General features: G+C 45.1%; 50 protein-coding genes (1 of these 50 only partly in view). 23 read left to right on the top strand and 27 right to left on the bottom strand.

The annotated features are described in order from the left end of the window. From vmeQ to R7D93_RS01440, 3 genes are all read left to right on the top strand, one after another. Positions 1-2,851: the 3' portion of an efflux RND transporter permease subunit VmeQ gene (vmeQ, locus tag R7D93_RS01450; protein ID WP_225496337.1), read on the top strand. 290 nt of this gene lie to the left of the window's left edge; the window shows 2,851 of its 3,141 coding nt (coding positions 291-3,141); the start codon falls outside the window, past its left edge; its stop codon occupies positions 2,849-2,851. A gap of 120 nt (positions 2,852-2,971) precedes the next feature. After that, a complete protein-coding gene (locus R7D93_RS01445) occupies positions 2,972-4,057 on the top strand; it encodes an OmpP1/FadL family transporter (RefSeq protein WP_225496335.1) in 1,086 nt (361 codons plus the stop codon). A 176-nt stretch (positions 4,058-4,233) separates the two neighbouring features. After that, positions 4,234-5,031, top strand: coding sequence for a hypothetical protein (locus tag R7D93_RS01440; RefSeq protein WP_005385112.1), 798 nt, complete (start codon positions 4,234-4,236; stop codon positions 5,029-5,031). 47 nt (positions 5,032-5,078) lie between these two features. Here the strand turns inward: R7D93_RS01440 and speG are convergent, their stop codons facing one another. Further along, a complete protein-coding gene (speG, locus tag R7D93_RS01435; RefSeq protein WP_005375417.1) occupies positions 5,079-5,618 on the bottom strand; it encodes a spermidine N1-acetyltransferase in 540 nt (179 codons plus the stop codon). Positions 5,619-5,864: 246 nt separating this feature from the next. On the opposite strand from speG, the gene R7D93_RS01430 reads away from it, so the two are divergent. Next, on the top strand, positions 5,865-6,017 hold the full coding sequence (locus R7D93_RS01430; protein WP_005375418.1) for a hypothetical protein: 153 nt from the start codon (positions 5,865-5,867) through the stop codon (positions 6,015-6,017). A 112-nt stretch (positions 6,018-6,129) separates the two neighbouring features. Here the strand turns inward: R7D93_RS01430 and R7D93_RS01425 are convergent, their stop codons facing one another. The 7 genes from R7D93_RS01425 to R7D93_RS01395 form a co-directional block, all read right to left on the bottom strand. After that, on the bottom strand, positions 6,130-7,179 hold the full coding sequence (locus R7D93_RS01425; RefSeq protein ID WP_053303796.1) for a sensor domain-containing diguanylate cyclase: 1,050 nt from the start codon (positions 7,177-7,179) through the stop codon (positions 6,130-6,132). Positions 7,180-7,461: 282 nt separating this feature from the next. After that, on the bottom strand, positions 7,462-8,313 hold the full coding sequence (locus tag R7D93_RS01420) for a carbenicillin-hydrolyzing class A beta-lactamase CARB-56 (RefSeq protein ID WP_017821520.1): 852 nt from the start codon (positions 8,311-8,313) through the stop codon (positions 7,462-7,464). Positions 8,314-8,639: 326 nt separating this feature from the next. Further along, positions 8,640-9,206, bottom strand: a complete 567-nt coding sequence (gene copI, locus R7D93_RS01415; RefSeq protein WP_205391407.1) for a copper-resistant cuproprotein CopI — start codon at positions 9,204-9,206, stop codon at positions 8,640-8,642. Positions 9,207-9,283: 77 nt separating this feature from the next. After that, positions 9,284-12,451 (bottom strand): efflux RND transporter permease subunit, encoded by a 3,168-nt coding sequence (locus R7D93_RS01410; RefSeq protein WP_225496332.1) that lies wholly within the window; start codon positions 12,449-12,451, stop codon positions 9,284-9,286. Between the two features lie 2 nt (positions 12,452-12,453). After that, entirely contained in the window at positions 12,454-14,172 is a 1,719-nt protein-coding gene (locus R7D93_RS01405) for an efflux RND transporter periplasmic adaptor subunit (RefSeq protein WP_213867829.1), read from the bottom strand. Positions 14,173-14,337: 165 nt separating this feature from the next. Further along, entirely contained in the window at positions 14,338-15,729 is a 1,392-nt protein-coding gene (locus tag R7D93_RS01400) for a TolC family protein (RefSeq protein WP_213867828.1), read from the bottom strand. Positions 15,730-15,864: 135 nt separating this feature from the next. After that, the gene (locus R7D93_RS01395; RefSeq protein ID WP_138939632.1) at positions 15,865-16,287 is read right to left on the bottom strand and encodes a hypothetical protein; all 423 of its coding nucleotides are present in this window, start codon (positions 16,285-16,287) and stop codon (positions 15,865-15,867) included. A gap of 315 nt (positions 16,288-16,602) precedes the next feature. Here R7D93_RS01395 and fdhF point away from each other — a divergent pair, with 315 nt between their 5' ends. The 3 genes from fdhF (at position 16,603) to R7D93_RS01380 (ending at position 22,425) form a co-directional block, all read left to right on the top strand. After that, the gene (gene fdhF / locus R7D93_RS01390; RefSeq protein ID WP_225496330.1) at positions 16,603-20,841 is read left to right on the top strand and encodes a formate dehydrogenase subunit alpha; all 4,239 of its coding nucleotides are present in this window, start codon (positions 16,603-16,605) and stop codon (positions 20,839-20,841) included. A 93-nt stretch (positions 20,842-20,934) separates the two neighbouring features. Then, positions 20,935-21,861 (top strand): endonuclease/exonuclease/phosphatase family protein, encoded by a 927-nt coding sequence (locus R7D93_RS01385; RefSeq protein WP_225496321.1) that lies wholly within the window; start codon positions 20,935-20,937, stop codon positions 21,859-21,861. Positions 21,862-22,053: 192 nt separating this feature from the next. Continuing rightward, entirely contained in the window at positions 22,054-22,425 is a 372-nt protein-coding gene (locus R7D93_RS01380) for a hypothetical protein (protein WP_027726579.1), read from the top strand. Between the two features lie 75 nt (positions 22,426-22,500). Here the strand turns inward: R7D93_RS01380 and R7D93_RS01375 are convergent, their stop codons facing one another. The 4 genes from R7D93_RS01375 to R7D93_RS01360 all read right to left on the bottom strand — a co-directional run bounded on the left by R7D93_RS01375 (position 22,501) and on the right by R7D93_RS01360 (position 26,478). After that, positions 22,501-23,598, bottom strand: a complete 1,098-nt coding sequence (locus R7D93_RS01375) for an ABC transporter permease (protein WP_009706212.1) — start codon at positions 23,596-23,598, stop codon at positions 22,501-22,503. After that, complete coding sequence (locus tag R7D93_RS01370; RefSeq protein ID WP_033906808.1) at positions 23,598-24,524, bottom strand: ABC transporter ATP-binding protein; 927 nt, start codon at positions 24,522-24,524, stop codon at positions 23,598-23,600. The genes R7D93_RS01375 and R7D93_RS01370 overlap by 1 nt, the downstream gene beginning before the upstream one ends. A 4-nt stretch (positions 24,525-24,528) precedes the next feature. Continuing rightward, on the bottom strand, positions 24,529-25,479 hold the full coding sequence (locus R7D93_RS01365; RefSeq protein WP_005385136.1) for an HlyD family secretion protein: 951 nt from the start codon (positions 25,477-25,479) through the stop codon (positions 24,529-24,531). 207 nt (positions 25,480-25,686) lie between these two features. Continuing rightward, on the bottom strand, positions 25,687-26,478 hold the full coding sequence (locus R7D93_RS01360; RefSeq protein WP_225496319.1) for a PhzF family phenazine biosynthesis protein: 792 nt from the start codon (positions 26,476-26,478) through the stop codon (positions 25,687-25,689). A gap of 187 nt (positions 26,479-26,665) precedes the next feature. Between R7D93_RS01360 and R7D93_RS01355 the strand changes: the two genes are divergently transcribed. Together R7D93_RS01355 and R7D93_RS01350 are read left to right on the top strand one after the other, a co-directional pair. Then, a complete protein-coding gene (locus tag R7D93_RS01355; protein WP_104976490.1) occupies positions 26,666-27,199 on the top strand; it encodes a YbhB/YbcL family Raf kinase inhibitor-like protein in 534 nt (177 codons plus the stop codon). A gap of 19 nt (positions 27,200-27,218) precedes the next feature. Continuing rightward, a complete protein-coding gene (locus R7D93_RS01350; protein ID WP_137283102.1) occupies positions 27,219-27,998 on the top strand; it encodes a helix-turn-helix domain-containing protein in 780 nt (259 codons plus the stop codon). A 36-nt stretch (positions 27,999-28,034) separates the two neighbouring features. On the opposite strand, the gene arsB is transcribed toward R7D93_RS01350, so the two are convergent. Both arsB and R7D93_RS01340 read right to left on the bottom strand, forming a co-directional pair. Further along, positions 28,035-29,090 (bottom strand): ACR3 family arsenite efflux transporter, encoded by a 1,056-nt coding sequence (gene arsB, locus R7D93_RS01345; RefSeq protein ID WP_005385145.1) that lies wholly within the window; start codon positions 29,088-29,090, stop codon positions 28,035-28,037. An 85-nt stretch (positions 29,091-29,175) separates the two neighbouring features. Beyond that, positions 29,176-29,517: an ArsR/SmtB family transcription factor gene (locus R7D93_RS01340; RefSeq protein WP_005375451.1), complete on the bottom strand. Its 342-nt coding sequence runs from the start codon at positions 29,515-29,517 to the stop codon at positions 29,176-29,178. A 270-nt stretch (positions 29,518-29,787) separates the two neighbouring features. On the opposite strand from R7D93_RS01340, the gene R7D93_RS01335 reads away from it, so the two are divergent. Continuing rightward, positions 29,788-30,372 (top strand): NAD(P)H-dependent oxidoreductase, encoded by a 585-nt coding sequence (locus R7D93_RS01335; protein ID WP_017635228.1) that lies wholly within the window; start codon positions 29,788-29,790, stop codon positions 30,370-30,372. Positions 30,373-30,539: 167 nt separating this feature from the next. After that, positions 30,540-30,905 (top strand): winged helix-turn-helix transcriptional regulator, encoded by a 366-nt coding sequence (locus R7D93_RS01330; RefSeq protein ID WP_005375456.1) that lies wholly within the window; start codon positions 30,540-30,542, stop codon positions 30,903-30,905. A 195-nt stretch (positions 30,906-31,100) separates the two neighbouring features. On the opposite strand, the gene R7D93_RS01325 is transcribed toward R7D93_RS01330, so the two are convergent. Further along, positions 31,101-31,784 carry a hypothetical protein gene (locus R7D93_RS01325; protein WP_225496317.1) on the bottom strand — a complete coding sequence of 228 codons (684 nt, stop codon included), beginning with the start codon at positions 31,782-31,784 and terminating at the stop codon, positions 31,101-31,103. A gap of 511 nt (positions 31,785-32,295) precedes the next feature. Continuing rightward, positions 32,296-32,835, bottom strand: a complete 540-nt coding sequence (locus R7D93_RS01320) for a redoxin domain-containing protein (RefSeq protein ID WP_054578683.1) — start codon at positions 32,833-32,835, stop codon at positions 32,296-32,298. Positions 32,836-33,399: 564 nt separating this feature from the next. Here R7D93_RS01320 and R7D93_RS01315 point away from each other — a divergent pair. Then, positions 33,400-35,157, top strand: coding sequence for an SgrR family transcriptional regulator (locus R7D93_RS01315; RefSeq protein WP_225496315.1), 1,758 nt, complete (start codon positions 33,400-33,402; stop codon positions 35,155-35,157). A gap of 9 nt (positions 35,158-35,166) precedes the next feature. Here the strand turns inward: R7D93_RS01315 and R7D93_RS01310 are convergent, their stop codons facing one another. After that, the gene (locus tag R7D93_RS01310; RefSeq protein ID WP_225496313.1) at positions 35,167-36,042 is read right to left on the bottom strand and encodes a LysR family transcriptional regulator; all 876 of its coding nucleotides are present in this window, start codon (positions 36,040-36,042) and stop codon (positions 35,167-35,169) included. Between the two features lie 154 nt (positions 36,043-36,196). On the opposite strand from R7D93_RS01310, the gene R7D93_RS01305 reads away from it, so the two are divergent. From R7D93_RS01305 to R7D93_RS01295, 3 genes are all read left to right on the top strand, one after another. Next, positions 36,197-37,165, top strand: coding sequence for an aldo/keto reductase family oxidoreductase (locus tag R7D93_RS01305; RefSeq protein ID WP_225496311.1), 969 nt, complete (start codon positions 36,197-36,199; stop codon positions 37,163-37,165). Between the two features lie 9 nt (positions 37,166-37,174). Then, positions 37,175-37,561 (top strand): GlcG/HbpS family heme-binding protein, encoded by a 387-nt coding sequence (locus tag R7D93_RS01300; protein ID WP_225496310.1) that lies wholly within the window; start codon positions 37,175-37,177, stop codon positions 37,559-37,561. A 167-nt stretch (positions 37,562-37,728) separates the two neighbouring features. Further along, positions 37,729-38,109 (top strand): hypothetical protein, encoded by a 381-nt coding sequence (locus R7D93_RS01295; RefSeq protein WP_005375467.1) that lies wholly within the window; start codon positions 37,729-37,731, stop codon positions 38,107-38,109. A 109-nt stretch (positions 38,110-38,218) separates the two neighbouring features. Here R7D93_RS01295 and R7D93_RS01290 read toward each other — a convergent pair whose 3' ends face one another. After that, positions 38,219-38,551: a helix-turn-helix transcriptional regulator gene (locus R7D93_RS01290; protein WP_005375470.1), complete on the bottom strand. Its 333-nt coding sequence runs from the start codon at positions 38,549-38,551 to the stop codon at positions 38,219-38,221. Between the two features lie 141 nt (positions 38,552-38,692). Here R7D93_RS01290 and R7D93_RS01285 point away from each other — a divergent pair, with 141 nt between their 5' ends. The 3 genes from R7D93_RS01285 (at position 38,693) to R7D93_RS01275 (ending at position 41,465) form a co-directional block, all read left to right on the top strand. Further along, the gene (locus R7D93_RS01285) at positions 38,693-39,004 is read left to right on the top strand and encodes a hypothetical protein (protein WP_005375472.1); all 312 of its coding nucleotides are present in this window, start codon (positions 38,693-38,695) and stop codon (positions 39,002-39,004) included. Between the two features lie 723 nt (positions 39,005-39,727). Next, entirely contained in the window at positions 39,728-40,885 is a 1,158-nt protein-coding gene (locus R7D93_RS01280; protein ID WP_005385167.1) for an amino acid permease, read from the top strand. A gap of 232 nt (positions 40,886-41,117) precedes the next feature. Next, a complete protein-coding gene (locus R7D93_RS01275) occupies positions 41,118-41,465 on the top strand; it encodes a hypothetical protein (RefSeq protein WP_206952739.1) in 348 nt (115 codons plus the stop codon). A gap of 144 nt (positions 41,466-41,609) precedes the next feature. On the opposite strand, the gene R7D93_RS01270 is transcribed toward R7D93_RS01275, so the two are convergent. From R7D93_RS01270 to R7D93_RS01255, 4 genes are all read right to left on the bottom strand, one after another. After that, a complete protein-coding gene (locus R7D93_RS01270) occupies positions 41,610-43,481 on the bottom strand; it encodes a methyl-accepting chemotaxis protein (protein ID WP_017821611.1) in 1,872 nt (623 codons plus the stop codon). Between the two features lie 435 nt (positions 43,482-43,916). Continuing rightward, entirely contained in the window at positions 43,917-45,281 is a 1,365-nt protein-coding gene (locus R7D93_RS01265) for a YjiH family protein (protein ID WP_017635848.1), read from the bottom strand. 455 nt (positions 45,282-45,736) lie between these two features. Then, entirely contained in the window at positions 45,737-46,408 is a 672-nt protein-coding gene (locus R7D93_RS01260; protein ID WP_225496299.1) for a YoaK family protein, read from the bottom strand. Between the two features lie 153 nt (positions 46,409-46,561). After that, entirely contained in the window at positions 46,562-46,963 is a 402-nt protein-coding gene (locus R7D93_RS01255) for a GFA family protein (protein ID WP_025768472.1), read from the bottom strand. A gap of 200 nt (positions 46,964-47,163) precedes the next feature. Between R7D93_RS01255 and R7D93_RS01250 the strand changes: the two genes are divergently transcribed. Further along, positions 47,164-47,793: a hypothetical protein gene (locus tag R7D93_RS01250; RefSeq protein WP_225496297.1), complete on the top strand. Its 630-nt coding sequence runs from the start codon at positions 47,164-47,166 to the stop codon at positions 47,791-47,793. 123 nt (positions 47,794-47,916) lie between these two features. Further along, entirely contained in the window at positions 47,917-49,200 is a 1,284-nt protein-coding gene (locus R7D93_RS01245; RefSeq protein WP_025768471.1) for a peptidoglycan DD-metalloendopeptidase family protein, read from the top strand. 106 nt (positions 49,201-49,306) lie between these two features. Here R7D93_RS01245 and R7D93_RS01240 read toward each other — a convergent pair whose 3' ends face one another. Together R7D93_RS01240 and R7D93_RS01235 are read right to left on the bottom strand one after the other, a co-directional pair. Beyond that, entirely contained in the window at positions 49,307-51,127 is a 1,821-nt protein-coding gene (locus R7D93_RS01240; protein WP_213867823.1) for a putative bifunctional diguanylate cyclase/phosphodiesterase, read from the bottom strand. Positions 51,128-51,310: 183 nt separating this feature from the next. Further along, on the bottom strand, positions 51,311-52,198 hold the full coding sequence (locus R7D93_RS01235; protein WP_025768470.1) for a LysR family transcriptional regulator: 888 nt from the start codon (positions 52,196-52,198) through the stop codon (positions 51,311-51,313). A gap of 105 nt (positions 52,199-52,303) precedes the next feature. On the opposite strand from R7D93_RS01235, the gene R7D93_RS01230 reads away from it, so the two are divergent. The 3 genes from R7D93_RS01230 to R7D93_RS01220 all read left to right on the top strand — a co-directional run bounded on the left by R7D93_RS01230 (position 52,304) and on the right by R7D93_RS01220 (position 54,289). Further along, positions 52,304-53,497: a multidrug effflux MFS transporter gene (locus R7D93_RS01230; RefSeq protein ID WP_213867822.1), complete on the top strand. Its 1,194-nt coding sequence runs from the start codon at positions 52,304-52,306 to the stop codon at positions 53,495-53,497. A gap of 176 nt (positions 53,498-53,673) precedes the next feature. Next, positions 53,674-54,021 carry a hypothetical protein gene (locus R7D93_RS01225; protein ID WP_005375501.1) on the top strand — a complete coding sequence of 116 codons (348 nt, stop codon included), beginning with the start codon at positions 53,674-53,676 and terminating at the stop codon, positions 54,019-54,021. 133 nt (positions 54,022-54,154) lie between these two features. Further along, on the top strand, positions 54,155-54,289 hold the full coding sequence (locus tag R7D93_RS01220) for a hypothetical protein (RefSeq protein ID WP_017635854.1): 135 nt from the start codon (positions 54,155-54,157) through the stop codon (positions 54,287-54,289). A gap of 127 nt (positions 54,290-54,416) precedes the next feature. Here R7D93_RS01220 and R7D93_RS01215 read toward each other — a convergent pair whose 3' ends face one another. The 3 genes from R7D93_RS01215 to R7D93_RS01205 form a co-directional block, all read right to left on the bottom strand. Beyond that, a complete protein-coding gene (locus R7D93_RS01215; RefSeq protein ID WP_005385185.1) occupies positions 54,417-55,031 on the bottom strand; it encodes a glutaredoxin domain-containing protein in 615 nt (204 codons plus the stop codon). Between the two features lie 43 nt (positions 55,032-55,074). Further along, the gene (locus R7D93_RS01210; protein ID WP_005375542.1) at positions 55,075-55,932 is read right to left on the bottom strand and encodes a DMT family transporter; all 858 of its coding nucleotides are present in this window, start codon (positions 55,930-55,932) and stop codon (positions 55,075-55,077) included. 464 nt (positions 55,933-56,396) lie between these two features. Beyond that, positions 56,397-57,368, bottom strand: coding sequence for a porin (locus R7D93_RS01205; RefSeq protein ID WP_213867820.1), 972 nt, complete (start codon positions 57,366-57,368; stop codon positions 56,397-56,399). Positions 57,369-57,671: the final 303 nt, after the last annotated feature.

Genomic DNA, 57,671 nt, shown 5'->3' with positions numbered 1-57,671 from the left:
GGGCGCAGATGGCGATATGGCGCAGGTTCGTGTGAACAACTTGGTGGCACAGGCGACGTCGTCTCTACCACAAGAAGTAAACCAAATCGGTGTGACGGTTAAGAAGAAATCTTCCGACATGCTGGGCGTTATCACACTGCGTTCTCCGAAACAGTCTCACGACAGTATCTACCTTTCTAACTACGCGGATCTCAATATTGTCGAGCGTCTAAAACGTATCGAAGGTATGAGTGACATTACGCTGCTGGGTAAGAAAGACTACTCAATGCGTATTTGGTTAAACCCAAATAAACTGGCTACCTTGAAGCTTTCTGCTAGCGATGTTATTGGCGCAATTAAAACGCAAAACATCCAAGTGGCGGCGGGTAAGATCGGTGGTATGCCAGCTCCAGGTGATCAGCAATATCAATATGTTTTGCAAACTAAAGGTCGACTCACTTCTGCGGAAGAGTTCGAGAACATCATCATTCGTGCGAGCAAGAAAGGTTCTTTGATTCGCTTGAAAGATGTGGCTCGTGTGGAAGTTGGTGCACAAGGTTACGAAGCTGATGGTCGTATGAATAACGAACCAGCCGCCGTTCTGGCCTTGTACCAGTTACCGACCGCGAACGCGCTAGACGTGATGGAACGCGTGAAAGAGGCCATGACAGAGTACGAAAAATCGTTTCCTGATGATTTGGTCTATGACATCGCTTATGACTCTACTGAATACGTAGAGACGTCGATTGATGAAGTTTACGAGACGCTGGTGATTGCGGTACTTCTTGTCACCTTCGTTGTGTACGTTTTCTTGCAGAACTGGCGAGCGACCATCATTCCAACCTTAGCGATTCCGGTTTCCATCATTGCGACGTTCGCAATCATGGGCGTGATGGGCATGACCATTAACACGATCTCGTTGTTTGGCTTGATCCTCGCCATCGGTATCGTGGTGGACGATGCGATCATCGTGGTAGAGAACGTGGAGCGGGTTATCCATGAAGAGCATTTAGACCCGATTCCGGCCACGATCCAAGCTATGAAAGAAGTGACGGGGCCAGTATTGGCAACAACGCTTATTTTGTTGGCGGTATTCGTACCGGTTGCGCTATTGCCGGGTATTTCCGGTCGAATGTTCAACCAGTTCGCAGTCACCATCTGTGTGTCGGTGCTGATCTCTGCGATCAACGCATTAACGTTAACGCCAGCGCTTTGTGCGTTGATGTTGAAATCTACTCACTCGCAACCTATTGCGCCTTTGCGTGCGTTTAATCGAGGTTTTGAAGCAATAACGCGCAAATACCAAGGTTTAGTTGGCTTCTTGAGCCGTCGTATTGTGCTGAGTATCGGTGTGTATGGCGCGCTTATTGCGGTGCTGGCATTTGCGTTCATGACCGTACCTTCCTCTTTCGTACCAAACGAAGATAAAGGCGTGTTCATGGTCGAAATGCGTTTGCCAGACGCAGCAGCATTGCAGCGTACTGCACCATTAATGAAGAAGTACGTTGATGAGCTAAAACAGATGGAAGGTGTGGAGAACGTGGTTTCGGTTGCGGGCTTCTCGGTAATTAACATGGCGTCGATTCCAAACTCGGGCATGTTGATCATCAAACTGGATAACTGGAGCAAACGTAAAGACCCTGAGCTACACCAACGCGCGTTGATGAATAAAGTTAACCAAATGCTGAACTCAACGCCAGATGCCGCTTCGTTCGTTTTCGCGACGCCGGCAATCAAAGGTATGGGGGCGGTGGATGGTTTCAACCTTGTGTTGCAAGACAACTTAGGTCGTTCTCCACAAGAATTGGCAAAAACAACCGCTGATTTTGTTGCCCAAATCAACCAACAGCCAGAAGTGGCGCGTGCGTTCTCGATTTTCCGTGCGAACATTCCGCAACGATACATCGATATTGACCGTGATAAAGCGATTTCAATGGGCGTACCGTTGAATGGAATCTTCAGCACACTGCAAGCGCAGTTGGGCGGCGCATACATTTCTGACTTCAACTTGTTTGGCCGTTCGTATCAAGTGAAAGTGCAAGCAGAAGAACAATACCGTGACAACATCGACGACATCGACCATCTGTTTGTTCGTTCAAACTCTGGAAAAATGGTGTCACTGGCAACGCTAGTGAAAGTGAAGCCGATCTTTGGCCCTGATACCTTGTCGAACTACAACATGTTCAGTTCTGCAACCGTGAACGGTGCGCCAGCGCCAGGTTACAGCTCGGGTGATGTTGTAAAAGCCATTGAAAAACTGGCTGCGGAATCTTTGCCAAGTGGTTACTCATACGAGTGGTCAGGCATGACTTACCAAGAGATGAAAGCAGGCAACATGGCGCCGATCGCGTTCGCATTGTCTTTGCTGTTCACATACTTGTTCTTGGTGGCTCAGTACGAAAGTTGGACCATTCCTGCAGCGGTAATGATGGCGGTTCCAGTCGCGATTCTCGGCGCAATGGGCACGCTACTGCTGGTGGGACAACCGTTCGACTTGTACGTGCAGATTGGTGTGGTCATCTTGATCGGTATGTCCGCCAAAGTGGCGATTCTTATCGTGGAATTTGCCAAAGTTCTGCGAGAAGAAAAGGGCTTATCCATCATTGATGCTGCCAAAGAAGCTGCTCGAATCCGTTTCCGTGCAGTACAGATGACCGCATTTGCCTTCATCTGGGGGGTATTCCCGTTGGTGATTGCATCGGGTGCCGGTGCGGCATCTCGTCACTCACTGGGCTTTGCAGTATTCGGCGGCATGATTCTCTCTACGTTTGTAGGCACGTTACTGACGCCAGTGTTCTTCGTGATGATGCAATCTCTGCGCGAGAAGTTTAAGCGAAAGAAACCCACTGAACTTGAGGTGAGCGAGCAATAACGCTGATTTCAACTGACTGACTCCACAACACCCCCACGCTGTGTGCGATTGGCCAATGCCTTTCATTGATATACAACCACCGTCGCAGCGTGGGTTCCCCTAACAATAATAGGTTTTAGCATGAAAAATCTTTCAAAAATCGTCGTAGCGAGCTCTCTACTGACGTGTGCTGCTGCGCAAGCGGGTGGGTTATACCTTTATGAAACTACAGCATCGGATATTGGTCTGGCATCCGCTGGTATGGCGGCTCGTGCGCAAGATGCCTCAGTAATGGCAGCAAACCCGGCTGGTCTGGCGAATGTTTCTGGTAAATCTTTCTCTGGTAACCTGATTGGCCTTTACGGTGACGCGCAACTAGACACGATGACTAGCGATGCGGGCAACGTGATTGGTTTTGTTCCTATGGCGTCGGCATTTTACAGCCAACAAGTGAACGACAAATGGACGCTGGGTATTGGTCTGTATGGCAACTACGGCCTTGGCCTCGAGTACGAAGGTCTTTTGAATAATCATTTAGATATTCCTACAGCAACGACGCAAGCCTTAACCATTCAACCTTCCGCTTCTTACCGCATCAATGATCACTGGTCTGTGGGTGCGGCGCTTGGCATTCAGTACGGTATGTATGAAGTGGAAACGAAGGGAGCCCTGAACTTCAATGACGAAGACCAAGATACTCAGGTCAACGGTCGAGTAGGTGTGCTTTATGAGGCAACACCAGGCACTCGTCTTGGTCTGTCTTACTCTTCTGAAACCGAATTTGAATTCGACAATAGTAACTCCATTGCTCCGCAACAACTGATCTTCAGTGCTTACCACGAAGTGAATGATGACCTAGCGGTGATGTGGAACGTGAACTGGCAAGACTGGAGCGAATACACAACCACGCTGAACGTAGAGACACAAGACACTTACCAAATCGCATTGGGTACTCAGTACAAACTGAATGAAAAAATGATGTGGAATGCAGGTTTTGCATTCGATACCAGCATGTATGAAAGTCAATCAAACGGTGACATTACCGTTCCTACTGGCAAGGCGTACCGCATTGGTACAGGCATTGATTACAAATTGGATTCAGAAAACTCAATTGGTTTCGCGTTTGAAGCGATCTTGATGGAATCGTCAGAAACGCCACGCTTACAAGCTGGTTTTGATGGGCCTGCTCTGTACTTCATGAGCATGAGCTACAACTGGAAAAACTAATCATTCCTAATCGCTAAAACGCCTTCCTTACAGGCCATTCTACCCTAACTACCTGCACTGGATGCTGTCACACCATCTAAGGTAGTTAGGGCGCTTTTGTCACATCCAGTGAGTGATGATTCAAAAAATATCTGCGCAGCTAAGTGCGGGTATTCAACATCTCAAAGGACTAAAAAATGAAAAACAAACTAGCGTTAGTGTGTACGACTTTGTTGGTCAGTACGCTGGCTCATGGTGCCGAGCATCGAGTAAAAGACAATAAAAACAAGTTGGCGGATGACCCAACAAAAGTCATCACGAAATTTGGCGCGTCGTACGCAAACAACTACGATTTTGATGATCAAAACATCTCATTCTCGGGCTCACTTGCGCTTGACCAAGCGCGCAAAATCAACCTGCGTATCAATGATGATGCGAGCGAGTGGCGTATTGGTGGCTCGTGGTTGTTTCCGGTCGGTATCGTGAACTTCAACTTCGGTAAAAATGAATACGTAAACGGCGCGGATCAAACCAACTACAGCGTTGGTACCTTTATGCCGCTAAGTTATTTCGGGATTGAGCCAGCAGGCTTCCAAATTTTCCCAATGGCAGGCTATACGTACAACACTGGTGATGTTCCTGTTTGTGACGGTGCAGAAAGTAGTCTCTGTAGCGAGCCTAACTTTACGGGTACGCCAAGTGCAGAGAATGGCTTCAATATGATGAGCTCTTCAGGCAGTAGCGGTTACGTTGGTGCATTTGCGCTGAAATCGTTTACCAAAGAGCTGACGTTAATCAGCTTCGCAGCAGGCACTTACGGCTCAGAAAACAGTGAAGGAGAGAACTACAAAGGCTTCTTTGGTGGTATTGGTCTTGGTTACCTCGTGAGCAAACGCCACTCTTTTAACGTAATGACGTTTGTCATGGACAACAACACCTATTTGGATGAAGCAGACAAGCGCATCGTATTATCATATCAATATCAATTTGAATAAATAAAAACGCAGCCCAAATAGCTGCGTTTTTACTTTGATAGAATGAACTAGTGAATTGAGTTGTTTTCTTCGATCTTTTTCTGGTACTGGTGTTTTAATATATACATGCGCTTAACATCGCTGTAAGCGCCGTTAATAAAGTATTCTTCTACAAGGTGACCTTCTTCGATAAAGCCGCACTTTTTGTATAAGTGAATAGCGACTTCGTTATCCACTGCGACTAATAAGTAGATTTTACGTAGATTAAGAATTGAGAATGAGTAATCTAACGCACGATTAATCATCTCTGTCGCATAACCTCGGCCTTGATGCTCTGGGGCGATGATTATCTGAAATTCCGCGCTGCGGTGAATGTAGTTAATCTCGATCAGCTCAACTAAGCCAATTACGATGCCGTCTTCATCTTCGACGACAAAACGCCTTTCAGCGTCATCATGTATATGTTTTCGATAAAGTTCTTCGAGCTCGTCATAAGATTCGTAAGGCTCTTCGAACCAGTAGGCCATGATATTTCGGTTGTTATTCAGTTCATGAATAAAGCGCAAATCAGAACGCTCTAATGCACGCATTTTTAGGCCTTTCTTCATCATTTTTCTCCAATGAGGGCGGAGAATACCTCCGCACTTGATGCTAGAAAATATTACCGTATTTCACAAGAATCGCGCATCTTTTTTTGGAAAATATCCTGTGATTTTCAATGTGGAAACTTAGAGTTCACGACAAATATAAATTAATCTTTACGATAAAAAACTCGATTAGGTGCTTTGCCTAATATCGTATTAAATACCGCGCAACGACTTAGTGTCTTAATCTAAACAAACAAGGTATTCAATATGTTTTCAATCGGTGACGTAGTAGTAGCGACTAAAGGTATCGATCTTGGCGAAATGGTTGTTACAGGTTTAAGCAGTGGCGGTTTTTACACACATGTAAAAGCAGGCGAAAAAACACTAACTTACCCAGCTAAAGATCTTAAGAAAGCATAATTAAATTTGCTCATTCTTATTTTTAACTGGCTTAAAGTTCGTATTAGTTATTTTAAGCGGGTTAGAGTCGATAAAAGGTAGCGCAATGAGTCGCTACCTTTTTTTATTTTTTCTACCTTTCTTCACCAATATGAAACTCAACGCGATTTCTTCCGGTTTCTTTTGCCTTGTAAAGTGCTAAGTCGGCGCGTTTAACGAGTGGTTCAAATGAGTCGTCGAGACGACAGACTTGAGTTACCCCAATACTCGCGGTGAAGCTCATATCACAACCTGAATGTTGAACGGTCGTCGTTTCTAGTGCATTACGAATCGTTTCTAATGTGTCTAGAGCTTGCTGTGATGAGCGACTTCTTAATACGATGGCAAACTCTTCACCGCCAACTCTGGCAAGTAAGTCACAATCAAGTAGATGACTTTTAATAGTATTAACTGCATGGATCAGTGATTTATCGCCTGCGTCATGACCAAATCGGTCATTGAGGCTTTTAAAATTGTCGAGATCTAAAATAGCAACATGGAAGTCAATGCCCTGGGTTCGGTATTCATTTAGGCGGCTTTCGATTTGTCGCATGAACTCTCTGCGGTTTGGAATACCTGTTAGATCATCCGTCGTGGCGAGGTGTTCCATTTTCATAATCTGTATATGAAGGGCAATGTTTAAAGCAATCCAATTAGCGATGCACTGAAGCTGTGCCGCTTGTTCGTTTGTGTAAATGTGCGTTTGATGATGCGCAACATTAAGCGTTCCTAGGCAGACTTTACCGTGCATTAAAGGCGCGTCCATACACGTACCCATACCATTGGATGCGAGCATCACACAATCGATCTCATCAGATTGCGTAACATCGTCGCAGATCATCAGTTGTTGCTTTTTGAACACTCGGCCAACAAACGCTTGATGAATGGGCACTAAAAATTCAGCGGGAATCGCTTTACTACCAGAGAAAGAGTAGACCTTTAAATGATCATTGTTTTCATAAAGTGTGATACTCGCACGGTCAGAATTAAATATACGATTTATCCATTCTGCCACCGTATCAAGTACTTGCTGTAGTGTTTCCGATTGAGCTAAAAAGTGAACAAACCCTATCGGCATACATATCGGACTTTCCATGTTTTGCATCGATAAGTCATCAGGGTTAAAAGTTCTTTCAAGTCTCAATAGACATCTCCTTGGCAATGTTGCAAATACCAACAATAAATTACGTGAAGCTATTTTGTAGAAAATGTGCTTCTTGGTAAGAGTATGGTTCAATTATCGCCGTTTGTGTGCATTTGGTTGCTTAATGTGGGCGTTAACTCACCCTAAATAAGTAAATCTTATACCTATTTATAAGTAAGTCATTACTCAATAAGTGGTGTTTTTAAGATGGAAGTACAGAATGAGCCCTTCTGGAAGAGAAGGGCTAGAAAAGGATACAAATAGGGTTAGGTGAGTGGTGACTTAATTGTCTTTGTACTTTTGTAAAATCAACTGACTTATCTGCGCAACGAGTTGGTCCCTAGCTTGAAGTGAGAGCTCGGTTTCTGTGACATAAATACTAATGTAAACAGGTCGATGATTTTCCTTCCATATAATCGCGTTAATGCCACGCGAACCATGACCTCCCGCACCAGAACGGTCTGCAATAGACCAACCTGTTGGTAATACAGAACGCATTAACGAGTCTGAAACTTTGTTGTCCTGCATCCAGATTTTTAATTGTACACGAGACTCATAAGACAACGTTTCGCCTTCGATCAAGGTTCGCAGAGTGTTTAGTATGGCGTTAGGTGTGGTTGTATCGCGGCTGTCGCCTGGTGTGGCTTCGTTCAAGCGAGGTTCTATTCTGTCTAGGCGCGTTGCTTTATCTCCAATTGTTCGCAGAAACATTGTTACGGCTTTAGGGCCGCCAATTTCATTTAATACCAAGTTGGCTGCAGTATTATCACTCATTAACATAGCGGCTTCACACGCGTGCTCTATGCGTGTGTTTTGGCCTGCGAGCTTATCCATCACTGGAGACCATACAACGATACTGCGCTCATCGACTTTTGCGGTCGCATTCTTACTTAGCTTACCGCTGTCCATATCACTTAGCATTTTGGCACAAGCTAGGGTTTTGAATGTGCTCATGAGTGGGAAGCGTTCATCGCCACGGTAGTCCCAACGCTCGTCTGCTTGGGTATCCCAAACTGACACCCCAATTCTGCTTGAGGTTTGTTGCTCGAGGAGAGAAATGTCCTCATTCAGTTGGGACGCGTAACTTAGGGTTGAGCAAACCATTAGCCCAGCCAACAAAAATAACTTTTTCATGGATCGTGTTCTTCAATTTTAGTTTTAGTTCGCACCGTAGCGATGTCACGTAAACTATAACGAGCCAATACTCTAAACACTGTTAAATCTATGTCTATTTTATGTAGGATTCTTTGCAATACGCTTATACGGTCTCAATATGAGGAGAAGAGTGTTGCTATCAAGGCCCGTAGTTTGGCTTATATATTACGTCGGTGATTCGGTCATAAAAATATCTTAGCGTGAGACACTGGCTCAGAATTTCTTATCATGAGCTAACGAATAGTTTGATCCAGAGAAATAAAAGGAGCTGAATCATCAGCTCCTTTGTCTAGTTGGATAATTACTTACAGTTCAATCTTTTTAACCATGCCCGATTCTGCATGGCCCGGAATGTTGCACGCGAACTCAACCTTGTTGTCACCGTGGAAGTGCCACAGTAATTGCTTCGCTTTACCTGGTTCTACCGTAACTGCGTTGCCTGAGTCATGCATGTGATCGCCACTCATTGTCTTCATCATTTCGCGATGTTCTAGCTGCTCTTTAGCCGAACCAATCGTAAACTCGTGGTTGATCTTACCTGTGTTCATGACTACAAACTGCACCACATCGTTTGGCTCAATCTTAACGTCTTTCTTGAACTTGATGGTCATGTCATCACCCAAGATAACGTGTACCACTTTGTCTGGCTTTGCCCCTTTTGCTGGCATACCAACAGTCGACATGCCCGGCATATCCATCATGTTTGAATGGTCCATTTTACTGTGGTCCATCTTCATGCTGCCGTGGTCCATATTTTCATGCTTCATGTTGCTATGATCCATGTTCGCGTGATCCATGTTTGAATGATCCATTTGGGCAAACGCAGTCGTTGTTGTTAGGGCTATAGCAAGAGTGATTAGTGTCTTTTTCATTTTTATATCCTTGTTTTAATTCATTAATAACTTGGTTGCTTCCCCTCAAAACGACATGTTTGAGGGGAAGGTAGGGATTAAGCGTTGTTGTTTACATCACTAGCTTGGTGATTAGTTGCATTGCTTTGGCGCAACTCGCGTTGTTTCCACAGCTTGAAGATGGCTGGAAGTACCAACAGCGTCAGCAGCAGTGCTGATGCCATACCACCAATCATTGGTGCGGCGATACGTTGCATTACTTCTGATCCTGTACCTTCGCCGTACATGATCGGAATCAGACCAATAATGACCGTTAGTACCGTCATCATTACTGGGCGAACACGCAGGCCTGCACCTTCACGAATGGCATCGGTTAAGTCTTTTGCCTCAAGCTTCTGTTGGCTCTCTTCCGCATCGAGTTTTTTGTAGTGCCATGCTTGGTTGAGGTAGACGAGCATGATGACCCCAATTTCAACCGCGACGCCTGCTAGGGCAATAAAGCCGACCCCAACGGCAATCGAGAAGTTGTAGTTGAGGATATGCATGAGCCATAAGCCACCGACCATAGCGAGCGGTAGCGTAAGCATGATGATCATTACTTCGCCGACACGACGGAAGCTGAAGTAAAGCAGCAGCATAATGATGGCGATGGTGATTGGTACCACGACACTCAAGCGGTCTTTCGCACGCTCCATGTATTCGTATTGACCAGACCAAGCCAGCGAGTAACCCGCAGGAAGTTCCAATTGATCAGCAACAACCTGTTGTGCTTCTACGACGTAAGAGCCAAGGTCACGACCATCGATGTCGACAAATACCCAGCCGTTCGGGCGTGCGTTTTCCGTCTTGATCACCGGAGGGCCGTCTTCGTAACGAATGTCCGCTACGTCAGCCAGTGCAATACGAGCGCCATTTGGTGTCACTAACGGTAAGTTTTGCAATTTTACCACTGAGTCACGGTAGTCTTGTGGGTAACGAACGTTGATTGGGTAACGCTCCAAGCCTTCGATGGTTTCACCCACATTCATGCCGCCAACCGCGGTGGAGATCACCTGCTGAACGTCTTTGATGCTTAAGCCATAACGCGCTGCGGCACGACGTTTAATGTCGATCGTGACATAACGACCACCTGCTACACGTTCTGCGTAAACCGATGCCGTGCCTTGTACGCCATTAAGAATTGGCTCTAGCTGAGAACCGATCTTCTCAATCACTTTCAGATCAGGTCCGGCGATCTTAATGCCGATAGGGGTTTTGATGCCCGTTGCCAACATGTCGATACGCGTTTTGATCGGCATTACCCAAGCGTTAGTAAGACCAGGGAACTGAACCAGCTTGTCGAACTCTTTGCGCAGTGACTCGGTTGTTACCCCTTCACGCCATTGGTCCCGTGGCTTCAACTGAATCACGGTTTCAATCATGGTGAGTGGCGCTGGATCGGTTGCGGTCTCAGCTCGGCCAATTTTGCCCCATACGGTTTTCACTTCTGGAACGGTTTTGATCAGCTTGTTGGTTTGTTGTAGAAGCTCGCGCGCTTTACCAATTGAGATACCCGGATAGGTCGTTGGCATGTACATCAAGTCGCCTTCATCCAGCGGCGGGATGAACTCGCTACCCAGTTTACTGGTTGGGTAGTAAGCCGATGCCATTAGACCTAATGCGATAACAATCATGGTCTTAGGGTATTTTAAGCTGGTGTTCAACAGCGGGCGGTACAGCGCGACCAAGCCGCGGTTAACCGGGTTTTTGTGTTCCGGTAACACCTTACCGCGAATGAAGTAGCCCATAAGAACAGGGACGAGTGTGATCGCCAAACCTGCTGCCGCTGCCATGGCGTAAGTCTTAGTGAACGCAAGCGGCGAGAACATCTTGCCTTCTTGGCCTTCTAAGGCGAACACCGGTACGAAGCTAAGAGTAATGATCAGCAATGAGAAGAACAGCGGTGCGCCAACCTCTTCTGCGGCTTTGCCAAGTACTTGCCAGCGGTTTTTGTCGGTAAGTGGCGTTCGTTCAATGTGCTTGTGAACGTTTTCAATCATCACGATTGCACCATCTACCATGGCACCGATGGCAATCGCAATACCACCCAAAGACATGATGTTGGCGTTGATGCCTTGCCAATGCATCACGATAAACGCACTAAGAATGCCAACCGGTAGACTCAGAGCGATAACCAATGAAGAACGAATGTGGAATAGGAACAACGCACACACAATCGCAACGACGATGAACTCTTCTGCAAGCTTCTTCCATAGGTTTTCTACCGCTGAATCGATAAGGGTAGAGCGGTCGTAGGTTGCCACAATTTCTACGCCTTCTGGTAGGCTGCGTTGTAGGTCTGCAAGTTTGTCTTTGACTTTCGCAATCACTTCACTGGCGTTTTCACCAAAGCGCATCACGATAACGCCACCGACCGCTTCACCTTCGCCATTCAGCTCTGAGATACCACGGCGCATTTGTGGACCAAGGTTAATGTCTGCGATGTCTCCTAATAGCAACGGCGTGCCTTTCTCAGTGACTTTGAGAGGCAGTGATTTGATGTCTTCAATGCTGGTTAGGTAACCCGTGGTACGAACCATGTGCTCGGCTTCGGCCACTTCGATAACGGACGCGCCGGTTTCTTGGTTACCGTTTTGGATTGCCATGTTCACTTGTTGCAGGGTGAGGTTGTAAGCACGAAGCTTGGCAGGGTCAATCTGCACTTGATACTGCTTCACCATACCGCCCACGGTCGCAACTTCAGAAACGCCATCAACGGTTTGCAATTCGTACTTCAAGAACCAGTCTTGCAGGCTGCGAAGATCCGCCAAATCATGCTTGCCAGTTTTGTCTTGTAATACGTAGCTGTAAACCCAGCCCACGCCCGTTGCATCAGGACCTAGGGTTGGTTTTGCATTCGGTGGCAGCTTTGGTGCTACTTGGCTTAAGTACTCCAGCACGCGTGAACGTGCCCAGTACATGTCGGTATCATCGTTGAAAATGATATAAACGTAAGAGTCACCAAAGAAAGAGTAGCCACGAACTGTCTCAGCACCCGGCACGGCAAGCATGGCGGTGGTGAGTGGGTAAGTGACTTGATCCTCGACGACTTGAGGAGCCTGACCCGGATAGCTTGTCTTGATGATCACTTGCACATCAGAAAGATCCGGAATCGCATCAACAGGCGTATTCTTTACACTGTAAAGTCCGCCTAATACAAGGGCTAAGGTCGCGACCAACACTAGGAATCGGTTGCTCAGTGACCAACGAATAATAGCATTGATCATAATTAACCCTCGACGGCTGATGTTGCAGGAACTAGCTGTTTAAGAACGTAGTCAGATCCTTGTTTTTCAACTAGAAACCGAACTTTCTGTCCTTCTTCAAAACCCGATAGATCAACGTCTTCACCCACAGAGAAGTTCATCTCGCCAGCATCCCAGTTCCATTCTGCAACCGGTAGGTGGTTTAAGGTGATCATGCCAAAGTCGGCCATCAGCATGCTAATGTCACCAGTTAGCCAAACTTCTGCGGCAATGACGCTGTTGTCTGCCTTATAGTCGATGATTTGGTACTGACCCGACTCGGTCTTTTGCATTTCAAATTCGATAGCCTGACCTTTTTTCAAGTCACCCATTTCAACGCCATCTGCGAAAGTGAAGTTCATTACCATGCCCGGCCAATCCCACTCTGGTACCGGCTGGTGGTTGATGGTCAGCATTCGGTGATCTTTCATCACATCCGTGATCTCACCTTTAGCCCATGCTGTTTCTGCCGCTGCTTCTACACCATTGATGCGAGACAGATCCGCCGACTGGCTTGATTCAGAATCGAGCATGAAGTGAGATGAAGTAACGATCTTATCGCCTTGTTTAAGTCCTTGTAATACTTCGATTTGTTCGCCAGCTTCGCGGCCAACTTCAATTCGAGCTGAGCGATATTTGCCGTCGCCTTCAGCCAGAACAACGCGAGTCATACCGCCAGAGCGGATAACAGATGATTTAGGAATCGTTAACACTGCGTCGTCAGTGACAGGTTGTAAGGCAATATTGGCGAACATGTTTGGCTTCAATGCGCCATCTGGGTTAGGGAATTTAAGGCGCACACGCAACGTGCGTGTTTTCGGATCGAGGATTGGGTACACGTAATCTACGACACCTTGCCATTCATTGCCTGGAATCGCGTCAAGGGTCATCGTGGCTTGAGAACCCGCTTTCATCCAGTGCGCTTGACGCTCAAAGACTTCTGCATCAACCCAAACATTGTCCAAAGGACCTGCACTGATCACCGCTTGAGCAGGGGACAAATAGCCACCTTCACGCACGTTTAAGCTTGCGATAACACCATCAGCAGGTGCTTTAATTTCAATGGTTTGCGATGCTTTACCACTACGAGTAATGGATTTGATTTGAGCACGGTCAACACCAAGCGTTACCAAGCGTTCGGTCGCCCCTTTTACAAGACCTTTGCGGCCAGTGCGGTACGCATTCAGCAATTCTTCTTGTGCTTTAACCAGTTCAGGAGAGTAGAGCGTGAAAAGCACATCGCCTTTCTTCACTTTCTCACCCACGGCATTGATGTAGAGTTTTTCTACCCAACCTGCCACACGAACGTTGGTTTGCCATAACAGACTTTCATCAAAGGCAATATAGCCAACCGTTTCGATGCGTGGTGATAGCTGTTGCAGTGTCGCGTTTGCGGTTTTAACCCCGAGGTTGTTTTCTACTGAAGGGTCAATAGTCACTGTACCCGGTGCGTCTTGTTCACCGGATAGATCTTCTGCGTAAACCGGGATCAAATCCATGCCCATTGGGGATTTACCCGGCTTGTCGCGTTTGTAATTCGGATCCATTGGGGCAACCCAGTAAAGCGGATCATTAGAGCTTGCAGCAGATTCGCCACCCATCGCACTTATGTCATGAGTTGAGCCCGTAAGAAAATGATTAGCACCAAACCCTAAAGCACCACCAACAATCAGCGCGATGGTTGCAATTTTTAATGTTTTCATTGTTTTACCTTATTTTCCCCCTTCACATTTGACGCTACAGCGTTGTTGCCTGCTCTCGTTCACCCAAATCACATAGAAGATCCCTTAGTTTGTTAGGGAAAGTGCTCATGGGATTCTCTCGTTTGCCGCCTAGCTGTAGCCCCAACTGTCTTGGGGAATCACAAATTAATATGTCGAGATAGAGCGAGCTTCCGGTGAAGCCACTTGATAGTCGAAACCACCGAGTAGGGTGGCTAAATTGCTGTTTGCGATGTTGAGATCGGTCAGTAGACGTTGTTGCTCCAATTGCAGAGCCAACTCGTCAGTCGTGGCGGAAATCACATCGTTAAACTGCGCTGTGTTGTTTTGATAACCCCGCTCAACGGCTTGAATGCGCGCTTTCGCTTGAGGCAATAAGGTGGATTGATAACGTTCTAAACGCTGGGTTAAGTTGCCGCGATCAACCAGCAAAGTGTTCACCTTGGCATTCATCTGCGTTAGTAAGGTGTCTTTTTGCGATTGTGCCGCGCCAACTTGGTATTGAGCGGCAGCAAGATTGCGATCTTGGCGGTCACCTGTGAACAGTGGAATGTCCATGGTTAGGTAAGCGCTGACCAAGTCTGATGCTGGCTCACCCATCATGTTGTCGGCTTGGCGGTAGGCGTACATTACTTCGACGCCAAATTGTGGGTTGTAGGCTTGCTCAGCAATTTCCACCTGAGTTTTATTGGCAGAAATGCTGACGTCGGCCATCTTAACCATCGGGTGTTGGCTGAGTTGCTGATAATGCTTGGTGGAACCCTGACTCGCAGCAAGTTTGCTGTTCAGTGTGTCCCAATTAAGTTGATTGCTCGCGTGCAGAGCCTCTTCGTTCGCCAACCAATCTGACCCCAGCCATTCGGAGAGTTGAGAGATAAGACGACGTTGCATTTGTGCATTGGCTTGCAGTTTCTCATCCAACTTGCTGACTTGAAGTTGGGCGTTGAGCAGATCTTGCGCTTCACTCTTACCAATCGAATAGTTGGTTTGAATAAAGCTTTCCATTTCCTTCATCAACTTGCGGTTCTCAAGCATGATTTGCTCCGCGCGTTGCTGGTAACCAAGTTCTAACCAAAGTTGAGTCATGCTGTTGGCTACCTCAAGCTCACGAGCATGGACTTGAAGCCCAAGGCCGTCGGCTTGTTGATTGGCTTTCTTCTGCTGTAAATCAAGGGTAGAGCCACGCTCAAACTGTTGCATTAAACCAACGGAGATGTTGGTCATTGGGTCTTCATCGAATTTGAAGCTGTCGACAGGCAAGCCACCAAAACCCACTTTCAGTTTTGGGTCCATCAAGGTCGCACTCGCGACGCCCGTTTCACGCATGGCAGCAGATTGCGCAGAGTATTGCTTACGATTGCCATCGTTACTCAAAGCGACGTTGATCAGTTGGGTAAGCTTGGTCGTTGAAGCTCGCTCACTTGATGCGGAATTTTGCGCTGCGTGCGTCTCTTTTCCTGCGGCGTTAACCAAGGTAGGCGCAGCGACCAGAGCCACCATAAAAATAGGTGCAGCTAAGCGGTATGGTTTGATATCCATAATCTAAATCCAGTGTTCGCCGGATCGATGGAGGTGCGGATTTTATTGCGGGAACAGTAAAGCCTTGTTACCTCATCGTTCAGGCGCATTAAAACAACCTGCGATACACGCGCAGGGTCGAATGCTAGGACGGATTTAGGCTATAGGAGGTCGGTACAGGTCGCGGCTGACGTGTACGACTGGGGAAGCAACTTCAGGAGTAATGGTTGCGCGATAGACAACGGGCATTGGGCTATTGATAGGATTCGGTAGGGGGACGAAAACTATCGTACACGCGGCAGTGCAGCAGGTATGAATCATGCCAGAGCCTCCACCACAGTTCATGCTGGTTTCTCTTGCATCGCCATCTTCGGACATAGAACCGTCAGTCATGGAGACGTCCATCATGCCAGGCATACCGCAGTGTTCGCTGTCACTCATCATAGAAGGATGGTGAGCCATGCCAGTAGACATCATTTGAATATTCATCAACGGCTCACTGTTCGCCACACTAGATACCAATAGTACTAGCGTCGTGAAGAGAGTTAACCAGATTGTATGCAGCGATTTTAAGTGCATACCCTTTCCCATGTGTTTGATGAAAATGATGAAAACCCTTCGATTCTAAAGGTTAACCTAAGGGTAAGGTCAATCATTTATTACTCTTATTATCAAAATAGTCCAACCCTTCAGCTTTCGCACTTTCGAGGAAGTAAAACGTTTGTTAAACACCGAGTGTTGAAAGTTAGCGAAAGAAGCCCTCGCTTTTTATGACACGTGAAAAATGTGGTTTATAAGTTTTACATCACACTAACTTGTCTTACAAATGATTGTCCTTATAGAATGCATGGTTTTACTTGTGCAGATTTGGATTTGCTTTGCTGCGGGGGTTGCATGATAGAAATTGTCATCGATGGAAAATATAGAATTGTAGAAGAGGGTCTAACCCTTTTAGAAGCAGCAAAAGTGTGTGGGGTCGAGATCCCATCGCTATGCGGAATGAACAAAAGTAATGAAAAAGTACCGTGTGACTTGTGTGTAGTTGAAGTCGAAAGTGGCGGTACTAAGCGTGCGTGTGAACTCGAAGTTTACCGCGGCCTTAATGTGGTCACGCAATCAGAACAATTAAGCGAGCACCGCAGAAAAGCACTCAACCGCATCATGACGGACCATTACGCCGATTGTGAAGCGCCATGTAAAACCGCGTGTCCAGCGGGCGTGGATATCCAATCGTACCTTTATCACATCGCACAGAACGATCATCAAAAAGCGATTGAAGTGATTAAGCGTACGCTTCCTATGCCGCTATCGATTGGTCGTGTGTGCCCGGCATTTTGTGAGAGCGAATGTCGCCGCTCGTTAGTCGATGAACCAATCGCAATTCGTCAGCTAAAACGTCATGCCGCGGATGCAGATTTGTCTGCGCATGAAGCCTATGTACCAGAAAAGAAACCAAGCAAAGGTTTGAACATTGCCGTCGTCGGCAGTGGTCCTGGTGGTCTAACGGCTGGCTACTACCTATCGAACGAAGGCTATGACGTTACGGTCTTTGAATCCATGCCAAAAGCGGGCGGTTGGTTGCGTTACGGTATTCCTGAATACCGTTTGCCAAAAGACATTCTCGATAAAGAAATCGAACTGATGTGCCGTAATGGCATGCAAGTTCACACTAATCAAAAGCTGGGTGTGGATTTAACGCTTTCTCAATTGAGCGAAGAATACGATGCGGTGTGTTTAGCTGTCGGCGCGTCTCAAGCGGTTGAAATGCATTACACAGGCAGTGACCTTGAAGGTTGCTACTTAGGCGTTGATTACCTCAAAGATTACGTCACTGAGCAAAACTATGTAACGGGTCAGAAAGTCGCGGTGATCGGTGGTGGTAACACGGCAATTGACTGTGCTCGTACTGCGCGTCGTACTGGTGCAGACACCACGTTGATTTACCGTCGTACCCGTGACGAAATGCCGGCAGAAGACTACGAGATTGTCGAAGCGGAACACGAAGGGGTGAAATTCCACTTCTTGACCAACCCTGCAGAAAACCTTGCCGATGAAACCGGACGCGTGAATGCGATTCGCCTAGAGCGCATGGCGTTGGGTGAGCCGGATGCATCTGGTCGTCGAAGCCCTAAACCAACCGGCGAGTTCTTCACCGAAGAGTTCGACACCGTAATTGCGGCAGTATCGCAAAAGCCAGATCTGAGCTTCCTCGAAGGTGAAGATTTGTCGATTCCACTTACGCGCTGGAACACCTCTGATGCAGATGAAAAGACCATGCACACCGGCACGGGCAATATCTTCAGTATTGGTGATTTCCGCCGCGGTCCAGCAACGGCAGTTGAAGCGGTGGGTGATGGCCGCGTTGCGGCAAAAGCGATTGACCTGTTTTTGAATGGTGATATGGCGGATATGCCAAAGGCAGCGTTCAACTCGCGTAAAGAGAAGAAGCTCTCTCAAGTCGATCCGCTTCACTTCGAGAACATCCAGAAAGTCGCTCGATCTATCATGCCTGAGCTGACTCCAGCACAACGCGAGCAAAGCTTCGCTGAAGTGGAGTTGGGTTTTGATAACGAAGAAGCAATGAAAGAAGCAGCGCGCTGTCTAGAATGTGGCTGTCAGGCAAATACCGATTGTGCGCTGCGTGATTACTCCACCGAATATGAGGCTGAGCAAAGCTTTGACTTCTCCTTGCAGATTAAATCGCATCAAGATTGGTTAGATCTCCGTGCGAAAGACTTGCGTCATAAGTACGAAGTTGACCGTAGCTCTGAGTTTATTGAGTTTGATGCTAACCGCTGTATTAGCTGTGGGCAGTGCATCCAAGCGTGTCGCGACAAAGCTGTGCACGGTGTACTGAACTTTGTGTGCGACAAACAAGGCCGTCCGGCATTACGTCCTGACGATCGTCCACACTTCGGAAGTAACAAGAATGGTTTAACCCTAATGGGCGATTCGAACTGCGTGCAATGTGGTGCGTGTGTTCAAGTGTGTCCAACGGGTGCGATGGTCGATAGTCGTGACCGTTCGCAAGGTCGTACTGAAGATCTGAAAGCGGTCGACACCATTTGTACATACTGTGGTGTGGGTTGTAAGTTGACTATGTTCGTGGACGAAGCAACCAATACGATTCGTTACGTTAAAGGTGGTGACTCGCCGGTTAACCAAGGCATGCTGTGTGTGAAAGGGCGCTTTGGTTTTGACTTCATTGGCAGTGAAGAGCGTCTTACCACGCCATTGATCCGCAAAGACGGTTGGTTGCAGCCTGCAAGCTGGGAAGAGGCGATTCAACTGATTGCGAGCAAGTTCTCTGGCATCAAGCAAGATTTTGGCAGCAACGCATTGGCGGGTTTCTCTTCAGCGAAAACCACGAACGAAGACAACTACGCGTTCCAAAAATTTGTCCGTCGTGAACTGGGCACCAATAACGTCGATCACTGTGCGCGCTTGTGTCACGCATCGAGTGTAACCGGTCTTGAGGCGTCACTGGGTAGTGGTGCAATGACCAACGACATTCCAAGCATTAAGCACTCGGATGTGATCTTTATTATCGGTTCGGATACCACATCAGCACACCCGATCATCGCTTCACACATCAAACAAGCAATTCGTCACCACGGCGCTCGTTTGATTGTGGCTGACCCGAAACGTGTCGATATGGCAGAGCATGCTGAGCTGTATATGGCGCACCGTCCGGGTACAGATGTGATGCTTTTAAATGGCGTCATGCAGCAGATCATCAAGAACGGTTGGTACGATCAAGAGTACATCGAAGAACGTGTCGACGGCTTTGATACCTTACTGCAAGAAGTGATGTCGCCAGCTTATAACCTCGATAAAGTGGAGTTGGTTACGGGCGTAAAAGCCGAAGACATTCAAGCAATGGCGCGCATGATCGGTACAGCAGATCGTACGGCTGTTTACTACTCGATGGGTATTACTCAGCACACGACAGGTCATGACAACGTGCGTTCTATCGCTAACCTGCAATTGCTGTGTGGCAACATCGGTATTGAAGGTGGTGGTATTAACCCGCTGCGTGGTCAATCAAACGTGCAAGGCGCGTGTGATATGGGCGCTTTGCCAAACAGCTTCCCGGGCTACCAAAAGGTATACAACCCAATTGTGCGTCAGAAGTTTGCGATTGAATGGAACGCACCAAATCTGCCTTCTGAGCAAGGTCTAACCCTGACAGAAATCATTGATGCGGCTTGCCATCGTGATGTTCGTGGTATGTACATCATGGGTGAGAACCCAGTATTGAGTGACCCGAACCAAGCGCATGTGATTGAAGGTTTAGAAGCACTCGACTTCTTGGTGGTTCAAGACATCTTCCTAACGGAGACTGCACAATACGCGGATGTGGTTCTGCCTTCTTGCTCGTTTGCAGAGAAAGCGGGGCACTTCACCAATACGGAGCGTCGTGTACAGCGCGTGAATCCGGTTGTCACGGCGCCGGGTGAAGCGAAAGAGGATTGGTGGATTATTCAAGAAATCGCCAATGCCATGGGCAGTGATTGGGATTACCATTGCGTGTCTGATATCACTAATGAAATCGCACGTGTGACACCTCAATACGCGGGTCTTCGTTGGGATGCCATTACGCCAAACGGTGTGCAATGGCCGAGTAACAAGAACAACCCGGCGGGTACTCGCATCATGCACCAAACCCAGTTTACTCGTGGTAAAGGGCAGATGGTGGGCGTACCGTTCCGTTATGCGGCTGAGCTGCCAGATGAAGAGTATCCACTGGTGTTAACGACGGGTCGCGTACTTGAGCAGTTCCACACTGGCACCATGACTCGCAAAACCAAAGGGTTGGATAACCTTGCTGGCCCTCGCGCAATGGTGAGCGTGGAAGACGCAGAAGCGCTAGGCATCAGTAATGGTCAGCGTCTGACAGTGTCTACACGTCGCGGCAGCATTGAGATTGATGCCTTTGTGACTAAGCGTATTCAAAAAGGAGTGGTGTTCATTCCATTCCACTTTGTTGAATCGCCAGTCAACCGTCTAACGACAACAGCGACTGATCCGCATGCGAAGATCCCTGAGTTCAAGGTCGCTGCGGTTAAAGTGGAAGTGAGCGAAAAGGCGCTACTTACGGAGCCTGCAACGGAAGCGGTTCATTCCATTTAGGCCAATCTGTTTAGATACAGGTTAGCAGCGCACTGGCGAGTTGGGCGGTTACATATAAGCTTATGATATGTAATCGCTAAATGAGCCGTGCGTGTGCTAAGAGTCATTAAATGGATTGTGTTGTTTTTACCCGCTTCAATTTGGCTGGTGGCAAGGCAACATCATGATATCTGGTGGGCGGAGAATCTAACCTCGATTCCCGCTCTCTTTTTATTCGTCTACCTAGGTTTTGCTCTGGTACTTTTGGTTTGCCGTCACTGGGTGAAAGCCATTTTCTCTGCTTTAATCGGCTTAACTTCTATTGCGTTTCTCTTACCCACTCAAATCACAAACAACCAAACCTGCGAAAATCCGCTGACAATAGTCCAATTCAACCTGTTCTACGAAAATCCGGACATCAATCAGTTCATCAATTACTTGCTTAAACACCCTGCAGATTTGGTGGTGATGCAAGAGCTCTCGCCTCAAGTGGGGGAGAAGCTTCATCTTCTCGACGACATTTATCCTTTCTATTATGGCGGCCAGCGCGGCGTTGGTTACCCGTCAAATCAGATGATTTTGAGCCGCTATCCTTTGGAGCCTGTTTCGATTTATCACACCCCAGATGGTCAAGAGGTGATTCGAGCAACATGGCAAGTGGACAACCCTATTACTTTAATGACGGCGCATCCTCCCTCGCCAAGAACCGAGCCGTTATGGCAACGCCGCAATGCCCTGATTCGAACCATAGAAACCCTTACTGATTTGTACCCAACACCGGAAATGATCGTGATAGGGGATTTCAATCTTTCTGCTGCAAGCCCGAGGTTTAATGGGCTGTTTTCTCGTTTCCAAACTCAACCTGTTGCCAGTTGGCCAACATCAGTGAAAGGCTTGCCGGTTCCTGCTTTCGCCATGATAGGGATTGATCATCTCTGGCTTAAGTCAGAAAACTCAAATCGGATGATCTGCTCACGAGCATCGACAAATCAACCGAATGGCTCTGATCACAGGTTGGTGACGACGCTCATAGGGCAATGAGTTAGCACTTTCTATTGGCAAAGTGTCTAGTTATTTAGAATTAGGTTAAATCGCGGTGTGGCTTGTCATGGAATTGACGGACTCTGACCTTAAGTTGTTATTTGGGTGAATTCTTTAACCTAAACTCCATCCGCTTCCTATACTGAGAATATAGAGAAAAGCAGAAATTCATAATGATAAGAGGCAACTTGTATGACAAGAACTACCTCAGCAGTGTTAATACTTATTTTAATGAGCGCCTATTTTGCCTATAACCGTTTTTACGTTTATCCGCAAAAGCTAGAAACACAGGCGGAATCGATGCTGATCCAAATGGCCAACCGTGAAGAGTGGCTTGACGTACATGAGATGATGGAACGTGTAGAAGCGCACAAGGCGCATCTGGAGTTGAACGCAGATATCACCTCAACCAGCGGTAAACGTGCATACAGCGAAGGTTACATTACCTATAGCGACCGCAGTCGAAACGTATGTAAACAAGTGGTTTTCAACTTCAAAATCAACTCGCTAAGAAGTTATAGCATTTCAGATCTGCACGATTGCTCTCTGGGTGAGTATTACTGATCTCGCTACGATAATTGATGATTCAATAAAAACGCCTCCAAATCCGGAGGCGTTTTTAGTTTGGAATCTGATGGATTAATCGAGTGATTTTTTGAAGCGTAATGATGCAACAACTAAACCTATCACCGTAAAGCCCAGTAGCCAGACTGTATCTCGCCATAGCTCCATTAAGTCTGCACCGCGCAACACCACACCCCGAATAATACGCATAAAGTGAGTGGCTGGCAGGGCTTCTGATATCCATTGTGCCGCGACGGGCATTCCTTCATACGGGAACATAAATCCGGACAGAAGAATCGACGGCAAAAGAATAAACACCGTCATCTGCATGGCCTGAAGCTGTGTCGTCGCAATGGTGGATATAACCAAACCCAAGGTTAAACTCGCGGCGATAAATAACAGCGTACCAAACAGTATCTGACTAATGGCGCCGTTTATCGGTACACCAAATATCCAGTGACCCAAGCCTAAAATGATAAACACCTGTATCAGACCAACAAAGATGTAGGGAATGATCTTCGCTACCATGAGTTCGATGGAGTGGATTGGCGTAGTAATCAGTAACTCTAAATTGCCACGTTCCCGTTCTCGAACAATGGCTGCGCTGGTGAACAAGATCATCGTCATGGTTAGAATCACGCCCAATAAACCGGGGACAATGTTCACCGCCGAGCGCCGACTCGGGTTGTAATACAGCGCAACTTCAAAGGTTTTGGTTGGGGCAGGGCGTATCTCAAAATCAAAATCCGTTAACGGCATGGTTTGTAGCGAGAGAATCGCAGAGCTGATCATGGTGTCTGAACCATCCACAATCCATTGGCCAAGCTCTCGCCCTTGCACCATACGTTGGGTTAAATCGCTAGGCAGAATTAAAGCCGCTCGTACCAAGCCGTCTTGAATGGCTTGCTCGGCTTCTGATGCGGTAGCGAAGGTTTCGACCACATCGACCACTTGCGTGACTTTGACGGACTCGGTGATCACACGCCCGGCAGTACTGCCACTTTGATCGACGACGCCAACGGGAATGTTACGAATATCCGTATTAATGGCAAAGCCGAACAGCAGGAGCTGAATCAACGGGATCATCACGACCATGCCAAAGGTAATGCGGTCACGTGAAAGCTGGCGGATTTCTTTGATCATTACCGCTTTCATACGTGCGATAGATTTCATCATTGGCGACCTTCTCCCGTAACACTGACAAACACATCTTCCAAGCTCGGGCGAGCAATGTTCATTTCGCAGCCATCAAGCTCAGGAAAGGTCTGGGTTAACCATTCGATCGGTTGTTCGATGTGCTGGTGGATCAAAATGCGTAAGCGAATGCCGAGCTGTGCGGCTGAGCGTACCTCTTCGCGCTGAATGACTTTCTCTTTTAGCTCGCGTAAGTTATCCGCTTTGACTTCGACGATGTTAACGCCCATTTGCGCCATGAGTTCTTCTGGCTCACCATCGGCGCGGATTTCCCCCGCTTCCATAATCGCCAGACGATGACAGCGCTCTGCTTCATCCATGTAGTGCGTAGTGACCAAAATCGTCGTACCTTGGTCAGAGAGATCAAACAACTGCTCCCAGAAATCGCGTCGGTTCTCTGGGTCAACCGCAGACGTGGGTTCATCAAGAAACAACAGTTCTGGTTTGTGCATGGTCGCTGCGGCGAGAGACAAGCGTTGTTTCTGGCCACCACTCATTCCGCCGACGCGTTGCTTACGCAGTTGGTCGAGACCGTAGGTGGATAGTTGTTCTTCGATGCGAGCTTTCAGGGCCTTGGTTTCCATACCAAAGATTTGTCCAATAAACTCAAGATTCTCTTGAACCGTCAGGTCATCATAAAGTGAGAACTTTTGTGTCATGTAGCCTATCTTAAGGCGCAGAAGCTCAGATTGTTTTGGGATCTCTAGCCCGAGTACATCGACATTGCCCTCACTTGGGCTGAGTAGGCCTGTTAACACACGAATGGTTGTCGATTTACCGCAGCCGTTGGGGCCAAGAAAACCATAAATACTGCCTTTGGGCACATTAAGCGTGATGTTGTTGATGGCGGTGAAGTCACCAAACTTCTTCACTACATTTTCAGCTTGAATCGCGTATTCGGTCATTGGCTTACTCCACCAAATCCACTTGCGCTGGAATGCCCGAAGGCAAGGATTGTGCTGAGTCTTGTAGGTCGACTTCTGCAAGGTACATCAAACGCGAGCGTTCTTCCTCGGTAAGCGCGAAATAAGGTGTGAATGAAGGTTCAGTTGCAACCCAACGAACGGTGCCGCTATATGGTTGCTCAACGCCATCTACATGCACGTTAACCGTTTTACCCGGCACAAAGTCGACTCGATAGTTAGCAGGAACATAAACACGAGCGTATGGGACGCGGCTGGCTTGTATTACAGCAACCACGCCATTCACCGGAACGCGTTCACCAAGGTTAAACGGTAGGTTATCTAACAAGCCATCTCGCGTGGCCGTGATGGTGAGTTCTGCCAGTTTCTGTTCTTGTAGTGCCACATCGGCTTTTGCTGCCATGAGTGCGGCTTTCGCTTGTTCAATATCTTCAGGACGAGAGCCAGCGGTCAGTTTGCTGAACTCTTCTTGTGAGGAGTCTAGCTCTGCACGGGCAGAATCTCTGGCTGCTAAAGCGGTGTCTTTTTCTGATTGGCTGATGAGTTTTTTACGAACTAATTCCGCTTTACGTTGGTAGTTCTTTTGCGCTTCAACCAATTGAGCTTCTGCTCTGGCAACGCGAGCTTGCGCTGCGGCAATGTCTTCTGGTCGCTCACCATTGGTCAATTTCAAAAGATAGGCGTCAGCCTTGGCTTGTTCGGCTACGGCGTGAGCTAAAACGGCTTCTTGGTTCTTTGTATCGAGCTGAACCAGCACTTCTCCTTCGGTGACTTGGCTGCCTTCCTTGATGGGTAGAGCACGAATTATCTCGCTAGAGGTTGCAGTAAAAGTTACGCGGTCACGTTCTAGTGTGCCAAGGGCTTGCTGTCCGTCATCTTTGGAACAAGCAGTTAAAAGAGTCAGGGCTAGGGTGCCAAGAATGATTCGCTTCATCATGCGACGCTTCCTCTAAGAAGGTGAGCTCGAATTCGTATCAAGCTATAGAAGAGTGTGGGACTGCATTCAGTGTAACGTGAGTCAGTTTTGTCCGGCTAGGAAGTTAATTCCTTCAATATTCATCAATTGATTAATTATTGAAGCTGGCTTTATACTGCGGAAGCCGTGCTTTACTTGGCTCTTTTAAGTTGATTACATGAATATCATTTAAACAAAAATCTTGCCTTTCATGTAGAGCACGCCGTCGCCAGATACTCTTACTTGTTCGCCAGTAACTTCACAGTGCAAAATGCCTCCGCGCTGAGAAGCTTGGTAAGCGACCAGTGATGTTTTGCCTAACGTTTCTGCCCAGAACGGTGCTAACCCAGCGTGAATCGAGCCAGTTACGGGGTCTTCGTCACCACCATTTGCAGGCCAAAAGTAACGCGATACAAAGTCTTGTTGATCACCTTTCGCGGTAACGACCACATCGTAAGGAGCGAGTGTCTTGAGGTGCTCTGAACGATGTTGAACCTCAAGTACCTCCTGCTGGTTGCCGACCACCACGAAATACGCTTGAGGGCTAAGCAGTACGCGTTCCACATCGCAACTTAGGCCTTCAATCAATGCCGAGGGAATATCAGAAACGGCTTTTGGAGGACGAGCAGGGAACGTCATCTCGATCTTACCTTGCGCATTCTTCTCTACGGTGAGAGTTCCTACTTCCAGAGTATGAAATTCAATCGTGCCATTAATGCCAAACTCATCAAACAGAACTAACGAAGAGGCCAGTGTTGCGTGTCCACAGAAATCGATTTCAGTAATCGGAGAGAACCAACGAATCTCATATCGGTTTGCGCCAATGGATTTTAGAAAAGCCGTTTCCGACAAGTTGTTTTCTGTCGCGATATTTTGCATCAATTCTGGGGCTAGCCATTCCTCTAACGGTATCACCGCTGCTGAGTTGCCTTTGAATTGCGTATCGGTGAAGGCGTCCACCACGTAGATATCCAATTCCATTTTCCTTCCTTATTCCGTGAGCGATTAATTAGCATAAACCAAGTGCAATTAAGAGAGTAAGAAGTTTGTGTTAGAATCTTAAAGTGTCAAAATTATAGATTATTTTGTGTTTTTTGATACTTGCTGAAAAGGATTCGGACTACTGGGTATTTAGACTAGTGTTGAATTCATTGAAAGGAAGAAAAACATGAAAGCGATCTACAGGTCAGTTTTGGTATTGAGTGTTTTTGCGGTCGGTTCTGCCCATGCATTTGAACTCGTGAGTAGAGATATTCAAGAAGGCCACCCGATGGCGAAGACATTTGAATACTCTGGTTGGGGATGTGATGGCGGGAATCAATCACCACAATTGATGTGGAAAGAAGCTCCAAAGGGCACAAAAAGTTTTGCGATCACCGTGTATGACCCCGATGCACCAACAGGCAGTGGTTTTTGGCATTGGATAGCGTTTAATATTCCATCCACCGTTAGCGAGCTGCCTCGAGGCATTGATATGAACAAGTTAGGTGGCAAAGAATCTCGTATTGACTACGGCACAACGGGGTTCGGCGGCGCGTGTCCTCCAAAGAATGATGGGATGCATCGTTACCAGTTTACGGTGTGGGCATTGCCAACTGAAGAACTGAATTTGGATGAAAACACGCCACCAGCCATTGTAGGGTTTACTTTGAATAGTGTTGCTTTGGGTAAAGCGACATTAACCACGACTTACACGCGATAATTGAATATAAGGGGAGAGAATGGGTCACCAATATCAGGTTACGCTGTTTCGTGCGGAGCAGCAGCAGAAGCTTCGTAATGTCAGGATTCACTCCCCAAGCCTTATTCAGATTGTTAAGGGGAGTAAACATCTTTTCTGGAAAGACGAAGTACTCGACATCCATCATCCAAATATCATGCTTTGTGAAGCAAATGCATCCCTAAATTTTGAAAATCTTCCTCTACAAGGGCGATTTCTTTCTCGAATGTTCAGTTTTCACTGTGTGCCTAGCGATGAAATGTTGGAGCTAAGCATGAGCAACGCATTAGGAAACTATGTACCCGTTGTTGAGACAGATAAAGCATTGCAAGCGACGTTAAATGCTTTGTTTTCGTTTGAGCGGGAAAGCTTAAGTGAAGCGACACAACGCTATTGGATTATGGGTCTATATCAGCAGCTAGCTGAGAGAGGGTTATTGCATCGGTTGTTCTCGAGTTCACATATCTCTTTTAGTCAGAAACTTAGTCGTTACTTATCGCGCTCTCCAGGGGAGGAGCATCCATTAGACATGGTCGCGGGGCACTTTGCTATGAGCCGAGCAACATTGATACGCAAACTGAAACAAGAAGGTACCCAGTATCGTGAAGTATTGGCAGAAGTGCGCCTAAATCACGCACTTTACTTGATGCAAAATGGCTCGTATAACGTTGCGCTGCTAGCACAGTTGTGTGGTTATCAGTCAGAGGGGCGTTTTAGCCAACGCTTTAAAAGTAAGTTCGGCCTAACGCCCAGCGAGTATATTAAAACGGTAGTGAGTTAATGTTTTACCGCTTTTGTATTTTTTGTGCTTTTTAGGTTAGCCATAATATTTGGCCTTCATTCGCAATGCTACATTCACCAAAGCAATCAACACAGGCACTTCGATCAGTGGACCAATGACACCAGCAAAAGCTTGGTCTGAGTTTAGGCCAAACACCGCGATAGAAACCGCAATTGCCAATTCAAAGTTGTTGCCTGTTGCCGTGAAAGCAATCGACGCGTTTTTGTCGTAGTCAATGCCCATTTTCTTACCAACGAAGAAGCTGACAAAGAACATCAACACAAAGTAGATAGCCAGTGGAATTGCTACACGGAATACATCCATTGGCAGTTCAAGAATCATTTCACCTTTCAAGCTGAACATCAGCACGATGGTCGCAAGCAGGGCGATAAGCGTAATTGGTGAAATGCGTGGGATGAACACGTCGTTGTACCATTGTTCACCTTTCGCAGCGACCAGCCATTTACGGCTTAGGAAGCCCGCTAGGAATGGGATACCAAGGTAAATCAGAACGCTTTCCGCGATGTCCATCATCGAGATATCAACCACGAAACCTTCGTAACCAAAGACTGGTGGCAACACAGTGATGAATAACCATGCCATCACACTGTAAGTCACGATTTGGAAAGCGCTGTTTAGTGCAACTAGGGCTGCGCCGTATTCTTTGTTACCGCCACCGATATCGTTCCATACCAATACCATCGCAATACAACGAGCAAGACCGATCAGAATGATACCAACCATGTAACCCGGATGATCACCTAGGAAAGTCAATGCAAGGATGAACATCAAAATAGGGCCGACAATCCAGTTCATGACCAAAGACAGCGTGATCGCTTTTTTGTCTTTCGTCACTGTGCCTAGCAGGTTGTAGTTCACCTTTGCGAGTGGCGGGTACATCATCAAAATTAAACCAATCGCTAGCGGTACGTTTGTGCTGCCAACTGACATTGACTCATTCCACTCAGCAACTTGAGGGAATGCTGCGCCAATACCTACACCGATTGCCATTGCAACAAAAATCCACACCGTTAGGTAACGGTCCAAGAAGCTCATTTTGTCGCTGGCACTATTTAAAACTTGAGTAGTCATAGTGTTCTCTTATTCGTTCATCGTCGAAAGGCGATAGTTAAAGGTATAGTTTATCTCTGCACGCCTGACCAGCGTGCAAAGGGAGTTAATCAAATAACTTGGAAAATCCTAGATTGAACTGATCAAACGCGTCACGTTGAATGCGGTAACACACCTTAGGTGGGTTTGGCTCGGCGCTGATAAAGCCAGCTTGCTTTAGAATACGCAAGTGCTCGGAAACAGTAGATTGCGCAAGACCCAGTTCAGAAACCAAATCACTGTTCAAACAACCGCCCATGGTATCGAGCGTGTGCAGGATATGCAGAATGCGCAAACGTGCTGGATGCGACAAAGCTTTTGCTTGCGCTGCTAGAGTTTGTTCTTTCTCGAGCTGTTGTTGCGTTGTCTGAAAAACGACTTCGCACGTGTCCTTGCACTTATCACTCATTCGCTGGCCTTAATAGTTAATCGTCGAATTGCGATAAAGTGTACGCCTGCTCTGTGGAAGATGCAACAAATCGATGAAAAAATTAATCGTGAAATAACGATGAATAAAAAGTTGAAAAAATATATCTTTTAAAAACAGTGATATAATTAAAAATTAAGTAGGTTACTAAAAGTTAACTAATTGCACTATATTTCTAGGTTACCATAATAAACCACATCCGACGCACAATGGTTACTGCGTCATCTTGTGAACTTATTTAAAGGTAATCCCATGAGCAACGTACTGATCATCAATGCACACGAACCATCACCATATTCAGAAGGTCGTCTAAATGCTTCTCTTGTCGACAAAGCACAGACGCTTCTGCAAGCAAAAGGCCATGAGGTTCGCGTTGTGACAATGCAAGATGAGATCAACGTAGATGAGCAACTCGCACACTTTGAGTGGGCTGATCGCGTGATCATCCAAAGCCCAATCAACTGGATGTCTGTGCCTTGGTCATTCAAAAAATACATGGACGACGTGTTTACTGCGGGTATGGGCGGCGCACTATGTGCATTCGATGGCCGTAGCGCAGAAGAACCAAAGAAAAACTATGGTACAGGCGGCACTCAAACCAACAGCAAATACATGCTGTCACTGACATTCAACGCGCCAGAAGAATCGTTTGATGATGAGAGCGAATACCTATTCCAAGGTAAAGGCGTGGACGATTTGATGTTCCACATGCACGCTAACTTCCGCTTCTTTGGTATGTCAGCACTGCCTACATTCGCTTGTTACGACGTGATGAAGAACGCAGATATCGAAAACGATTTTGTTCGTTTCGAAGCGCACATTAACGAAAACTTCTAATCCTTTTAGAAAGATAGTGCGAACTGAATGATGAATTGAGATGGACTGCTACATGCGGTCCATTTTTATTTGTTTGCGGCGAGGTGACGTTTTTATTACTCTAAAGCACTAAATGTATCTAGCTTACTTTTCGTTACCTAGATTAGGTGCGTATCTTGAGGTGTATTGTGGAAAGCAGAATCAGTGTAGATAGCAAAGGTCGTAAGTCAGTGGCGAACGTATGTGCGGAGCCATGTGCTATCGAGAAAGGGATGCGTCTAATTGGTGGTAAATGGAAAGGTTCTCTGATTTATCATTTGAAAGACGGCCCAGTTCGTTTCAATGACTTAGCACGCATGCTAGGCGGTGCAAGTAAAAAGATGATCGACCAACGCCTGAAAGAGCTAGAAGCGGAAGGTATGGTGGTGCGCAAAGTGATCAGCGACCGCCCAATTGCCGTAAGCTATGAACTAACAGAGTTCGGCCGTACCGCACTTAAGATTCTTGATGATTTGCGAATTTGGTCTGAAAAGCATCAAATTGAGCTTCGTTAAGACCAAAGTAGTTAATCGCAAACGTTACTCTCTTTTGAAAGCTGATTAACAATACATCGCCGTTTATACCCAAGTAACTTAGATGTGCTTCATTCAAATCGTAATTTGTTTCGTAAAACAACGTACTCTTTCTAGTCAGGCATATCGAGGCTACTTGAGCATAATCGTACTTTTTAAGTTTTTGATTTTTAGTTATTATTTTATCATACTTAATAAGTTGTAGAATAAATCACTCACTTCAGTTGAATTTAAAAAAACACTATTTAATTCCAGTTTCTTTTCAAAATCGGAATATTTATCGAATTCCTCTTTCTCAACTAAACCTATTGGTGAGTTGTCGTTAACGTGTTTTTCATATTTTTTGATGGTATATAATTTTGACTTTTCGTCAAAATATTGAATTATCTTAATGTTAACGTCAGGTCTCTCCGTATTATACGTGATCGTAATTTTTTCATAATCTTTATTAATCGGAGTCGTAAGCCCTGTAGGGTAGATGATTTTAAACCCATTAATATCATTCTTCTTCGTGCTTTTATAATGTTTTGAGTATGAAAAGTTTTCAATTGCACTTTTAGTGACGATAATTGACTCACCTTTCTTTAAACCGTATTCGGTACATTCATAATCGTCAACAACCGTAGAATTTCTTTTCTTTTCAATCAGGTAGGACATAGTTGCAGATGTCCCTCCGTGTTCCAGTTTTTGTTGGTTTACAGAACAATAGAAATGACCTTTGTCCACCGTCATTGCGTTGACTTGTTCCGGATTTGAAATGGTGGGATGTATATCTTTTGCTGGATCGTTGTCGCTTCCTCCTGAACCGCATCCAACTAATCCGATACAAACGGCCATATAAAGCAAAGAGATTTTATTCATACTGTATTTCTCAATTAAGATGTGTGATTGCAAATAACGATTAATTATATTTATATAAAGTGAAAATTTTTATTTTTAATTGAACGGTGTTTTATTTATAATTTAATCGTTTGCTTTTATTTTGTCTCTTACGGTATCTATGTTTTCATTTATGGTATGAATTATTAGAATTGCACAATTGTGGGCTGCAATAGGATAATAATCGCTAGCCAACTACTTGTGTAGATACCGTTATGATTTATATATCCGTTAAGTCTAAGTTTTTAGTCTTAATTTCATGTATTTATCGTGAAAGTGACTTAGAAGTAAATACTTAACGTCGTTTGAGGGGAGCCTGAGCTTCACTGATCTCGTTTTTCATCAAGGCGTTGTATAATGAACAAGGACTCTATTTCCAACTTGTTGATACATATCAGATCTCACGGATCTGATATGCATTCCAAGTTATTCTCACTGAGGCAAGAATCCTAGCTTATTTAAGGATAGAAAGTTTACTTGGGTGTAGAAGATATTAGTAATCCAATGTGCCACGGATAGGGTAGTTATTGTTTGGATCGCGAATCCATGCCAATCCGCGTGATAGCGCGCCAAGCTCAGGGCGAACAAACGGGTTGTTTGAAATATCCACCACGTGTAAGTCGCCGTGTTCATTCACCACAAACAGACCTGGTTCTGCGAAATTATGATCGGTTTCCTGTTCAGATCGAGGAATAGATACATACAAGCCTAGCGTTTTCATTTGTTCTTCGGTCAGGCCGTAAGCGATAGGGAAGCTGATTTCGAGTTTCTCTAGATGCCCCTCTAGCTGTGCTTTTGAGTCGCCAGAAACGGCAAGAATATCGACGCCAGCATCAGCGAAAGCCTGTTTGTAACTCTCAAGCTCGTTGAGGTACTTAGTACAAAGAGGGCAGTGTTTACCACGATAAACGAATACTGCTTGCCAAGTCGCATCACCTTGCGGCTGACCCAACGTCACGTTTGAACCATCTAGCAAAGTGGCTTGAAGATGAGGGAAGCTGTCGCCCGCTTTAAGTTTCACTGAAGTTGCCATATTGACTCCCGAATTGGTGGTGTATATCCATGAATGCCCCTTTCTCAACAAAGCGATTGGGGGATGAGACTTCAATGTAGACTCTGTTTTGCGGTGTTTCAACTAGTTAACTTTTAGTAACCTGCAATAAGGTAGTAGAGTGCAAAAGATGAAAAAGCAGAACTTAAGATACAACGAAGTGGGGGTGTAGTATCAGGAGCTAAGTTCTGCTTGAGGTTAGGCTATGACCACTGGAACATATCGTTAAGATAAACCAGAGTCATCACTTCTATTTTATTACTCGATTGAGCTAGGCGTTGCTGAAAAAAGTACGCCATCATTGGCTTCTTCATTTTTTCCTCCTTTAGCTGACGAGTAAATTATGTGTATAAAAGGGGATATAAAAAAGAGAGTGCTTTTGTTGGCTTTTTTCCTAATAACGTAAATATATGGGGCTTTAAAGCCGAATTTGGAGGTTAATTGTGGAAAAGGGGAACAGATAATTAGGAAGTTTTCTTATTTTATTACCGCCAACTTAAGTAAACTATTCCTATCCACAAACTTCACAGATCTAAGGTTGATTCAGTGTCTGATCTCAATTTGTTTCGCTATTACCAACGATTACTCTCGTTTAGCGTTGGTGATGAAACAAAAACCACGTTACAGGACATTGCCGACATCATGTTCACTTCTTCTCGGCATGCTCGTAGCCTGCTAACGCAGATGCAGCAGAAGGCGTGGTTGAGCTGGCACCCGAAAGCTGGGCGGAACCAACGATCGACTCTTATTCTGAATATGGAGTTAGACGTTTTAAAAGAGAGCTTGGCTCTTGAACGTATCAAGTTAGGCAAGTATGAAAAAGCACTGGCGATATTAGATGAAGACGAAATGGCATTTGGCCGTTTGTTAAAAACAACGTCTGGTGCTTCTGTTCAAGAAGGACAGCTCAATATTCAATTAACCTATAAGCGAATGTTTGAGCGCGTCGTTCCACATCAACTTCAGCGTAGCAGCGAACGTTTCTTATTAAGGCAAATCTATTGTTGCTTAGTTTCGAGTGATCACAATGGGAAAGTGCAACCAGAACTCGCACATCACTGGCGTTATGACGAAGACACCTACGAATGGACTTTCTACCTTCGTCCAGGTCTGACTTTTCATAATGGTAATTCCATTGATGCAGAAACAGTGGTTAGCTTGTTTGCAAAGTTGAGTTCACTACAGTACTACGAAAAAGAGTTGGCACATGTTGCTAACATTACTGCGCCAACGCCATTGAAAGTTGTTTTTAAGCTTAATCGAGCTGACTTGGGCTTTGCTGGACTTATTTCTGGAGTGAAATACGGCATTCAACCAGTAAGCCAAGTTAACGTAGCGAATAACAAGCTGGTGGTCGGAAGTGGCCCATTCTCTGTTGTCGAGCACAATGAAAGTCGTTTAAAACTGCAAGCATTTAATGGTTACTATGCATGTAGAGTTCTAACGGATTTGGTGACTATCTGGATTGTTAATGACGAGCAAATGGAGAACCCGTCATTGGCAGCAAATACGTTGCAAAGGGATGCTTCGCCCGAGGAGGATTTGTGTGGACACTATATGTCGACGCAAAACCGAGAAAACTCATCGGCGAGCAAGCGTAGTCGAATAGAAGATGGTTGCTTATTCGCCTTATTTAATCAGCACGCTAAGCACAAACTCTCTTTAGCGCAGCGCCGTTATATTAGTGAGCTAATTCAACCTGAGCACTTGGCCGAAGTGATGCGCCGCGAGAATATTGTATTTGGGAGTATACCCGCTTACAACCTGCTACCAGGTTGGAAGCCAGTGCTCCGTCCGTTCAGTGAGCCGCTTAAGTTACCTAAACACATTACGATAGCCGGATATAACTATACCGCGTTGCGTCGCTGTGCGCGGGCTATTTCTAATCGTTTGGTGAGTGTTGGCAGTAAAGTAGAAATTGTTATGTATTCCTATCGTGAGCTGAACGAGAAAGCTAAGAATGGTGAGCTAAATGAGACGATGGTCGTGACGAACATAAACCTAGATGATAATCGTCATGCCTCTGCGTTCACGAACTTCTTCAGCAACGCTGTGCTATTCCACACTTTGGGAGAAAAGAACGCAAAATGGTTAGATGAACAACTACAGAGAGTCAGATCTTTCGTTCCACTTGAGGACTACCTTAATGCATTGGAGCCAATTGCATCGACGCTGATCAGCGAGTATTGGATTGCACCCATGTTCCACCATACACAAACTTTGCGTTTCCAAGGTGTTTTAGAAGACGTCGCTCTTACTAACTGGGGTTGGCCAGATATTCGCTCGGTGTGGTCGGCGGATTAACTGCTTTAGTTATTGAGCAAAGTGCTGCTTCACAAATTCAATGAAGGCTCTGGTTTTCGCCGATTGATAGATAAGTTGTGGGTACACCAAGTACACCGCGTTGTGCTGGTGGTCGGTTTCTTCCGATAAAACCTGCACTAGACGGCCGTGCTCAACGTCTTGTTCGACAAAGTAACTTGCTAACCGAGCAATGCCATTGCCAGACAGGGCTGATTCTTTGAGTAAGCGGTTTTCATTGCTTGAAAGCCAACCTTGGGTTTGAACTGTTCCCGTTTTTAACGGCCACTCTTTTTGATGCAATGTGGTTAAGCATTGATGCTGTTTTAAATCTGCTAACGTCTCTGGCGTACCTTCTTCTTGCAGATACTGAGGAGAGGCAACCAGCCAGTGGTGGTAGTCCAAAAGGTGATGCGCAATCATATTCTCGGGCGGCGTTCTTGTTGCTCGAAACGCAAAGTCGACGCTGGTTTCCGTCAGATTAAACGCTTGATAGCTAGAAAGAATCTCGAACTCTATGTTTGGATGTAAAGCGCGAAACGCCACACACAAATCATGCAGCACCGCTTCGGCAAACATCTTGGGAGCAGTAAGACGAATCAGACCGTCTACTTGCTCAGATTGCTGACTTAAACTCTTTTCCATTTCCATTACGCGGCGTTTGAGATCTTCCGCTTGTGCAAAGATCGATTCACCTTCTGCCGTCAATCTCACGCTGCGTGTGGTTCGAACAATCAAAGGCGTGGCGAGTTCCGATTCCAATCGTTTGATTTGTTCCGACAGGTAACTTTTAGAGATACCAAGTTGCTCTGCTGCTCTAGAAAAGTTGAGTGTTTGAGCCACTTCAGCAAACAGCATCAGTTTTTCGATTCTCTTATAATCTGCCATCTTGATTGCTCGTCTTTATTGTTCGCTTTAATTGTTCGGTAGCGAGGATAATGAATTCGATTTTACGGTATTAAACTAATTTTTACGAACGGTAAGATGGTTCGAGTTAACTTAAGAAATTGAAAACGCAGAAATCGGAAAAGTGAGAATAACGATGAACAATCCAACACTACCGCTCGCCAAAACCTTACCTAACGTTAGCCGCTTGGTCTTCGGCTGTATGGGACTTGGAGGGGAGTGGAATCGCAACCCATTAACCGCCCAAGATGAAAACCAAGCTTATGCCGCTGTAGAGGCAGCATTAGAGGTTGGCATCAATCTCTTTGATCATGCGGATATCTACAAATTCGGTAAGGCAGAAGAAGTGTTTGGGTGCATCTTAGCCAATGACTCAACCTTACGAGAGCGAATTTATCTGCAATCCAAGTGCGGCATCCGTCTAGGAGATGAGCAAGGTGTTAAGCAGTATGACTTTTCTGCTAAATGGGTGATGGCTTCTGTTGAGGGCATTCTTGAGCGCCTTGGCGTGGAAAACCTTGATGTTTTGATGCTGCATCGTCCTGATCCTCTGGTTGAATTTGAAGAACTGGGCACAGCGCTCCAAGCACTGAAACAAGCTGGCAAAGTTAACCACTTCGGTGTTTCTAACATGAACAGTGCTCAAATTGATCTTCTTCAACAAGCAACGGGCGAAATTGTTGTGGCGAACCAGTTGGAAATGAGTCTGGCTAAGTCTGACTTCATCAAGCAAGGCATGGGGCTTCCTTCGTCTGCATCTGACTACGTTGCAGGAATACTGGAACATGCCCGTAAGCACAATATCCAACTGCAAGCGTGGGGCAGTATGGCGCAGGGAAGATTCTCAGAGCGTGGTTTACATTCTGATGATCACAACACCAGACAGACGGCGGAGATGGTAATGGCGCTAGCAGCTGAATATGGTGTGTCGTCTGAGGCGATTGTTTTAGCCTTCCTAACGCGTCACCCAAACCAAATTCAGCCTGTTATTGGTACTGCAAACCCACAGCGTATTCGCGCTTGTGCTCAAGTAGAGAACGTCACGCTATCACGTAGCCATTGGTATGGCTTGTTCGAGAAAACCCTTGGTCATGAGATCCCGTAGGAGAGAAAAATGAAATACGTACAAATTCAAACTCTGATTCAAACGGCATTGGAAATTGCGACTGCTTGCAAGCAAAACATTGCGGTTGCCGTGGTTGATACACATGGAGAATTGCTCGGTTTTGCCCGAATGGATGATGTGAGTGTGCAAGCAGGTTTGTTGGCACAGAACAAAGCTTACACCTCGGCTAGAGACCGCCAACCTAGCGGCAATCTGGGTGCTTGGGCTCGTGAGACGGGTAAGCAGTTGAGTTATTGGACTGACCCGAAGATCACAGGCTTTATGGGTGGTGTGCCTATAGAACAAGAGGGGAAAATCGTCGGTGCAATTGGCATTAGCGGTTTGGCTGAGCAAGATGATGAAGCACTGGCGATGGAAGTATTAAACGCGCGTTGAGTATAATGTTTATCAGTAGGTGTGATGCTTTGTCCAGCTTTGTACTCACTGTAGGGACTCAAGTTCACAGGCTTCGTCGAGTCACAGTGCTATCTAATAGCCTGAAGTAAGCAGAAGTTGAAATCGCGAACTATGATTAATTTATTTGAAAGCTTTGAGGCCTAAATATGTTTCATAAGGTATTCGTTTCGCTATTTTTTGTTCTCCTCTCAGGCTGTGGTACGAGTGACAGCGCGTTAAAAGAGAGCGGTTATGATGAAGCTTATATCCAAGGCTTTCATGACGGTCGGCATAGTGGTATGCAAGAGGCAGGGAATGATTTTGAACACTATATTAAGGACGAAACAAGGTATCAAACCGACTCAGATTATCGGCAAGGCTGGGATGCTGGTGAGGTAGAGGGTAACAAGTTACAAAAGCAGGCGACCGCGATAGGACAAGGCATGATTGATAATTCATATGAAGAACGTGATGTCTTTGATCCTGATAAAGTGGCAAAAGATGCAATAAAAGGCGTTGATACATCGGAATTGAAAAGCCTAGAGTAACGGACTGATATAAAGAATAAAACTCGTCATTTGACGAGTTTTTTTTGTCTAAATGATTCATGTTTCAACGCTCAACAGGGCATTCATCGTTTGGGTATGAGTAATGTCGTTAATCACCTTTCTTGTTCTTTTGTTCAAGGATTAACGATAACAGGCGAACGAGCAGGGACTGAGCTTCCGGTGAGAGCAATCGCGCCACGGCCGTTAAGTCATTTGCTGTGACATGCTGAACATCACGTACATCTAAAGCAATATCTAGGTCAGTCAAATGAAGCGAACGCAATATGGCACGATATTGTGAGAGTTTAAGATCGGACTCTCCGCGCTCGATCCTTTGATATGTTTTTACGCTCATTCCAGCGATGTTTGCCATTTGCTCACGGGAGAGGCCATTCGATTTTCGTCTTGCGATCAGTGCTTGAATTATAGGGTCTACCTGCATGTGCTCTCCTGAAAGGACAGTTTTGACCTAAACGGAGCAAGAAGTGGACCAGTTTAACCACCACATATTTACCTGCTTTGCAATCAGTATAAAAATAACTGTCTTATAAAAACGTAAATATTTTAGTCAGTTATTAACTCAATGGAAAAGTATCAATCATACAAATCAATAGAAACGAAAGCTTCTATTCGCAAAATGCAACGCATTTTAGATCATTTATTTAGTGAAATTGATCAGCAACATCGTGAGACTAAAGAGAATGTTGTGACACTGATTCAACAGTCACAACAGCGATTGATGAACTACAAAGAGCTTTACCTTCACAAAGAATCGATAAGTGAAGTAGAGCTGCGGATGGCGCATGAAAATATGAGTGAGACTGAGAAGCAGGTCGCCGATATGGGTATTCCAGTGTTAACTTATATCATTGGCGCTCTAGATAAAGCGTATTAACACAGTCGTAAAGTCGGGCGATACAAGATTTACGCAATTTCGATCAATTGATGACATCTAAAAGAAAGGATGCAAATGCTGGGGAACCACACCCAGCATTCGGACACTCATTTACCTATATTTTCGAGCCGTAAATCAGTGTTTAGAGGTATGTGAACCGAACAGTGTCGGTACGCAGCGAATAATAGCGATATTGTCCGATCTAGGCTACGTCCTTGGAATCTAACACCTTCACTTAAACTGTAAATTAATCTGTACACCCAGCCAAATTGAGCCATTGAGCACGTTCTTCCTTCTCTTTAAGCGATAAAAGACTAATTAGTGACGAAAAAAACAACACATCTTAGGTAAAAGATAAGAGTTGTTAAAATATATCGCTATAAGATTGACCTTTTTCTTTTCAATCGTCCTGCTTATGCCTTACAATCTTTTCGAACCAAATCCATTCATAACGAATGGGGTTGATGAATTAAGATGAACAATTTTGCTTCGAACCCAAAGTTGCGCACATTTCATCAACGATGACATCGCCAAAAACGACTCTCAAGTGTTCATGTGCAAATGATTAACCACCTTTTGTTGCGTGTTTTCTTAGCCATACAGGGCTCTTGTAACATAGTGCTCTTGTAACCAAATTTTGACTAAGTCGGAGCGTTTTGTTGTGTGCTTTAGATAAAGCACAACTGGTGAGGAATTAACGGATTGAATTTAGAGGTATTAACCGTGAACCTAAAACTTGTCGGCAGCTCCCTGATCGTTGCAGGTACTGCTCTTGGCGCTGGTATGCTTGCTATACCAATGGTGCTTGCTCAATTTGGCCTCCTTTGGGGCACTCTTCTTATGTTGTTCATCTGGGCTGGAACGACTTATGCTGCGCTGCTCCTTCTTGAAGCCAGTTGCAAAGTAGGTGGTGGTGTGAGCATGAATGCAATTGCTCGCGAAACGCTTGGTAAAGGAGGCCAGTTGGTAACCAACAGCTTGCTTTACGCCCTGTTAGTTTGTCTATTAATGGCTTACATCATTGGTGCGGGTGATCTGGTACAAAAAGTAACAGCCTCAATTGGGCTTCCAACATCCACGATCGCAAGCCAAGTCGGTTTTACTCTTTTAGTTGGTATCATTGTTTCGGCAGGTACAGGGGTAGTAGATAAGCTTAATCGCGGTTTGTTCCTAGGCATGATCGTAGCGCTGATCCTGACACTTTTTGCGCTTGCACCAAGCGTCTCGTTTGAAGGACTTGATGAGGTTGTGAGCGACGATAAAATGGCACTTATCAAAACCAGTTCGGTGCTTTTCACCAGTTTCGGTTTTATGGTCGTGATCCCATCGCTTGTAACTTACAACAAAGAAGCGAGTAAAACACAGCTGCGTAATATGATTATCGTGGGCTCAACTATTCCGCTTGTTTGTTACCTATTATGGTTGTTAGCGGTTGTCGGCAATCTACCACCTCATGAGCTTGTTCAATACTCCAACGTAACAGAGTTGATCTCGGTACTAGGTCAGCAATACGAGGGCTTAGAGTTCATCCTATCCATGTTTACTGGTTTGGCACTACTAACGTCGTTCTTAGGTGTTGCAATGGCGCTATACGATCAAAATGCAGACCTACTGAAAGCAAGTAAGCCAGTGATTTTTGTTACTACTTTTGTGCTACCACTATTAGGTGCTGTATTTGCGCCAGAACACTTCCTAGCTATTCTCAGCTACGCGGGGATTATTCTTGTGTTTCTCGCGGTCTTTGTCCCATTATCAATGACCATGAAAGTGCGCCGAGTGCCGGTAGAAGATGACAATATTTATGAAGCTGGTGGCGGCGCAATGGGAATGAGCATGATCTTCCTATTCGGCTGTTTCTTGCTGTTTGCCCAAGCAGTATAAAATCACGCTAGCTTATTTAAAAACTGAGCCGCTCGTATTCAAACGGGCGGCTTTTTTGTATTCATAGCCGAACCCAGGCCACTCAAAGTCATCAGCATTTGTGATGTTTGACGTTTCTCTGATAATCACGGTTAGCGCTGACTTTTTAGTAAAACTCCTTAGCGAAAGGCTGACATGTACAGTGATTCACCCTCCTATTATATCAATGTTGATATGAATAAGAGGCTCTGTTGTGTCAAAGCAATTATCTTTTGCCATGGTTGGCGTTATGTTGTCTTTAGGTGTGTTGAGTACAGAAGCGGTGGCTGACCCGAAGCATAAGCATGGACATCGGTACGGGTACGATCACCATCATGCGCATCACCACCATCATAAACACAAGCGCAAGCACAAGCATAAACACAAACATCGTGACGTTATTTATGTTGAGACCCGACGACCAAGGCGCAGTTACTATTACCATGACCGAATTCCTCGGAATAGTACCTACATAAAGATTGGAGATTTCACCTATCTAAAAGTGGACGACCGCTATTATCGTCGTTCTAATGATCGCTATATCCATGTCGAGTTCAATTAAACTTGAAAGGGCACATAGTCGGCGTTCTTGTAATGTTGAGCTTAATAGCAACAACATGGCACATGTAACATCGACCAATACTAGGGTAGAGGGTTAAAAACAAAAACAGCGAGCCGGTGCTCGCTGTTTTTGTTTAGATGAGTGTTAGACAGTAAATCTATTTAAGATTTGATCTTGTTTATGTACATCTTCTTGTTGCGCCTGCATCGCGTCGTTGGTTCGATTTGCCGATTCGGCGACTTGAGTCGATAGGTCTTTAATATTCACCGTATTGTTGTTGATCTCTTCAGCGACAAGGCTTTGCTCTTCCGCTGCTGAGGCAATTTGCAAGTTCATATCGGAAATACGCTGAATCGCGTCACGAATGCGTTGTAACGCACTATTTGCTAAACCCGCTTTTTCAACGGCCTCTATAGCACTACCTTTGCTTTGATGCATGGCATTTGCCACAGATGAAGCGCCAGATTGTAGTTGCTCAATCATAGTACGAATCTCTGTTGTCGACTCTTGAGTACGTTGTGCCAGTGTACGTACTTCATCTGCAACAACGGCGAAGCCTCGGCCAGATTCTCCCGCACGCGCAGCCTCGATTGCGGCATTCAACGCGAGTAAGTTCGTTTGGTCCGCAATATCGTTGATGACTTTTAGAATCGTTTCGATATTGGCGGTAGCAGATTCCAACACTTGTACTTCTTCGACTGCAAGGTCAATGCTATCGGAAAGCATGTTTATCGTTTGTGTAGATTCACCAACGATAGAAGACCCCTCAACCGTTGCTTGGTCGGCTTCTTTGGCTGCACTTGCCGCACCTTGCGCATTATTAGCAACCTCTGTCGCGGTGACAGACATCTCATGCATCGCGGTAGCAAGTTGTTCTAGCTCTTGCAGCTGAGTGTGAATTGCGCCTGCCGAGTCTTTTGCGCCCTCAGCGGTGATTTGAGTTCCGTTTAAAATTTGATCAGAAATACGTTTCGACTCAATGATTTGCTGTTGTAAGTTCTCCATGAACGTATTGAAGTTTGTGGCAAGCTCAGAAAACTCTTGGTCAGTATCTGTTTCGAGGCGTTGTGTAAGGTCGCCTTTCCCTGATGCTACATCTTTAATCGCATTGTTTAGCGTGTCCAAAGGACGCATGAGAGTGCGAATCAACAGAGTTAGGGCGATAATAGATGCAATCACGGCAATGATTGAATAAATAATAGCGTTGTTACGGAGCTCTCCTACGGCAGAATAGGCAACAGCTTCATCGATCACCGAACCTACGTACCAGTTCTCGCCAGGAATGTGAGTCAGGTTAACCATGTAGCGGTTGCCATCAATCTCAACATGTTGTGCTGATTGCGTAAGTTCGATTTGTGGGAGGTAGCTACCGACTTTCTCACCGTTGTATTTACTTTGAGGGTGAGCAATGGTTGTGCCATCAGCGGTGACCAGAAATAAGTAACCAGCATCAAACAGATTCACTTGGTTGACCAGATCTGAAAGGGTAGTTAATTCGAGGTCATAAAACATACCGGCTAAAAACTGGCCATTTTCTTTTACTGGCGTACCAACAGAGATGATAACGTTTTTCGAAGACGCATCGACGTACGGATCGGTTACGACCAAATCGCCTTTGCTCTTAGCTGCAATAAACCAAGGACGCTGACGTGGGTCGTAGTCTGGACCCGCATCCCAGCCGTCGTCATTTTCAATCACAAAGCCATTACTTTCATAACCAAAACCGATGGCAAGGAAGCTGCTTTTTGGCGTGGGTCTTTCAAGTATGTTTTGAACATAGCTATGTGAACTGGGGTCAAGCTCAATCACTTCAGTAATGGAGCGAGCGAGATCCTTCTTTGCATTCATTTCTGATTGCACAGTGTTACCAACACTGGTCAATATCTCGTTTACACTTGAGTCGATTTGCTCCTGAGTTTGGGAGCGGATGGTCATAACTTGTTGTGTCGACAATAACGACACGGTAATTAGCAGCAAAAATGAAGAGGCTGTGACAACCTTATGTCTGAATTTCATGAGCTTTCCTCTGATTCTCCCGGTTGGTTCCACTTTGCTTTCGCCTCTTTTAAACCGAGCGAATTGGGCATAAAGAGAAACCTATTGTGTTTGGTTATATTTTTATCGACATCTTTGTCAAAAACATGAACTCATTTGTCGTCTTTTTTAACTAAATTTAAACAAACCGACAATTTACGTTAAAACTTGTGAGTGTGATCATGTTTGCGATCTCAATTAATGAAATCGTCATAATGAAAAGAATTGCTTAACAAACAGTGGCATCAACTGGCTTTACAGGTGAGGTGATGAAAATTTTGTTGGTGCTGACAGGGTTTTGTTGAAGTTTTGTCTTTGTAAATTATGAGCTTTTTACTAAAAGCCTAATGTGGACGGAGTTTTAGGTATAAAAAAGGCCCCGACGATGCGGAGCCTTTGTTAATTGACGTCTCGATTTTAGAAAATAAGATGAGCAACGCCAGCAATCACAGGTAACGTGATTAACGTACGTAAAATGAAAATTACGAAGAGCTCTACAATGTTTACTGGAATTTTGCTGCCTAACAGTAGGGCACCTACTTCCGACATGTAGATAAGCTGAGTTACTGACATTGCTGCAATAACAAAACGTGTCATTTCGTTATCGATTGAGGCCGCTAAAATTGCTGGAATAAACATATCTGCAAAGCCAACAACGATTGTCTGTGATGCTGCAACAGCTTCAGGGACTTGCAGTAGCTCTAGGTATGGGATAAACGGTTGACCCAGAATTGCAAATACAGGCGTGTATTCTGCAATCACCAATGCGACGGTACCAAGACCCATAACTACAGGTAGTACGCCAAATACCATGTCGACTGCGTTGTGTACGCCTTCTTTAAATACAGACTGAACCGATGTGACTTGACCAGCACGCTTAAGAGCTAGATCCATACCCCAAGAGAATGTGGTGTGGCCTTCTGGCACTGCATCTGCGTCTTTATCTGGGTTGCTGCCGTCAATGTAGCGATCTTTCTTCAGACTAAGCGGAGGCAGGCGAGGAATGATAATCGCAGCTACGATACCAGCTAGACAGATAGCGCCGTAGAAAGGCAAAAATAAGTGCTCTAGTTTTACCTGAGCGATAACAACTAAGCTAAACGTGATCGATACTGCTGAGAAAGTGGTCCCGACAACAGCCGCTTCACGCTGAGTATAAAACTTATTTTCGTATTGCTTGCTGGTTAGCAAGATACCAACACTTCCGTCGCCTAACCAAGATGCCATACAGTCAATTGCACTGCGGCCAGGTAGGTTGAATACCGGACGCATTATTTTACTGAGTAACGCACCAAATAGCTCCAGAAGACCGAAGTTCAAAAGAAGCGGAAGCAGTAAACCCGCGAAAATGAAAACGGCAAACAGAGTAGGTAGGAGACCAGTAAGAACAAGCCCGCCAGTGTTCTCTTCCCAAATTGCTTTTGGACCCACTTGGAAAAACGTCATTAACACGGCAGCGCCGCCGATTAAACGAACAACGAGCCAAAGTGGAGATGGGTTGAAGAGACCGTTTAAAAAACCATTACGTAAAATTGCAGCTGGCTTAAAAATTTTGCAAAGAACAGAAGCAACGGCCATGAAAGCGATGATACTGGTGACGATAGCAATCAAGGTATCGCCTAACACCGCTGGGATGACTTTTGCCATCACGGCAACGGGAATGGTTAGGCCGCCATCGTAAGAGATCGGAGCCATAAAGAGTAGAAGACCAATTAGGGAAGGGATGAAAAACATCCAAAAGTTGCCCTTAGGAGCTTCAGTAGCATTAGTGGTGTTATGCATAGTTGTCTCGTGTTACTACTAGTCAATACTTGCCATTTCCATGACATAAATATTCACTAAACATCCGTATTTAATCACAGTTTTGCGGAGGGTACCCGCAAACTGCATCCATTGCAATACTATTCATTAAATACATCTAGTTATTCAGCCGATTTGTCGGGTAATTGGTCAAATAACGTCTAAGTGTATGCGAATATGTTGCTTGTGTTAGAAAATTGTAGCACGAGAGGCGAATTGCGCAGTGAATTATGGGGCGCATTGTGACTGGAATAATAAAATGGTAAACAAATGTGATTTTGATCTAACTAACTTCTTTGCCAGAAATTCAGTTAGCCTTATCTATTCTAAGGTTTTTAGTGGTGTCAAAATACCGTTCAGCGTTTCTTGTACCGTTGCAGTGTGAACCTATTGAGCCAAATCCGATTGAAGCATGTCGCTTCAATCGGATCGAAATTTTATGCTTTTTGTTGACGGCTAAGTATGTATAGGTAACTCCAGTAAATCAGAGCCGTAGAAAAAGCCAATATTGCTGGGAAAACCAGCGTATATAAACCATATACCATAAATAGAGCCCCTCCCGCGACGCCGCCAAACAAAAAGCCAAAGAAAATGAATAGGAATAATTTTGCTTTACGTCGGTCAAATTGACGACCTCTCAAGCTCTCTCCAATCATAATCCCTAGATCGGTGATGATTCCGGTCATATGTGTGGTTCTGACTACTGCGCCGCTAAACGTGGTGATCATGGCGTTTTGTAATCCACATGCTGCTGATGCTAGATATTGGCCGTACAAATCCCCTTGCACCAAAAAGCCCAAGCTGAGTAAGAGCAAGCTCCCTTCTATGCACAGTGCAACACCATATCTTCGCCCTAGTTTTAACGCACTGCTTTCAATAAAAAAGCCGCTAAAGGCAGCGCCAATCAAAAAGCTAAATACGATGAAGAGCAGGTGAATGGAGCTATCCACACCTGTTAGCAAGCTGTTCCCTAGCTGAGTTACGGTTCCCGAAAGATGAGTTATCGCTTGGTGTTGAAAGCCGAGAAGACCAACGGCGTTGACGCAGCCCGCGAGAAGAGCTAGTAGAAACGCGCCATATTCCACCCAACGAGGAAGTCTGGAAATCACAATAAACCCCCACCAAATATTAGGAGCCGATTATAGCGCTCACACCGAGTTACGAAACCCTTTACAGTAAAACTCGATTGATCATTCTCAAAAAAATCTCACTTATAGGGCGGTTGTCCGAGCCAAAGTAAATACGTGAACGCGGATTGCTCGCTAGCAGATGTGTTCCGTTGTGCATTCGAAACTCACCCACCCGTGTTTCATTTGTTCATAGACTGAAACGGTAGGTTGGTGGAACTCTTTATCGGTAAATAGACCGACGGGAATGATCATGATTTCTGGGTATGCAGCAACGAACAACCTCATTGTCGTGCCGCAGGATGGACAAAAGTCATACTGAACCTCACTGCCATCATCGCCAATTCGGGTATAGCTAGTGACTTCACCGTTTAAAGTGACATGCTCTTTTTCAAAGCGAGCTTGTACCCCAAAAACACTGCCAGTTCGTTTTTGGCATTCGAAGCAATGGCAGACAGACGTGTGGGTGGGCTCTCCCTTACAACGGATCTCAACTAAACCGCAGGCGCACTCGCATGTATGAATGGTTTTTGTCATCGTGATTACCTATTTGTCCCAATACACCAATAGACCTAGAGCACAGAGCTTATGTCACTGGCTCGTTATGAGCTCTGGACTTGAAACTATTTGGATACAATCAGTTTAGTTTAATTTTGAAACACTTGAAGAGGTGAAATCATTTGGGTATACAATGGTATACTCGCTTTTCGTTTATACCTTGAAACAAGGAAGTCTTCATGACTCACAAAAAAATCCTGCCGATACCACTTATTCTACTTATTCCAATCGTTTTATTGGTTGTGGTTGTGATCGCGGGTGTTTATCGCTTTAGTTTGTCTGATGACGAGATCATGGCTAAGTTTCCTCAAACAGAAGTAGAAACGAACGTTATTGTGCAAGAGACGCTTGGTATCACTGCACGTAATCCTTGGACGATCCAAGTCCCCGAGCAGGGTGCGGTCACTTTTCTTGATGAGTGGGATAAAGAAAACGGCTATTTGATAGGTGGCTATGATGCAGGTGCGACGAAAGGTCAGGTACTTGTTCCAACTGCGTCGATTAGCCAGCGTGAGATTGAAGGTGTTTCATGGGTTGTTGCACCGATGATTGTAACGACACAAGGTAGCGGTTCGTTTAACTATGTTGGCTTGTTCAAGTTTGACCCCGTGCCGAGCCGAGTTGTCCTTTTAGACAGTATTTTTGTTGGTGACCGCGTGAAATTTACTCAGCTCGAATGGAAAAGTGATACAACTATCATGCTTTCATATTTAGCGCACGGTGACGATCAAGCAATGGCAGACACGCCAAATCAATTCAATTCATCCACATTACAGCGTGTAGGGAATAACTTACATATGCAACAGTGATGAATTTTTTTGAGTTCTGTAAAAATTCAGTATTTTCTGCGCTAGATCTCGAAATTTCCTAGTGATTTCTTATTCGGGAATGCATAAGCTATGAGCCTTGTTTGAAAGGAGATAGTAATTCCCGTGTCTACAAATGAAATTACAAGACGGTTGCCGAATCTGACAAGTCGTAGAGCGCTGCTGTTATACTCCTTGCCAGTTTTAGTTGCGATTGGTGTTTCTCACTCTCTCAAAGAGTCATCTTTAACCAAAACCATCGCATTGAACCTACCTGAATCTCAGGTCGTTGAAAAAATTCTTGATGCGACAACTGCCGAAGTTGTCACTCCCCCGAACTTCGAATATCAAATCCAAGCAGGTGACAACCTAAGCACTATTTTTAGTCAGCTCGGTTTCGGTTACAGCTCGTTAATGAAAGTAATGGAAACGGATTTGAACTACTTGGCACTTGATACACTTAAGCCGGGCAATACGCTCCGTTTCTGGCGTGATGATGCGACAGGCGAGTTAGCGAAAATGGAACTGCAATTTTCTATTGCAGATAAGGTGGTCTACAAGCTGAATAGTGATGGTAGCTATGACTTTACTGATATTTCCATTCCTGGCGTGTGGAGCCAAGAACCTTTAGTTGGCGTTATTCAAGGCAGTTTTTCTTCTTCTGCGAGTCGTTTAGGTTTAACGTCGGCGGAAGTGAGTCAAGTCGTAAGCTTACTCAAAGAACAACTTAACTTTGGACGTGATCTTCGTGCAGGTGATCGATTTGAAGTTGTTCGTCGCTCACAAAGCATCAATGGTGTACCAACAGGTAAGAACGAAATTGAGGCGATTAAGATTTATAATCGCGGCCGCGAGATCACCGCTTACCTTCATACTGATGGTCAATTCTACAATGCCAAAGGTGAAAGCTTACAGCGCGCATTCCAGCGTTACCCTGTAAGTAGTCGTTGGCGTATCAGTTCTGGCTTCAACCCTAATCGTTTACATCCAGTAACGGGGCGTGTTGCGCCGCACAACGGCACTGACTTTGCTGTACCAACCGGTACACCAGTCGTTTCTACTGGTGATGGTACAGTGATCATGACTCGTAAACACCCCTATGCGGGTAACTACGTGGTTGTTGAGCACGGCAGCAAATACAAAACCCGTTACTTACACCTAAGTAAGATTTTGGTGAAGAAAGGGCAAAAGGTTTCTCGAGGCCAGCGTATCGGTCTTTCTGGTAAAACAGGTCGAGTGACTGGGCCACACCTTCACTATGAGTTGATTGAATACGGCCGTCCAGTTAACGCTATGCGAGCAAATATCCCAATGGCGAGTTCTGTTCCTAAGAAAGAGATGGCTACTTTTGTCGCGAACAGAGATGAAATGGATAGACTATTACGCGATAAAGAGAAAGCAGTGCTGTAATAAAGTACTTCGCTTAAAAAACAAAAAGAGACTAAGCATAGCTTGGTCTCTTTTACTTTGTGCATTAACTAGATTTGAATTCTATGACAGCAGTCTGTTCAGTACGTTAGGCACTCCGCACTTCACGTTCATTTATCAGGTGTACGATTTCTTCAACACTGTGTGGACGAGAGTAAAAGTAACCTTGGATGTAGTGGCAGCCCATTTCAATTAACTTTTGTAGTGCTCTATCGTCTTCTACGCCTTCGGCAATCAAATCCACATCAAGCAGCTCTGCCAATTGTGCTATCAAAAACACTACTTGTTCAGAGGTTGTATTTGAGAGCATGTTCTGCACAAAGGTAGCATCGATTTTGATGCTATCAATCGGATAATTGTGTATATAGTTCAAGCTTGAGTATCCCGTACCAAAATCATCCAGTGCGACTTTAAAACCCAAGTATCGCAACGAGTTAAGTACCATCTGTTCACGGCCACTTTGTGAGAGTAAGACGGTCTCGGTGAGCTCTATAACAAAGTCTTTTGCTTCGTGCTGATACTTTTCAACCATGTTGGTTAAGTGATTAATATAACGGTTGGAATCAACCAGCTCATACGCTGAGCAATTGATGGAGAGTTTGACTTTATAGCCTAGGTTCGCTTCGAGTTCTTGCTTTGCGATACACGCGAGTTCAATAATCCGTTCACCTAACTCGATAATCAGGCCTGATTGTTCGGCAGCTTCAATGAACTCCGCTGGAGAGATATTTCCATAGATATTGCTATTCCAACGAGTCAAAATTTCAAAGTAATTCCAGCGGTCGCTCGTGATATCGACGATCGGTTGAACCACTACATACAACTCATCGCTGTCTTGTATATCAGTACTTAGTTGGATTCGCATTGCCTCAATAAGCTGCGTCCTACGGTGGTATAACGCACTAAGGTGTGTGTCGTAATGCTGAATCCGTGTATCGCGGTGTTTTTTACAATCTTTGAGAGCGAGACTGGCATTCAAAATCAGCTCATCGCTGTTCAACATATGTACTGGGGCACGTGCAATACCAATACTAACGGTGAAAGAAATCCGGTTAGATTTGTCGCTGTAGCCGCTTTCAATTTTGTCGAGTACTTCCTGACACACGGCGACAGGATCTTCGTCGTACGTGATGAAGGCGAATTCATCTCCTGCAACACGGAACGCATTGTTTGGCGACGACAAGCTCTGTTGAATGGCGTTAGCTGTGAACTTAATGATTTGGTCGCCGATATAGTTTCCGTTGATATCATTGATCGATTTGAAATTATCGATATCAAGATACGCCAAACTGAATGGGCGAGTCGCCTGCTGCGTTAATGTCTCCAAGGTATCAGCTAAACAGCTACGGTTGAGCAGTCCAGTTAGGTTATCATGCGATACCTCATAGCTAAGCTGATTAAGAAGCTTATCTGAACGTTCACTGACCCACTTTTCACGTAAGCTATGAATAATGACATTGGCATAAAATCGGTGGCAGTCGAGGATATCTTGCGCTTCTTTCGCGTGGATGCTTCGGGTAAAGGTAGACAGTAAAATTCCCAGAACTTCGCCATTTTGTGTCTTCAATGGCAGGCCAATGTAAGCTTGAATGCCATCTTCTTGAAACATCTTATCTTCAGGAAAACGCTTGTATACCTGGTCTTGATAGAAAATATGTTCGCCAATGTCTTTCGCCACTTTTTCACAGGGGGTGCCTGAAAGGTGGTAGCTTAGGTTGTCTGTAATTTTTCCATTGCTGGCGAAGGAAATGGTATGAGCCGATTGCTGAAGATGCGCAACTTCTACAACGCAAGTGCAATGGCTCTGCAAGTGTTGATGAATATCTAACGTGACTCGGTTTAGCTGAGCCGTGCCGTTTAGCTTCAATATCTCATCAATTTTGTGGAAACTGATTTGTACCTGACCCATCGAGCATTTCACCTAGCGTTGTTATTAACATATCGTGTAAGACACGACGAATTATTATTTGATATGCATCAAATAAACTATCGGTTACTAAGGCAGATTTTTCAAATTTTGTGAACGAACAAATCATTATTTTCATGTTTTTATGCTTGAACCTTTTAAAGGTATAGCGATAAAAACGCTAAGCTAGGCGCGCTTCTCCTCTTCTAATCGTGATTTGAGATAATCGAGGAATAGCTTAGTCCGGGTATGCTGATAATCCAGCTTTGGATAGTAGGCATATACAGTAGCTTTATCCGCTGTGATATCGGGCAGGATAGGGACTAACGCGCCGGATTTGAGATCATCTTTGATCATGACGTTGTTCGTCATCAAAATACCCATGCCTCTTTTGGCACCATGAAACAGCGCTTCTGGGTTGGTCGTGGCAAAGTTACCGGACAAGCTGATACGTTTGCCTCGATTTGTTTTGATTTCTCGTGAGGGTTTTTCTCCCCAAATCAGGACATTATGCTCTGTCAGATCCTCAACGCATTGTGGGGTGCCGTATTTTTTTAGGTAACTAGGCGCAGCGTAAAACTGGGCTTTATGTTCGAAAAGCGCAGTGGCTTTGAAACTCAGAGAGTTCAGTTGCTCTAATTCCCGGCTAATAAACAGGTCTAAGCTTAGCTCTGGCAATTGACCTGGTAGCGTTGTTGTTAATTGAAGTGTGATATCTGGATATTTATCAAGAAAATCATCAAGATAATGAACTAGAAATTTAGAACCAACGGCCAACGTTGCCCCAATCTTTAATAGCCCCGCTGGTGATTGGTTGACTGAGCGAGTTTCATCTAATACCGATTGCCATGAATCAAGCTGACTTTTTGCTCGTTGATAAAACAGAGCACCAGCTTCAGTTTGGCTAATTGAGCGGGTCGTACGTTTGAGTAGTTGAACGCCAATTTTATCTTCTAGCCATTGAACTCGCTTACTGATAGCTGAGCTGGTGGTATTGAGTTTCCGCGCTGCGGCATTAAAGCTACCTTCTTCGACCACACGAATATAACTCTTCACGCTTTGAATCCAGTCCATTGTATCTCCTTGGGAATTAATTCCTTTCCAACTTAGCTGATTATCATCTTTGAGTATCAAATATACACTGTTTGCCATCAATCTGTCACAAAGTAGGAGGAACGTTTGCGTAAAACACCATTGTTATTAGCGATGATGATCATTGCCACAGGCCAAGTTGGCGTTAGTATTTATCTTCCTTCTTTGCCATTGATTGGTCATGACTTGAATTTGCCGCAACATTCGATTCAGAATCTCGTCACGCTATTTCTCGTTGGCTTCGGTATCTCTCAGCTTTTTTACGGCCCATTGTCTGATGCGATTGGTCGTCGGCCGGTGTTTATTCTGGGGCAAAGTGTATATCTAGTTGGTACGGTTATTTGCATCGCGTTTTCGGACAACATTGTTGCCCTTGAAGCGGGACGGTTACTGCAAGGCCTAGGAGCGGGCAGCGCTTCGGTACTTGGTCGGTCAGTACTGCGTGATAGTTATGACGGTATGCAACTAACCAAAGCGCTATCTTATATTTCAGTCACTGCTTCAGTGATGCCAATTATTGCTCCGCTGTTTGGTGGCTGGATCGCTTTTCACCTGAGTTGGCATGCTGTCTTCGTGTTTGTGCTGATTTACTTAATGGCAATTTTTACACTTGGTTTATTAGTGCTGCCAGAAACGCTGCCTTATCCGAAGAGAAAATTTAAAGTAGGCGAAGTAAGCGCGAACTATTTGCGTCTGTTAACGAATACACAAGTGATTGGTAGTGCGAGCTACAACTGGCTTAGTTATTTATCGGCTCTGGTTACGCTCTCCTTGTATCCATTTTTAATGCAACAAGAGTTAGGATTAACGGCGGCAGATTACGGCTCTTTGATGATCATACCGTCAGTTGGTTTGCTGACGGGTAGCTTAGTGCTGAATTTGATCAACGCTCGTTACAAAGCTCAGCAAATCTTGCTGATGAGTTTCGCGATTGCTGCTATTGCTGGCTTCATGTTGTTGGTTACACCCTTCAGTGTATTTTCATTACTAGTGGCATTCACGTGTTTAAGTTTTGCTCAAGGAATGTCATTCCCGGTATCGATCAGTTTGCTACTTTCACCACATAAGCAACAGGCAGGCGCGGTTTCTGCGCTATCTGGTTCTATTCAAATGTGTTTAGCAGGTTTGTTTGGTGGGTACTTAGTAGACTCATGGGTTACGAATCAGCAGCAGCTTGGGGTGTTTTATTTGTTTATTGCGTTACTTTCTTGCTTTGTTCTTGTACTAAGCCAATTTCGTAAAGTGCCAGAAGGGACGGTTCAAGCAGAAACTTCCATCTGAATATACTTGCAACCAGAAGGTCGGCTTTCTAAAATGCGCAGCTAAATTAAGTCTGGCTTGTTGTGTATACTGAATGACTTGGTTTGAAAGGAAGAGGGCAAACCTTGATACTTCTCTCAAGCTTGGAATACATTTCTGCCCAATGGCTATCCGATCTCTAATCGTTAGGTGAAAGAATGCAACAAAACGAATTTGAAACACTGGTAAAAGAAATTACTCAGCAAGAAAGCATGCCAAAGGCACTTGAAATCTTGAAGGCGTGTGAGGAAGAAGAAGTTGCACAAGCGGCGCAATCCCTAACGGGTCAGTTTGGCCTTGCAGAAGTTGATGGTGAGAAACGTATTTACCATATTACCACTCAAGAAGATGAGTCCGGAGAAGAGCAAGAATACGTAGAGCACGTCATGAATGAAGGCGATCACTTGATCAAGTTTGCTGCGTGGTTCTTTGAAACATTCTTTGAAATCAAACAGAAAGATACGTACGTCGCAGCGGGTAAAACATACCAACAACCTAAGCGATAGACGCTCATTTCAAGAAATCCACGAAAATCAAACTGAAAGTTAATTACAAAATAAATGTGACTGGAGTCTTGTTTTTATCTAATTGTGGTGTAAAATTACAACATAGTTAAGTCAATACATTCAGGAGAAGGTCATGGGTAACGAACTTGGTGGTGCTTATATTGGCCAGATGATTGCAAAAGACGCGATGCACAAAGCGCTTTACGGTAAAGCGAAGAAGAAAAAAGCTTCTGTTTTTGCTCGTGTTATTAAAAAACTGGCGAAATAATTTAAAAAGCCCTGATTGAAAAATCAGGGCTTTTTGCTTTTCTCTGTTTTGTTGTTAGTAAGTAGCCAACATATTGCACAACATTGGCAAAACGCTACTCAAAGACTGATGACATTTAAATCTAGAATTACGCGGATTGGCTTGGTATCTCCACAACATTGTTAGGCACTTTATCTAGCCCCTTTGCTGATAACCACTTTTCTAAATCGTCAGCGCCTCCAATATATTTTCCATCTAACCAGATTTGCGGCACTGTTACCGGTGTTTTTTCGCCAATGATGGCTTTTACTTCAGGAATCATGCGGTATAAGGCGGCGCTGTCTTTAACTACATCATGGTACTCATACTGAACGCCAGCCTCGTCAAGTAATTGTTTGGCTTTGACACAGTAAGGGCAAGTTGCTTTACCATAAACAATGTTGCCTTTTAGCTCATCGCGTTTTACCCACTCAGCAATAACAGACTGTACAAGCACACCCCGATTCAATGCTTCTCCTTGGCTGATAACTTTCCCTTCGACAAGAAGAATGGGTGCATGCCAAGCACCAGCTTTTAATGGTTCCCACCAGTGCGATAACCAATCTTTTACTTCAAGTTCAACGGGCACATCGGCTAGTTCGTTTTCAAAAGTATCCTTTAAAATATCTTTGGTTAATGTACATTCACCACAAGGAATATTGACTTTGAATGGGCCCCAACTACCAGCCCAGCGATACAGTGTAATTTTGATTGGTTGACTCATATGGGTTCCTCATTTCCTTTCCTGAAAATATAGAACTTTTAAATTAGATTTTTCTTTCAACTAACTTTGTCTTTTTCGCTTCCCAATGCGTAATAAACGCAATAGATGCAATAATAATCGCAGCACCTAACCATAAACGACCAGGTGGCACCCAACCAAACACCAACCAACCAGCAACAACATTCAAAGGCAGTTTGGCGTGATCAAATGGTTGCACAAATGAGGCGTCTGCTACTGCATATGCTTTAACGATAGCCCATTGAGCGAGTGCTGTAAGTGCACCTGCGGCTAAAAGCACACCCCATATCGTCCACGTATCTGGCATAGTAAACGTCGGTATCGCTAACAAGATATTAAATGGTGTTATCAGCAGCAATAAATAGACAACCATGGTTGATGGCGGATCGTTTACCGACATTTTTTTTACCATTAATGAATACGCTGCCCAGAAAAATGCGGCGCCAACAGGGAGCAGGGTCGCCCATGTAAATGAGTCTGCCCAAGGCTCAAGAATGATCATGGCACCAACAAACCCCGTCAATGTCGCTAACCAGCGTGCAGTACCTACTTTCTCTTTGAGTAACAAGCCAGAACCAACTGTGGCAAATAACGGGGAGGTCATGAGAAGTGCAATACCTTGCCAAATTGGAACTGGGTAAGCGAGAGCCCATAACCAAAGTTGAATCCCGATAACAGAGAGAAAAATGCGGAATGCATGCCAGCCAAAGTGTTGGGTTCTTAAAGAACGTCTAATCCCAAGTGTACGTAGGTAGGGCAGAATAACAAATAAGGCGATTGCATATTGGAATAACGCAAATGTGGTGGAGGAGACACCAAAGTTGATGCTAGCAATTTGGGCGAAGCTGTTCACTATGGCGAATGCCAAGCCAGCTGTTAGCATCCAGGACGCACCTTGAACAGGATGATGATTCAATTGAAAAATTCCAGTTTGATAGAGGTGGCGGGATCATACGTCCTATTGTTTTTCGCGCCAATAAAAAAATGCCTCCCAGAGGGAGGCGACATTACCAATTCAAAGGACGTGCCTGTTATAACAGGTACAAAGAACGAGAAGCACAAACGCTGCCATGCATTTGCATAAATAATATTGCAGAACACGTGCCAACTTTTATATATTTGATTTTAAATGGTTTTTTGGTTTTTCTATGTTGTCGATTAGATGAAATGCACTAACTTAGTGATCAATCGCATTAAAAGAGGGCAGAAGTAGGCGTCGTTACGCTCGTTTTTCATTGCTGAGCGATGCTTGGATAGTGTGAAAACTTATCGAGTTGTGTTGGGTTACATAAAAAATGGCCAGCAAAGGTGCTGGCCAAGTGGACTCGCTCTTAGGACAAGAGTGAATTAGAAATCGTAACGTACGCCTAGGCGCAGTGTATCTTCGCCTTCTGTTACTAGACCTGTTGTTGCATCTTTTGCTTCATCAAGTTGGTTGATGTAGTAAGACAGGTAAGTACGGAAGTTGCTGTTTAGTTTGTAGTAACCAACAAGCTCGATACCTTCAACTGTGTCGTACTTTGAACCGTTGTCTGGATCATTCTCTTGAGCTGTGTATAGAGCTGCAAGTGTCACTTTGCTTGCTACTTTGTAGCTTGCGACTAGCTCGTAAGCCGTAAAGTCTTCAGAGTCAGTCAGGGAACCTTGAGAATAAGTACCTGCTAGGTAAAGGTTGTCCATCGAGTAAGCGATACCACCTAGAATTTGATCTTCAGAGTTATCTTTATCTACATCGCCACCAGAGTATGCAAGACCAAAGTCGAGGCCCATTGGTAGTGAGTACATTCCAGAGATGCCGTATTTATCTTCGTTATCGCTAGAGTTTGCTTGGTAGGTTGCTTGAAGTTGTAGTGCATCAAACGCACCACGGTATGCGAAAACGCTGTCTTGCTTATCAGAAGACGAATCAATAACTTGCTGAACACCAGAGAATTCTGTGATATCCGTCATGTCAGAGATGATGACTGCAGCCATGTCTTGACGACCTACAGAGAAAGCACCGATATCAGAGTCGACGCCTGCATACATGTAGCGGTTTTTGAATTCACTCTTGCCCGTTTTTTGTTCGGCTTCGTAAACACCGAAAGCAGAAAGGCCGTTGCCGATGTTTGTTTTACCTTTTAGGTTAAGACGAGCACGGCTTTTATCTTCCATGGAACCTTCAACTTCAGCACCGTCTGAACCGATGAAGTCACCACGAAACTCAACGCGGCCGCCAACTTTTAATTCAGTACCGTCGTTTTTGTATACAGTTGCTGCGAATGATGGTGCTGATACCAATGCTGTAAGAATTGCAGTAGTTAGTGCTGCCTTTTTCATTTTCTTATTACCCTAGTTGTAATCGATGGGCTTTCTTGCCCGATGTGTTGATGACGCTAAGGTAAAGGCTGAAAATGAAAGATAGATTTCTGTTAAGTTATGATTTGATTGCACTTTTATTGCTGGCGAGAATAAGTGCCCCTTCTCATACCACTTATAAAAAGAAAGGTTTATCTTTTTTGAGGTTTTTTCCTCTCCGTTGAAGACTGTGTTTTTTTCAAAAAGTTCCTGAATTGTTTCTTGACCCTAAATGTAAGTAAACATTTCAATTTGGCAGGGAAGTTTGGCCTAAAAATAGCGAAT

This window comes from Vibrio sp. YT-15 (assembly GCF_033337445.1).
GTDB classification, from domain to species: Bacteria; Pseudomonadota; Gammaproteobacteria; order Enterobacterales; family Vibrionaceae; genus Vibrio; species Vibrio alginolyticus.
Note: the sequence above shows the minus strand (reverse complement) of the source record. Positions and strands in the feature narration are given on the sequence as shown.

Coding starts and splice junctions, on each gene's coding strand:
- R7D93_RS01445 (WP_225496335.1), top strand. CDS start 2,972: ATGAAAAATCTTTCAAAAATCGTCGTAGCGAGCTCTCTACTGACGTGT.
- R7D93_RS01440 (WP_005385112.1), top strand. CDS start 4,234: ATGAAAAACAAACTAGCGTTAGTGTGTACGACTTTGTTGGTCAGTACG.
- speG (WP_005375417.1), bottom strand. CDS start 5,618: ATGAAGAAAGGCCTAAAAATGCGTGCATTAGAGCGTTCTGATTTGCGC.
- R7D93_RS01430 (WP_005375418.1), top strand. CDS start 5,865: ATGTTTTCAATCGGTGACGTAGTAGTAGCGACTAAAGGTATCGATCTT.
- R7D93_RS01420 (WP_017821520.1), bottom strand. CDS start 8,313: ATGAAAAAGTTATTTTTGTTGGCTGGGCTAATGGTTTGCTCAACCCTA.
- copI (WP_205391407.1), bottom strand. CDS start 9,206: ATGAAAAAGACACTAATCACTCTTGCTATAGCCCTAACAACAACGACT.
- R7D93_RS01410 (WP_225496332.1), bottom strand. CDS start 12,451: ATGATCAATGCTATTATTCGTTGGTCACTGAGCAACCGATTCCTAGTG.
- R7D93_RS01405 (WP_213867829.1), bottom strand. CDS start 14,172: ATGAAAACATTAAAAATTGCAACCATCGCGCTGATTGTTGGTGGTGCT.
- R7D93_RS01400 (WP_213867828.1), bottom strand. CDS start 15,729: ATGGATATCAAACCATACCGCTTAGCTGCACCTATTTTTATGGTGGCT.
- R7D93_RS01395 (WP_138939632.1), bottom strand. CDS start 16,287: ATGCACTTAAAATCGCTGCATACAATCTGGTTAACTCTCTTCACGACG.
- fdhF (WP_225496330.1), top strand. CDS start 16,603: ATGATAGAAATTGTCATCGATGGAAAATATAGAATTGTAGAAGAGGGT.
- R7D93_RS01380 (WP_027726579.1), top strand. CDS start 22,054: ATGACAAGAACTACCTCAGCAGTGTTAATACTTATTTTAATGAGCGCC.
- R7D93_RS01375 (WP_009706212.1), bottom strand. CDS start 23,598: ATGAAATCTATCGCACGTATGAAAGCGGTAATGATCAAAGAAATCCGC.
- R7D93_RS01370 (WP_033906808.1), bottom strand. CDS start 24,524: ATGACCGAATACGCGATTCAAGCTGAAAATGTAGTGAAGAAGTTTGGT.
- R7D93_RS01365 (WP_005385136.1), bottom strand. CDS start 25,479: ATGATGAAGCGAATCATTCTTGGCACCCTAGCCCTGACTCTTTTAACT.
- R7D93_RS01360 (WP_225496319.1), bottom strand. CDS start 26,478: ATGGAATTGGATATCTACGTGGTGGACGCCTTCACCGATACGCAATTC.
- R7D93_RS01355 (WP_104976490.1), top strand. CDS start 26,666: ATGAAAGCGATCTACAGGTCAGTTTTGGTATTGAGTGTTTTTGCGGTC.
- R7D93_RS01350 (WP_137283102.1), top strand. CDS start 27,219: ATGGGTCACCAATATCAGGTTACGCTGTTTCGTGCGGAGCAGCAGCAG.
- arsB (WP_005385145.1), bottom strand. CDS start 29,090: ATGACTACTCAAGTTTTAAATAGTGCCAGCGACAAAATGAGCTTCTTG.
- R7D93_RS01340 (WP_005375451.1), bottom strand. CDS start 29,517: ATGAGTGATAAGTGCAAGGACACGTGCGAAGTCGTTTTTCAGACAACG.
- R7D93_RS01335 (WP_017635228.1), top strand. CDS start 29,788: ATGAGCAACGTACTGATCATCAATGCACACGAACCATCACCATATTCA.
- R7D93_RS01325 (WP_225496317.1), bottom strand. CDS start 31,784: ATGAATAAAATCTCTTTGCTTTATATGGCCGTTTGTATCGGATTAGTT.
- R7D93_RS01320 (WP_054578683.1), bottom strand. CDS start 32,835: ATGGCAACTTCAGTGAAACTTAAAGCGGGCGACAGCTTCCCTCATCTT.
- R7D93_RS01310 (WP_225496313.1), bottom strand. CDS start 36,042: ATGGCAGATTATAAGAGAATCGAAAAACTGATGCTGTTTGCTGAAGTG.
- R7D93_RS01305 (WP_225496311.1), top strand. CDS start 36,197: ATGAACAATCCAACACTACCGCTCGCCAAAACCTTACCTAACGTTAGC.
- R7D93_RS01300 (WP_225496310.1), top strand. CDS start 37,175: ATGAAATACGTACAAATTCAAACTCTGATTCAAACGGCATTGGAAATT.
- R7D93_RS01295 (WP_005375467.1), top strand. CDS start 37,729: ATGTTTCATAAGGTATTCGTTTCGCTATTTTTTGTTCTCCTCTCAGGC.
- R7D93_RS01290 (WP_005375470.1), bottom strand. CDS start 38,551: ATGCAGGTAGACCCTATAATTCAAGCACTGATCGCAAGACGAAAATCG.
- R7D93_RS01285 (WP_005375472.1), top strand. CDS start 38,693: ATGGAAAAGTATCAATCATACAAATCAATAGAAACGAAAGCTTCTATT.
- R7D93_RS01270 (WP_017821611.1), bottom strand. CDS start 43,481: ATGAAATTCAGACATAAGGTTGTCACAGCCTCTTCATTTTTGCTGCTA.
- R7D93_RS01265 (WP_017635848.1), bottom strand. CDS start 45,281: ATGCATAACACCACTAATGCTACTGAAGCTCCTAAGGGCAACTTTTGG.
- R7D93_RS01255 (WP_025768472.1), bottom strand. CDS start 46,963: ATGACAAAAACCATTCATACATGCGAGTGCGCCTGCGGTTTAGTTGAG.
- R7D93_RS01250 (WP_225496297.1), top strand. CDS start 47,164: ATGACTCACAAAAAAATCCTGCCGATACCACTTATTCTACTTATTCCA.
- R7D93_RS01240 (WP_213867823.1), bottom strand. CDS start 51,127: ATGGGTCAGGTACAAATCAGTTTCCACAAAATTGATGAGATATTGAAG.
- R7D93_RS01235 (WP_025768470.1), bottom strand. CDS start 52,198: ATGGACTGGATTCAAAGCGTGAAGAGTTATATTCGTGTGGTCGAAGAA.
- R7D93_RS01225 (WP_005375501.1), top strand. CDS start 53,674: ATGCAACAAAACGAATTTGAAACACTGGTAAAAGAAATTACTCAGCAA.
- R7D93_RS01220 (WP_017635854.1), top strand. CDS start 54,155: ATGGGTAACGAACTTGGTGGTGCTTATATTGGCCAGATGATTGCAAAA.
- R7D93_RS01215 (WP_005385185.1), bottom strand. CDS start 55,031: ATGAGTCAACCAATCAAAATTACACTGTATCGCTGGGCTGGTAGTTGG.
- R7D93_RS01210 (WP_005375542.1), bottom strand. CDS start 55,932: ATGCTAACAGCTGGCTTGGCATTCGCCATAGTGAACAGCTTCGCCCAA.
- R7D93_RS01205 (WP_213867820.1), bottom strand. CDS start 57,368: ATGAAAAAGGCAGCACTAACTACTGCAATTCTTACAGCATTGGTATCA.